The following is a 56,700-nucleotide window of genomic DNA, read 5'->3' on the forward strand; positions in this document are numbered from 1 at the left end:
GCGATGCCGGTATCACCGCCTATGTACCCAAGCCGATGACCTCTGGAGCCAAGGCTGACGGGCGCTTCAATAACGATGCCTTCATCTATGACGTGGCAAAGAACAAATACATTTGTCCGGCTGGAGAGGCATTGATTTGGCGTTTTTCTAGCGTTGAAAAAAGGCCTGACGTTGCATCGTTACTGGAGTTCGAAATGCCAATGCTATGCCTTGAAATCGCAATGTACTCCGAGCACGGAACGGCGAGTTCGACGCTGGGAGCATGAAGCAATACTTGAAGAAATGTAGGGACGGTTGAGCAGCGCGCCGGAAATGATGCGAATCCGCAAACGGACGGTTGAGCGTCCCTAAGGGATGCTCATTGTGCACTCGAGATCAAACGGCCATTTGAGTCTTCGCGCTGCCAGCCGCCGCCCAATGCTTTGAATGTGGCCACTGTAGCGCGAGCCGATTCAGTTTGTGCTTGGGCTCTACCATCAGATGCCGCTAAAAGGTTTTCATCGGCGTCCAATACTTCTATCAGACTGACAACGCCTTTTTCATACGCGGTAAACGACGTCGCTCGTGCTTTCGCATAAGCAGACTCGCCCTGGGCTAACTTTTCGGATTGCTGCTCGCGGTTGATCAGTGCCGAAAAAGCGGTTTCGACATCCTCGCAGGCCCGCAGAACTGACTGGCGGTAAACGGCTAACGCTTCGGCTTCTTGACCCTTCGCCAAGTCAATTTGGGCGTTGATGCGGCCAAAATCGAATAGCCTCCAGCGTAGTCCCAGGACCGTCGAGGCCTGACTGGCACCGTTGCTGAAAAGATTCCCGCTGGATACCGATGTAGCGCTGCCTAGCAGCGCACCCACAGAAAACTTGGGGTAGTACTCGGAGATGGCTTCGCCGATGCGAGCATTCGATGCCGCCAGTCGGCGCTCAGCGACGATCAAATCTGGACGCCGACGCAGCAGATCGGCCGGAGAGCCTAGTTTGGCGAGACTTGGCACATCAGGGATGCGCGCCGACTTAATCAATTGCGCGCTGTAAGTACCTGGCGGTTTGCCTAACATGACATCCAGCGCATTCATAGCAGCTGCAAGGCCCGCCTGCAGTACCGGCACGGTGGCCTGTGCTTGATTCAGCGACCCTTGGGTCTGGTTCAACTGTAGTTCAGCAGCTATTCCTTTTGCATACAGGTGCTCGATGGTGGTGAGCAGTTGTTGTCGCGTGTCTACTTGCTTTCGGGCAATTTCCAGGCGTGCTTGCAGGCCACGGATGCTGATGTAAAGGTCTGCAGTCTGCGCTACCACCGCGAGGCGTGTGGCAACCGCTCCGGCTTGGGAGGCCTGATAATCGGCGAAGGCTGCTTCTTTGCCTCGGCGTAGTCCGCCAAATACGTCCAGTTCCCAACCTGCATTCAGATTCGCCTCATAGGCGCTACCGTAGCGATTAAAGGATGGGTCTGAACTCAGTGCTTGGCCCAACGGTGTCTTCACGGACTGCCGGGCTCTGGCCGCCTGGCCATTGACTGTAGCCGATGGCAAAAGCGCTGCGTTAGCTGCCCCCAAACCCGCGTGAGCCTGCTCGATCCTTGCTGTTGCTTGAGCTAAATCGAGATTTTGTTCAAGTGCTTGATTGATCAGCTGACTGAGCACGGGGTCATTGAACGCGTTCCACCAAGCGGCGAGATCAGTTGGTGCTGCATCAACTTGGTGTGCTTTAGGTGTTTGCGCCAAAAAATGTTCAGGCAATTCCACATCGGGCTCTGAATAGTCAGGGCCCACTGCGCAACCCGCAACCATACCGAACCACAGCAAGACGGTAAAACGAGGAGGGCGCATGTGATACCTTCGAAATGATCGATTTGTGACGATATTACAATTTGGTCACAAGTTGTCAACCACCTTCAGGGTGCGTAAGCTGATCGCATGAATCAGCCATCAGTTTCTTCGTCCAGCGCCCGTGGCCCAGCCGATCACGACATCCGAGACCAGATTGTCGCGGCGGCCAACGAACACTTCAGTCAATACGGTTACAGCAAGACAACAGTCTCCGACCTGGCCAAAGCCATCGGTTTTTCCAAGGCTTACATCTACAAGTTCTTCGATTCCAAGCAGGCGATTGGTGAAGCTATTTGTAGAAATTGTCTGTCAGAAATCGTTGCGGCGGTTGAGCAGGCCACCAATGTTGAGGGTATTTCCCCGACCGAGCGCTTTCGGCGGTTGGTCAAAACCTTGATCGCCAAGGGTGTAGACCTGTTTTTTAATGACCGAAAACTTTATGACATCGCGGCGTTCGCCGCTTCGGAAAGCTGGCCCAGCTCACGAGTTTATGACGCGCGTATCAAGAGCTTCGTGCTGCAGATCGTGCGAGAGGGGCGGGAACTCGGTGAGTTTGAGCGCAAGACACCGTTGGACGAGACAGTGGAATCGATTCATCTCGCTCTACGGCCCTTCATCAATCCTTTGCTGTTGCAGTACAACCTCGATGTTGTTGAAGAGGCTCCTGGGCTCATTTCCAACCTCATTCTACGCGGCCTGATGCCTTAAAAGGCTTGGCTGATGGATCCGTTGCGCATCCGCAGCAGCATGCGTATCTAAATAATCAGATCTCAAACCCCTCTGTGTTGCCCTGATCATCAGGGCAACTTTCATTTGTCTGAATGGTGACCATTGACATAATTGGTCACTTGAATAAGCATGGAGCATCCGCTTTCAAGAGGTCTCTATGATCCAGCGCCGCCACATGTCATTCATTTTCATTGGCTTATTGCCGTTTGCCTTAGCCGCATGCAACGAGGCCATACCTTCAGATCCTCGCCTCCAAACGCCCTTGGTGCGCATCGCGGTGGTTCAACCCTCCGTGCCTGCAGATCGCGTATTCACCGGTATCGTCGCAGCTCGAGTTCAGAGCGATCTCGGATTTCGAGTCCCTGGGAAAGTGCTGGAACGTTTGGTGGACACTGGGCAGAGCGTCAAGCGCGGGCAACCACTCATGCGAATCGATGCTAATGATCTGGCGCTGACCGCGCGGGCGCAGCAGGAAGCGGTGCTGGCCGCCATGGCCCGATCCCGGCAGGCCTCCGATGACGAGCTTCGCTACCGTGATTTGGTGTCTGTTGGTGCTGTTTCTGCTTCTGCTTACGCAGGGTTCAAAGCGGCTGCCGAGTCGGCGAAAGCGCAGCTTAACGCGGCCAAAGCCCAGGCTGATGTGGCGAGAAACTCTACTGGCTATTCGACCTTGCTGGCTGATGCTGACGGGGTTGTTGTGGACACCTTGGCAGAGCCGGGGCAGGTGATAGGCGCAGGTCAGGTAGTGGTCCGTGTTGCCCATTCCGGGCAGCGCGAGGCGGTGATCCAGTTGCCTGAAACGCTACGTCCTGCATTAGGGTCGTCGGCGACGGTTGAACTTTATGGGCAAAACCAACGTGCAGGCACCGCGCGTTTACGCCAGTTGTCCGATTCGGCTGACCGGCAAACCCGTACATTTGAGGCGCGCTATGTGTTGGAGGGCGCGCTTGCTGATGCCATCCTGGGTTCGACCATCTCAGTTGCTATAGACGGTACGCGAGTCGCCAATTCCAATGAATTACAAGTGCCTATCGCTGCCCTCTACGACTCAGGTAAAGGTCCTGGTGTCTGGGCCGTTGGGGGCGAGCCTGAGCAGGTGACGTGGCGCCCTGTCACGGTCCTCAGCCTAAGCAATGCAGAAACTGCTCGAGTTACGGGCAACCTCCAGATCGACGATCGTATCGTTGCGCTGGGCGCGCATCTGTTAAGTGAAGGGGAACGGGTCAGGTCTCAAATGGCAGTCAGCGCCCAAGCACCGGTGGCCGAGGTGCGCCGATGATCGGGTTCAATCTGTCCGCACTGGCGGTGCGTGAGCGTTCGATCACGCTGTTTATGATCCTGTTGATTTCCGTAGGTGGGCTGTATGCCTTCTTCAAACTGGGGCGCGCTGAAGACCCTGCCTTCACCATCAAACAAATGACGGTGGTTACTGCTTGGCCTGGGGCGACTGCTCAGGAGATGCAGGACCAGGTGGTTGAAAAGCTGGAAAAGCGCATGCAGGAACTGCGTTGGTACGACCGGACCGAGACCTTTACCCGGCCAGGCTTGGCTTTCACCACAGTTTATCTGCTCGACGGCACGCCGCCCTCCGCCGTCCCGGAGGAGTTTTACCAGGCACGCAAGAAAATCCTTGATGAGGAGAAGGGGTTGCCGTCCGGGGTGATCGGCCCGATGGTCAATGATGAGTATGCCGATGTCACCTTCGCTCTATATGCGCTAAAGGCCAAGGGCGAGCCGCAACGCTTGCTGGTGCGCGAGGCCGAAGTCTTGCGCCAGCGTCTGCTGCATGTGGCGGGAGTGAAGAAAGTCAATATCATCGGTGAGCAGTCCGAGCGCATTTTTGTCGAATTTTCATACGAGCGTCTGGCGACACTGGGTGTTTCCGCTCGAGATATCTTCAGTGCGATGAACGCGCAGAACATGATGACTCCGGCCGGTTCGGTTGAGGCAAAGGGCCCACAGGTTTTCATCCGACTGGATGGTGCGTTTGATGACTTGCAGAAGATTCGAGATACGCCGTTGGTAGTGCAGGGCAGAACCCTCAAATTATCCGATGTGGCTGAGGTCAAGCGTGGTTATGAGGACCCCTCTACGTTCTCGGTGCGCAACAACGGAGAGCCCGCATTATTGCTCGGCGTAGTGATGCGCGATGGCTGGAACGGCCTTGATTTAGGTAAGGCGCTCGATGCCGAGACAACGTCGATCAATGAGCAAATGCCTTTAGGCATGACGCTGACCAAGGTCACCGATCAGGCGGTGAATATTGGCGGGTCCGTCAACGAGTTCATGGTCAAATTTTTCGCGGCGCTAGGGGTGGTGTTGCTGGTGTGCTTCCTCAGCATGGGCTGGCGAGTCGGTATCGTCGTCGCTGCGGCGGTGCCGTTGACTCTGGCTGCGGTGTTCATTGTCATGGCCGCCACAGGTAAAGACTTTGACCGGATTACGCTGGGATCGTTGATTCTGGCGCTGGGGCTACTTGTGGACGATGCAATCATTGCCATTGAAATGATGGTGGTGAAGATGGAGGAGGGCTACGACCGAATCAAAGCCTCCGCCTATGCCTGGAGCCATACTGCAGCCCCTATGTTGTCCGGCACGCTGGTCACTGCCATTGGCTTTATGCCCAACGGTTTTGCCAAGTCCACAGCCGGTGAATACACCGCGAATATGTTCTGGATCGTCGGCATTGCGCTCATTACCTCCTGGGTGGTGGCAGTGGTGTTCACACCTTACCTGGGCGTCAAACTGCTGCCGCAGATCAAGGTGCCCGAGGGGGGGCATGCAGCGATTTACGGTACACCGAATTACCTGCGTTTTAGGCGTCTGTTGGGGGCGGTTATTCGCCGTAAAGGCCTTGTAGCGATATCCGTCGTGGCCTTGTTCATTGTGGCGATTCTTGGCATGGGCTTGGTGAAGAAACAGTTCTTCCCTACATCAGACCGGCCCGAGGTGCTGGTTGAGGTGCAGATGCCGTACGGGACGTCGATCGAGCAAACCGATTCGGCGGCGGCCAAGGTCGAGGCGTGGTTGGCAAAACAACCGGAGGCTCGGATAGTTACCGCCTACATTGGTCAGGGCGCGCCACGCTTCTATCTGGCGATGGCACCTGAGTTGCCCGATCCTTCGTTTGCAAAAATCGTCGTGCTGACGGCGAGCCAGGAAGAGCGCGAGGCGCTCAAAATCCGGCTCCGGCAAGCCGTGGCTGATGGCTTGGCGCCTGAAGCACGGGTGCGTGTAACACAGTTGGTGTTCGGTCCTTATTCGCCGTACCCGGTGGCCTTTCGGGTTATGGGCGCGGACCGGACAGTGTTCCGCGATATCGCCGCACAGGTGCGCGAGGTCATGGCTGCCAGTCCCATGATGAGAACCGTCAACACCGACATGGGCGAGCGCGCTCCGGCACTCCATCTCACCCTGGATCAGGACCGTTTGCAGGCCTTTGGCTTGACCTCCACTGATGTTGCTCAGCAGCTGCAGTTCCTGTTGACCGGAGCGCCTGTCACCCAAGTGCGTGAAGACATCCGTTCGGTCCAGGTGGTCGCTCGCTCTGCAGGAAATACACGTCTGGATCCTTCAAAAATTGACGCCTTCACGCTGACTGGTGCTCAGGGTCAACGGGTATCGCTGTCTCAGGTCGGGACGGTGGATGCGCGCATGGAGGAGCCCATTCTGCGGCGCCGTGACCGTACACCGACCATCACCGTACGCGGTGATGTGGCTGAAGGTCTTCAGCCACCAGATGTCTCCAGCGCCGTGATGAAGCAACTGCAACCGGTCATTGAACAGTTGCCTGTGGGCTACCGGATTGAGTTGGCAGGCGCGATCGAGGAGTCGGGTAAAGCGAACAAGGCATTGCTGCCGTTGTTCCCGATCATGATCGCGCTGATGTTGCTGACCATCATTATTCAGGTGCGCTCGATGTCGGCGATGATGATGGTGTTCGCCACCGCGCCTCTGGGACTGATTGGTGTGGTGCCGATTCTTCTGCTGTTCCAACAGCCGTTCGGGATCAACGCCTTGGTGGGATTGATTGCGTTGTCAGGGATTCTGATGCGCAACGCGCTGATCCTTATCGGTCAGATTCATTCCAATGAGAAAGCCGGTCTGGCGCCTTATGACGCATTGGTCGAAGCCACTGTACAGCGGGCGCGGCCGGTGATCCTCACGGCGATGGCAGCGATGTTGGCTTTCATTCCGCTGACCCATTCGGTGTTCTGGGGCACGCTGGCGTACACGCTGATTGGCGGTACGTTTGCCGGCACAGTGCTGACATTGGTGTTCCTGCCGGCGATGTACTCCCTCTGGTTCAAGATCAGACTTGAGTCTGCAAGTGATGTGGATGCGCGTACTCAATCCGCATGAGCAATGCGAGGCTGGACCGTTTCGAGACGCAGAGGAGAACCAAGATGACTTCGTTGGCCCGGCTGGTGGAACAATTTGATCCCGGCGAGCCATTTGAGGCTCCTGCTTATTGGGTGCAGGGTGGAACGGTATTTAACGCTGCTCTTTGCTACAGGCCTCGCGTTGTGGGTTGCCTTCCAGTTGGGCGTCGATCTGTTTACCTGACACCCTGCCGCCGAGGGGACGCAACGTCTCCTCGGCGGCCAATGTTCAGTCAGTCACAGACCCTTGCGGTATTCTCCCGGCGAAACTGTCCACCAGGCTCGCCACCACCATCTCGCCCATCCGCGTGCGAGTCTGCAGCGTCGCACTCGCGCGATGGGGCTGCAGCACCACGTTCTCGTTACCAAACAGTGCCTCGGGCACGTTCGGTTCATCGACAAATACATCCAGCGCCGCACCCGCGATCTCTCCGGCGGCAAGCGCCGCCACCAGATCGACCTCGTTGACCAGCTTGCCCCGCGCCACGTTGATCAGATACCCGTCCTTGCCCAGCGCCTGCAGCACCTCGGCATTGATGATGGCTTCAGCCTTGTCGGCGGCGGCCGCGAGAATCAGCGCATCACTGTTGCTGGCCAGCTGCTTCAGATCGGCAATGAACGTGTGGTTCACATCGCTCATCGGCTGCAGATCGGTGTAACTGATCGGGCAGCCGAACGCGGCGGCCCGGGTCGCCACTGCACGGCCGACCCGGCCCATGCCGACGATCCCGATGCGCATGCCCGACACCTGACGCGCCAATGGCAACGGGGCCAACGGCGTTGGGCTATGGGGCCATTGCCCCGAACGCACATAACGATCACTGGTGCACAGACCCCGGCACACGGCAATCAACAATCCGATGGCCAGGTCGGCGACGTCTTCGGTCAGCGCTCCGATGGTTGCGGTCACGCGAATTCCGCGATCCCGGGCGTACGCCAGATCCACCGCATCGGTACCCACGCCGTTGACCGCCACCACTTCCAGTTTCGGTAGTTGCGCCATCAGCGCCTGGCTGATCCCGGTATGCCCGCCGGTGATCACCCCGCGAATGTTCGCGCCGTGTTCCTGCAAATAAGCCTGCTTGTCGGCCTGTTGGAAGTAACGTCTGACGGTAAACAGCTCATCGAGCCGCGCGTTGATTTCAGGGATCAGGATCGGGCTGAGCTGCAAGACTTCTGGCTTCATGTAAACCTCGCGTAACGGAATAAAAAGGCCGGTTTAACCGCGACCGGCAAACGGCATGGCACTGGCCATGACGGTCATGTTCAGGACGTTCGCCTCCAGCGGCAGGCCGGCGATGTAACGCACGGCATCGGCCACATGCTTGACGTCCACCATCGGCTCCACGGCGATGGTGCCGTTGGCCTGGCGCACGCCTTTGGTCATGCGCACCGACATTTCGGTCAGGGCGTTGCCAATGTCGATCTGGCTGCAGGCGATGTTGAATTCGCGCCCGTCCAGGGCCAGGGATTTGGTCAGCCCCAGCACCGCGTGTTTGCTGGCGGTGTAGGCGCTGCTGAAGGGGCGTGGGGTATGCGCCGAGATCGAGCCGTTATTGATGATGCGTCCGCCCTTTGGCTGTTGCCGGCGCATCAGTGCGAAGGCACCACGGGCGCAGAGGAAAACGCCGTTGAGGTTGGTGTCGATCACGTTTCGCCACTGCTCGAACGTCAGCTCATCAAGCGGCACGGCAGGGGCGTTGACCCCGGCGTTGTTGAACACCACGTCGAGGCGTCCGTATACCTCGGTGATGGTGGCAAACAGCGCATCGACACTGGCCGGGTCGCGCACATCAGTGGGCACCGCCAGCGCTTCGTGTCCTGCGCTGAGCGCCAATTCGACCAAGGCCTGCAACGGCTCCGGCCGACGTCCGGCCAATACCAGGGTGAATCCGTCGGCCATCAGCGCCAGGGCCACGGCGCGGCCGATTCCGCTACCGGCGCCGGTGACCAGGGCCACTTTCAAAGGACTGGACATGTTGTTATCTCCTTTTTTCAATTCACGAGCGCGTATGCCGGGTTCAAGGTCGCTGACCGACGCGCATTTCCAGTTGGCCGATGCTGTCGATCCCGGCATTAATGATGTCGCCCGGTTGCAGCACATCGACGCCTGCCGGGCTGCCGGTCATGATCAAGTCACCGGCCCGCAGCGCCACCGACTGCGAGATACGGCTGATGATTTCACTGACTGACCAGATCTGGCTGTCGAGGCTGTCGCGTTGGCGTTCTTCGCCGTTGACGTTCAGCCATAACTCGCCGTCCGGGTGTCCGGCGCGAGTCACTGGCACGATGGCGGTCATCGGCGCGGCGCCGTCGAACACCTTGGCACCTTCCCACGGCAAACCATTGCTTTTGGCCGCGCGCTGGACATCACGACGGGTCAGGTCAAGACCGACGGCATAGCCCCAGACATAGGCCAGCGCCTGACTCTCCGGAATATTGGCGCCGCCTTCACCGATGGCCACGACCAATTCGATTTCGTGGACAAACTCGTCGGTCAACGGCGGGAAAGTCACTTCACCCGCCGCATCCACCACGTTGCTTGCCGGTTTCATGAAGAACACTGGCGGCTGGCGAGACTGGCCTTGGGTGTCTGGCCAAGGGTAATTGCGGCCGACGCAAAATACCCGGCCAACGGGAAAGCGCTGCTGGCTGCCGGCAACCGGCAAGGTCACGGGCAGATCCGGGGTAAACACATATTCGGTCATCGTCATGTTTGTAGTCGTCCTGTTAGAGGTGTCAGCGTACGGCGGCAATCTTTTGCGAAGTTGGACGAATGCCGCCTCGTGTTGGAGAAAAACGGTTTCTTGGCTCAGCGCGCCTTGAGTTCGATGCGATACAAGCGACCGAGCAGCAACGAATAGGACAAGGTACCCATCAGCGCCACGCCCCCAATGAACCAGAAGGCGTAGGCAAACGAGCCTGTCGCGTGGACGATGCCGCCAATCACAATCGGGGTAACGATCCCGCCGATGTTGGCGGCCAGGCTGGTGACCCCGCCGGTCAGGCCAATCAGTTCCTTGGGCGCGACTTCCGATACGGCCGCCCACGACGACGAAGCGATTCCTTGGGCGAAGAAGGCAATGGTGAGAACGGCAATGCAAATCACGTTCGAGTCGGTGAAATTCACCAGCACAATCGACATGCCCAGCATCGACCCGACCACCAATGGCAACTTGCGAGCGAAGGACATTGAGTAACCACGGCGTATCAGCAAGTCAGAGACGATGCCAGCGAGCAAAATGCCGACCGTTGCGCCCACGAACGGCAGCACCGCGAAGATCCCGGCCTTGATCATGGTCAGCTTGCGTTCTTCGATCAGGTACGTCGGGAACCAGGTCAGGAAGAAGTACAACGCCGAGGTGCTGGCGAACTTGCCAATGCAAATCGCCCAGATCTGCCGATAGCTGAACAGCTCAGCGATCTGCCGCCAGTTGAACCGGGTGCGCTCCTGACTGCTCTTTACCAGGCCACCCCCGGCTTCGATGTACTTCAGTTCTTCCTGGCTGACGTTCTTGCAGCTCAGCGGATCGCGGTACAGGTACAGCCAGATCACACCGAACACAATGCCAAGTATCCCGGTGCTGTAGAAAACATGGCGCCAGTCATAGGTCGTGGCTAGCCATAACAGCGCGCCGGTAAACAGCGCGGTGCCCAGATATTGGCCGCACACGTAAATGCTGCTGGCCAGGCCTCGTTCGCGGGCCGGGAACCACACCGTGACCGCGCGGCTGTTGGCCGGAAACGCTGGAGCTTCCATGGCGCCGACGGCCAGTCGCAGCCCGAACAGCGAAGCGAATCCTGTGGCAAAGCCTTGGCACACGGTGACCGTCGACCAACTGATCAGCGACACCCCGTAAGTGAACCGGGAACCGAAGCGATCGGCAATGAACCCGGCGGGGACCAAGGCAAGTGCGTAGGTCCAGGCAAACGCGGAAAAGATCAGGCCCATTTCGATCTTGTCCAGGCCCAGGTCCTTGGCCATGAACGGTGCGGCAATCGAGATGTTCACGCGGTCGATGTAGTTGATGATGGTCGCAATCAGCAGCAACGACAGCATGAACCAGCGCCGACGCGTCGGCAGTCGCTGTGGCAACAGGGCGTCCCGGGCGCCGGCGCTCACCGACGGCGCGGTGGACGGAGAGGTTTGCGAGTTCGACATGAGTAGACCTTTTTATTGTTAGAAAAATCGAGATGTTCGCGCGCAGCTGAAGCCGATGCCCCCAGTGCTGGGGCAGAGCAATCGCTACTTGAATGAGAGGCGCGGACAGCCGCTGTCAGGCGCTCAGATACGCCTTCGGATCGGCTCGATCGGGGGAGGGTTGGCGAGGGGGAAAAACAGGTTCATCACGTGCACACCTTTTGATTGTTTTTGGAAGGGGCGGGCTGCATTGGCTATCACAGTGGTCGTACAACCTCTCAAAATCAACGGAGGCGTTAGATCGTTTTTTCTTCTGAAAAAGGCGATCAGTGCAGGTGTCCAAGAAAAATCAAATCAGCTCATTTCCTTCGTTATGCTTTATTTGTTTCATAAGTAGATGTTTTTAAAAGATTAATTATTTTTGTTTGCTCGTAGTTTTTTGGACAGACGACACATCACACACGGATACAATTAATTCTCTGAATTTCGTTGTCATCCTATGACGTGTTGAAGCCAGCGGTGTCTGCCTTCACAATCACCGCAGTCGCCGCTTGCATCGCGGCGCGATGACAACCTGTCCATGTACCTGTCGAGGATCCTCAGGCGATGTCGTCACCCGATCGAGTGCCCACTTACGTCATGCAGCAACGCAGCGAATTGACGGACTTTTACATCCGCGACAAAAAGGGGCGGCGCGCCGAAACCAGCCCGCATCGCCATGAGTATTTCCAGATCCAGGTCAACCTCGGTGGCGATACTGTGCAGCACATCGGCAACGTCGAACGTCCGTTTCCGCGCAACACGCTGGCCTTCATCCTGCCGCATCGCGTGCACGTGATTCCGCATCCGGCCGAAAGCAATTTCATGGTGATCAATTTTTCCCAGACCTTCCTGCTGCCGCATTTGCAGTGCGACCCGATGGATCTGGAGGAAGTCTCGATTCTCCTGGCCCCGGAGTTGTCGCCGTTCCGCTTTCAGGAGCATCTGGATTTCATTCTGGCCGATGAAGATTTCAGCAAAGTCTGTGCCCTGATCGAACAGATGCGCGTGCTCGATGAAAACCGTCAGTTCGGCACTCGCGAGATGCTCAAGGGGTTGTTGCTGCAACTGGTGGGGAGCGTTTGTGCCTTGTATGCCGAGCCGCTCAAACGGTTGGCCGAAGAGAATGCCGCCGAAGTCAGCCGACGCGATGCGCTGAGCAGGATGTCCGAATACTTGCGCAAGAACATCGCCGATCCCGACCTCAACCTGATCAAGGTGGCTGCTGCGACTTACCTGTCACCGACGTATCTGACGCACTGGTTACGCAAGGAAATCGGCAAGACCTTCACTGAGCTGGTGCTCGAGCGCAGGATGCACGCGGCACGCAATTACTTGCTTAATGGGACACGACCGGTGGGGGAGGTGGCGAGACTGTGCGGTTTCGCTGACGAGGCTTATTTTTCGCGACGCTTTCGCCAGATACATGGCCAGCCACCCGGGCAATTCAGACGTCAGCAACTCAATCCTGATACGCCGCAATCGCCGTCCCATACGTGATCGACAGTTGTAGGTGATGTGGCGGTAGATACGAGGTCGATCTGGGCGCACCGGATTGAAGATGGGGTGATCGGCAGTGGGACGCAACGCAGCGCGCGGAACTGAGCGAATCGTTGGCCGTCAGTAAAATCTGACGGCCTTCGCTTGTCGCTCTTCAACCTGCAGGCGCCCCACAAACGCCACGTTGCTCAAGCGCGTTTCACTGCATCGGCACTTGGAGGCGGCAGGTAAACATCAGCTGTACTGATTTGCCGAACCAGAAGCGGATTTTAGCTTCCTGGAATGGGTCAGCTGATACGCAATTGCCAACCAAATGAACCACCCTGGCATGACCAGCAAGGCAATACGAGTGTCAGGTCTTAATGCCAGCAGGCAGAGAACAAACCCCAGGAACGCCAGGGAGAACCAGGCCATCGGCACGCCGCCAGGCATCTTGTAGGTCGATTGCGCATGCAGGTCAGGTCGGCTTTTACGATAGGCAATGTACGACGCGAGGATGGTCGACCAAGTGAAAATCACCAGGATCGCCGACACGGTAGAGACGATGGTGAACGCTGTCATGACTTCCGGAACGATGAACAGCAGCAGTACACCCACCAGCATCAACAGTGTGGTAAACGCCAGGCTTAGCAGAGGCACGCTATTACCCGACAAACGCCGGAAAATCCCAGGCGCATTGTCGTGACTGGCCAGCCCAAACAGCATGCGACTGGATGAAAATACGCCACTGTTGGCCGATGAAGCGGCAGACGTCAGCACCACAAAGTTAACGATACCTGCTGCTGCGGGAAACCCTGCAACCAGAAACAGTTCGACGAAGGGGCTCTTGTTGGGCGAAACCTGCTGCCAGGAAGTCACTGCAATAATGCAGGCCAGTGCCAGCACATAAAACAGGATGATTCTCAGCGGAATCGAGTTGATGGCTTTAGGCAGGGTCTTCTCGGGGGAACGGGTTTCGGCGGCTGCAGTACCGATCAGCTCAGTGCCGGCAAAGGAGAAGATTGCCATCTGGAATCCGGCAAAGAAACCAAACAGGCCGTTGGGGAAGGCTGCCTGTTTATCCAGCAGGTGGTTCAGGGATGCAGTAACGCCACTAGGTGATACAAAGGAGCTGGCAATCATCACCATGCTGACTCCAATCAGGGTGACGACGGCAATGATCTTGATGATCGCGAACCAGAACTCCACTTCACCGAAAAGTCTGACTGTCAGCACGTTTAGGGCGAACAGCGTCATCAGCATACCGATGGCCGGGATCCAGGCGGGTACATCGGGGAACCAGTACTGAAAGAATCCGCCGACCACCACGGCATCGCCCACCACCGCGACGCTCCAGCTCAGCCAGTATGACCAGCCGAGGAAGAATGCCGCTCGCGGGCCGAGGTAGGCACCGGCAAAATCCGCGAAGGTTTTGAAGTTCAAGTTGGACAGCAATAGTTCGCCCATGGCGCGCATGACGAAGTAGACGAACAGACCGATGATCATATAGATGAGGATGATCGACGTGCCTGAGAGGGCAATGATCTTCCCGGACCCCATGAACAGGCCTGTACCGATGGCACCTCCCATGGCCATTAACTGAATGTGACGATTGCTGAGCGTGCGCTGCAGCGCGGGCTGTTCAACCCGCTCGGACGGAGTCGATTTCATTACAAAACCTCTTGATTTTATGTTTTTGAGTTTTGGCAGAAAGTGGGTGTCTAGCGTTCTTGTTAGAGATGCAACGGCTACTGACGGTGGAGGTTTGCAGGCCTCGGAGTTTCTCCTCAACGAACAAGGTGCGTGGTCCGTTGGCACCTTGTTCAGGGGCATCACCTATGGCTATCAGCTGACTGTGCGCAGGCGCGAGAGAACTGCTGGTTGCTGCCCAAGCAGTTGGTAGAGATTTTTTATGTTGGCTGGCGTCGGCACCAGATGGATGCGCTCACCGATGGCATGCTCCCGCGCCAGGTCGTGCATGTAGCGCAGTGACGAAAAGTCTTCCAGGGCAAAGCCCACCGAATCGAAAACGGTGACCTGTACGTCGTTCTCGCGCCCCGGTACCTCGCCCAGAACAATCCGAAAGAACTCTACGACCGGAAAGTCGGGCTCCAGTTGTTGGATATCGCCTTCAATACGGGTTTGAGGCTCGAACTCAACGATGACTCGGGCATTGCGCAGGATCTCGGCGTGCAGTTCGGTTTTCCCCGGGCAGTCACCACCGACGGCATTGATATGCATGCCGGGCTCGATCATCTCGGGCGTCAGAATCGTTGCATAGGCTTTGTCTGCGGTAACGGTGGTGACGATGTGCGCGCCCTTGACCGCTTCCTGTACCGAGTTGGCCAGAATCACCTCGATATCCGGAAATGCAGCCAGGTTGTGCTTCAACTTGAGTGAAGCGTCGCGATCAATGTCGAAAATGCGGATTTGCTTGATGGACAGCATTTCGTGGAAGGCGAGGGCCTGAAATTCGCTCTGGGCGCCATTGCCGATGATTGCCATGATGCTTGCACCGGGGCGCGCCAGGGACTTCGCGACCAAGGCAGAGGTCGCGGCAGTGCGCACGGCGGTGGTCAGCGTCAGTTCACTGAGCAAGGTTGGATAGCCACTGTGGACATCGGCCAGGACACCGAAGGCCATGACCGTCAGCAAATTCCTTTGACCGTTGTCCGGGTGGCCATTCACGTATTTGAACGAGTATTGCTGGCCATCGTCGGTCGGCATCAACTCGATCACACCGTCGGCCGAATGATTGGCGGTGCGGGGAGACTTATCAAACTGCGCCCAGCGTGAATAGTCAGCTTCGATGTAAGCCGCCATTTCGCGGATAGCCCGGCGGATTCCCACCTTGGCAAACAGGCGTGCGGCATGATCGACGTCTATAAAAAGAGTCATGTTTTTATTCTCCGATTCAATAGTTCAAGCGCTGCGATTCAGGGGGATGACTCAGGCGCGTTTGCTCTCGTAGCCATGCAGCACGTTGACTGCATTGATCCCGATTTCATCGACCATGTAGCCGCCTTCCATCACAAACAGGGTGGGGCAGCCCACGCCCGCTATCAGCTCGCCGATGCCGATGAAGTCTTCGCTTTCCAGCAAGAAGTGGCTGATGGGGTCGTCCTTGAACGTGTCGACGCCCAGTGAAACAACCAGCACTTCAGGGGCAAATTGCTGGAGTTTCTTGCAGGCGTGGAGCAAGGCGTTGCGGTAGCTTTCCCAAGTGGTGTTCTTCGCCAGCGGATAGTTCAGGTTGTAACCTTCGCCGTGGCCAGCGCCGACTTCGTGGCTGTAGCCTGAGTAGTACGGATAGGACACCGTCGGTTCGCCGTGCAGCGAGACAAACATGACGTCACTGCGCCCGTAGAAAATGTTCTGGGTACCGTTGCCATGATGAAAGTCGACGTCCAGTACGGCGACTCGTTTGGCGCCCTGCGTAATAGCCTGCTGTGCGGCAATGGCTGCGTTGTTCAGATAGCAATAGCCGCCCATGTATTCACGCGCTGCGTGATGGCCGGGCGGACGGCACAGGGCAAAGGCACTGTCGTGGCCTTCATCGATCAGCGCCAGTCCGGTCAGCGCGATATCGGCACTGGTTTTTACTGCTTGCCATGTGGTGGCGGTGATGGGGGAGCCGGCATCCATGGCGTAGTAACCCAACTTGCCGTCGATAAAAGTCGGCACTTGCTCGTTGGCCAGATCGCGCACCGGCCATACCAGCGGCAAGGCATCGTGGGTGCGTCCGGTTGCGCTCCATTCAGACCAGGCGTTTTCCAGAAAGGCCACATAGCGCTCGCTGTGCGCGTTGACATAGCACGACCTGTCGAATACTCGCGGCTCGATGACCTGGCCAAGCCCTACCTGTTTGACCCGATGATGGACGGTATCGGCCCGGCTGGGCTGTTCGAAGGACGGCTTGAGCACGCCGTCTTTCAATTCGGTGCCGTGGTGCAAACGGTGGGAATCACTGAAAACTGTAAACATTGTGCGCATCCGTTGATGTGAGCCAGTGCAAATATTCTGTTCCGGCTGGGAGGCACTTTCTTTGCTTTGTTTTCGTGGTTTACTAGATTATTCGGGAATTCTTACTCAGGAATTGCGTAATGCAGAAAAAATCATCCAAGCGCATCAGTCTCGACGACACCGACCTGGCGATTCTCGCGTTGCTGCAGGAGGACGCGAGTATTTCCAATGCCGAGCTCAGTGAGCGGCTGTCGTTAAGCCTTACGCCTTGCTGGCGGCGGCGTAAGCGAATGGAGGAGGCGGGCGTGATCAAGGGCTATCAGGCGAACCTTGATCGACGAATGCTGGGGCTCGATATCATGGCGTTCGTGCACATCCGTTTTTCCACCCACGCCGATCACGCTCCGGACGCCTTCGAGGCGGTGATTGCGCAATTGCCCGAAGTGTTGTCCTGTCACAAGATCACCGGGGATGCCGATTACGTGCTGCAAGTGCTGGCAGAGGATCTAGATAGCTACAGCGACTTTATCGAGCAGGTACTCAGGCGTCAGGTGGGTATTGCCTCCATCCAGTCCAGTTTGTCGTTACGCGAGGTCAAGACCAGTAGCCGTATAGCGATACCCCAATCGAGCAAGGGGTAAAACGATTGAGGCAGTCCGCAGCCCCGACGATGGCCCAGTCGACATTGGGCTACAGCCGCCGAACAATCATGTCCTCCTGAAAAACAGATCAGAAGGTCTAAACCTGTTTCAGGACTACACAGCCATTAAAAAAAGCAGCCCTTTGGCACCGATAACATCGTTTCTCGGGCGCACCGCTTTTCAATATATTGGCCGCCAGATCTGGTGAATGACTCAACACTCACCACCCTCAGCGCGAGTAGTCTTAATGAACAATAAACCTGACAACGCAGGGCTTGATAACGCCGGAGCGGGGACCCGAGCGGTCTGGGGCGGGGAGCAAGTCAGGCACCCCTACAACGCCACTCAAACACCGATCGTGCTTAGCGCCGCTTACGGTTACGACGACATCGACGTCTGGTACGACGTGGCGTTGGGCAAGACGCCGGGCTTTATCTACAGCCGCATGAGCAACCCGACGGTCGAGACCCTCGAAGCAAAAATTCGCGAGTTGGAAATGGCCGAGTCCGCCGTGGCCTTCAGCAGCGGCATGGCGGCGATCAGCAGTGTGCTTTTCACCTTCCTGGCCAATGGCGATCGCGTGGTGTCGACCAAGGACAGTTACGGTGGCACCAACAAGATTTTCGAAGAGTTCCTGCCGCGTACGGGTGTGGCGGTGACCTTGTGCGAGACGTTCGATCATGAGGAGATCGAGCGTGAAATCGCCAAAGGCTGCCAGTTGGTGTACCTGGAAACGCCGACTAACCCGACCCTGAAAATACTCGATATCCAGCGTCTGGTAGCTGCGGCCAAGCGCGTCGGTGCCGTGGTGGTGGCGGACAACACCTTTGCCACGCCGCTGAATCAGAACCCCCTGGCGTTAGGGGTGGACGTGGTCATCCACAGCGCGACCAAGTTCCTCAGCGGTCATGGCGATGTGCTCGGTGGTCTGGTGTGCGGCAGCGAATCCTTGATGGCCAAGGTTCGTCATTACCGGGAAATCAACGGTGCGACGCTCGACCCGTTCTCGGCCTACATGATCATCCGGGGCATGAAAACGCTGGTGCTGCGCATGCGTCAACAGCAACGCAGTGCCCGTGCCCTGGCGGATTTCCTCTGCACCGAACCGTTGGTGGAGTCGGTCAATTATCCCGGCTTGCCCGGTCATCCGAACCATGCGGTGGCGTGCACGCAAATGTCCGGCTTCGGCGCCATCGTCAGTTTTGTTCTGGTCGGTGGGATGGACACGGTCAAGGTGCTCTTGCCACGTCTGCGATTCGCCCACTGCGCGGGCAATCTCGGTGCAGTGGAAACCATTTACGGCCCGGCCCGGACCACCAGCCATGTCGAAAACACGCTGGAAGAACGACTGGCTCTGGGTATCTCCGAAGGACTGGTGCGGGTCTCGGTCGGCATTGAAGACACTGACGATCTGCTCGACGATTTGAAGCAGGCGTTCGCTTTTGTCAGGTGTTCGCGCGATGAGCGGGCACAGGCAAACACACAGCATTCAAACAACAAAACGTGCATCGAGGCAGCAAGCTGAAGTTTAAACGTTAGTACCTCACGACAAGGCCGTTAGTGAGGCGTTCATGAAGTGGAATAATAATAAAACTTAGTGGCGACCCTTTTTACTCTGCCCCGTAACTCATCGCAGACGTTAATGCGCGCCCTAACAACTTTCATGAGAACAACCATGTCCATAAAAGAAGAACAACTCACTACGCGTGCCGGTTTTAAACAGGAAATGCAGACGCGCCATATTGTCATGTTGGCATTGGGTGGCGTCATTGGTACCGGGCTGTTTCTCACGTCCGGGTACACCGTTAACCAGGCCGGTCCGTTGGGTGCGGTCATCGCTTACATCATCGGCGCACTCATGGTTTACATGGTCATGATGTGCTTGGGCGAATTGGCGGTGCAGATGCCGGAAACCGGTTCGTTCAGCACTTATGCCACACGTTTTCTCGGACCCGGCACCGGCTATACCGTGGCGTGGCTGTATTGGCTGACCTGGACTGTGGCAATCGGCTCTGAATTCACCGCCGCCGGGATTTTGATGGCGCGTTGGTTTCCGGACACACCGGTATGGATTTGGAGTGCGCTGTTCGCAGGCTTGGTGTTTCTGACCAACGTGATATCGGTGCGATTGTTCGCTGAGACCGAATTCTGGTTGTCACTGGTCAAAGTGGTGACCGTGGTGGTGTTTCTGCTAATCGGTGGTGGCGCGATTATCGGCCTGCTGCATATCGATCAGGCTCACAGTATCGGGCTGAGCAACTTCACTCGCGAGGGGCTTTTCCCTACCGGTTTCATGCCGATTGCCATGACGTTACTGGCGGTCTCCTTTGCGTTCTCCGGCACTGAACTGATCGGCATCGCCGCGGGTGAAACCAAGGACCCCCAGCGCAATGTGCCGCGCGCCATTCGCACTACAGTGCTACGCCTGGCAATCTTTTTCGTGGGGACCATTTTTGTCCTGGCGACCTTGTTACCCCGTGAACAGGCCGGGCTCGTAGAGAGTCCATTCGTCACCGTGTTCACCTACATCGGGATTCCGTACTCCGCAGACATCATGAACTTCGTGATCATCAGTGCCTTGTTGTCGGCCGCCAACTCCGGTTTGTACGCTGCGTCACGGATGCTCTGGACCCTGAGTGACCAAGGTCACCTGCCCAAACAGTTCTCGGCCCTGACCCGCATGGGCACACCACTCAACGCCATTATCGTCAGCATGGCCGGTGGCGCCGCCTCGTTGCTCAGCAGTGTGTTTGCCGCCAACACCATCTATCTGGCGCTGGTGTCGATCTCCGGACTGGCAGTGGTGGTGGTGTGGATGAGCATCGCCGCGAGCCAGATTGCTTTCCGCCGTCACTATGTGGCCAATGGCGGCGATGTCCGCGACCTTAAGTTCCGCGTCCGGGGGTATCCGTGGGTGCCGCTGGGAGCGCTGGTCTGCTGCAGCCTGGCGTGCGTCGGGATTGCTTTCGACCCTGAACAGCGGGTGGCCCTGTACTTCGGTTTGCCATTCATCGCCTGGTGCTATTTCGTGTATTACATTACCCGCAAAAGCCGCGAGCGACGCTTGTCGGTTACCCCCTTGGCACAACCGTCCGATGCGTTCTAGCTACCGTCGACGGGGGTGGGCAGTGTGCTCGGTGGAGGGGGTGTCAACGAGGTTCAGACCATGAAGCAAAAGACGTTACCCCCATTGAACTGGTTGCGGGCATTCGAGGTGTCCGCCCGTTGCCTGAACTTCACCCATGCTGCAGAAGAACTGTTTTTGACCCAGGGAGCGGTAAGCCAGCAGATCCGCCAATTGGAAAGCCATCTGGGGGTGGCGCTGTTCAAGCGCTTGCCCCGTGGCCTGGGGCTGACCGAGGAAGGGCAGGCCTATCTGCCGGTTGTGCAGGATGCAATCACTCGACTGGCGGTGGGGACCAACGAGATTTTTGGCCAGCACAAACGCCGGCCGATCAAGGTGCGCGGCAGCCTGGCGTTTTTCGTGCACTGGCTGGCGCCCAAGCTGGTGGATTTTCGCCAGGCCCATCCACAGGTCGACATCCGCTACATCAGCAACATCTGGGTCAAGGAACTGGATGGTGAGGACGACATGGAAATTCGCTGGGGCCACGGTCAATGGCCCGGCCTGGTGTCGCAACGCCTGACTTGGGACACCTTGTTTCCGGTCTGCTCGCCAGCCCTGATGGCGAGCTCGCCGCTGACGGTGCCGGCGGACGTGGCGAACCACCCGTTGTTGCATGTCCTGGGTTACGAAGAGGGTTGGGGATACTGGTTGAACATGGTCGGTGCGGACACCGTCGATTCGTCGACCGGCATGCAGTTCGACACACTGATTTCCACCTTGCGCATGGCCGAGTTGGGGCAGGGGATTGCCCTGGCCCGGTCCTCGATGGTTGAAGAGATGCTTGAGGACGGACGACTGGTCGAGCCCTTCGACCAGCGCATCGAAGCCAGCGAGTCGTTTTACCTCGTACGCGGTTCCGGGGCCGACCAGCACCCCGACGCGGTCATGTTTTCCACCTGGCTGGTCGAGCAGGCACATCGTTTCAAATGAATGGCCGGAGCCAACCATGCACTATGTGAGTACCCGAAATTCGGCCGTGCAGGTCAATTTCGAAAAGGTCGTGTTGTCTGGAATTGCCGAGGACGGTGGGCTGTTCGTACCGCTCGAACTGCCACTGTTTGAACCACAGGACATTGCCAACTGGTCGACCTTGCCCTATGACGAATTGGCCTATCGGGTGATCAGTCCGTTTGTGGGTGAGGCGATCCCTGAGGCTGACCTCAAGCGTGTGCTGAAGGAGGCTGGCCGCGACTTCAGCCATCGTTCCCTGGCGCCTTTGCATCAGGTCGATCGTAACGAATGGGTGCTGGAGCTGTTCCATGGGCCAACCCGATCCTCGAAAGATTTTGCCGCCCAGTTGCAGGCACGTCTGGTGCAATACTTTCTGCGCAAACGTGGGCGTCGCGCGGTGGTGCTCGGTGCCACCAATGGCGATACCGGACTTGCCGCCATCGAGGCATTCAAGCACTGCGACGAAACGGACGTGGTGGTGTTTTACCCGCAGGCAGGTGTACCGCAAGACCAGCTCCAGCATTTGCAAGCGGTGGCGCACCCCAAGGTTCATCAGTTCGCAGTGAACGGCAGCTTTGACGAGTGCCAGACCATCGTCACCCGGCTGTTCCGGCAGTGGCCTTGCATGCAGCACGAGGCGATCAGTTTCAACTCCAGCAACTGGGTCAGTGTGTTGGCGCAACTGGTGTTTTATTTCCACGCCGTGCTGCAACTGGGGGGCGGTCAGCGTCCGATCGGTTTCAGCGTGCCAGCCGCGAGTTTTGCCGAGGTGTATGCCGGATACATCGCGCAGAAAATGGGCTTGCCGATCACTCAGATAATCGTTGCAACCAACCAGAATGACGCGTTGCATCAGTTGTTTCTGAAGAACCACTACTCCAGGTTGCGAGCGAACAAGACCTTGTCGCCGGCCATGGACCTGTCGATCTTTTCTAACCTGGAACGTTTTCTCTGGGAGCTCTACGGGCATGACGATCAGGCCGTGAGCGCGCTGATGGCCGCGTTCGAATCCAGCGGCGAGATGACCATCGCCAACGAGTTCTGGTTGCAGGCACGGATGATCATCGACTCTTACGCGGTCAGTGATGAGGAGACATTGAAGGAAATGACCTCGCTGTATCGTGACACCGGTTACGTCATCGACCCGCATACCGCCACCGGCGTCCTCGCGGCCAGGTTGTACCGCCGAAGCCTGGTGGCGCCAATGGTCACCCTGGGGGAAATCTCGCCGGCCAAATCGGCGGTGTTGCTCGGCGAGCTGGGGATCAGCACGCCGGCGCAACTCAGCCCGGTGGCGAAGCAAGGGCCGGCGCAGCTGTACCGGATTCAACCGGACGACCTCGACACCATCCATCAGCTGCTCGGCGCGCTGTGAAGGCGCAGCAACAGGAGGCCAAGTGAAGCGAATTCTGGACCCTCTCGATGAACGCATCATCGCGGAACTGCGGCTCAATGCCCGGGCTGCCCACGCCGAGCTGGCGGCGAAGGTCAACCTGTCGCGCAATGCCGTGCGCCAGCGCATTGAACGGCTTGAGCGTGACGGGGCGATACAGGGTTATACGGTACGCACGGGGGAGGGGCGACAAGCTTCTTCGAACATCAATGCGGTGATTTTCGTCTACCGCTACGACCGCATGCGCGGCGCGGAAGTGCTGCAGGCCTTGCGGGCAATACCGGAAGTCATTCAGTGCGATGTGATGAGTGGCGAGTTCGATCTGATGCTGCGGGTCGGCGCTGCCAGTCCGGAGCGGGTGCATAAGGTCTGGAATGAAATCTCCGCGTTGCCCGGGGTGGAAAACACCGTGACCTCATTCGTGCTGTCGTCCGTCGTCTAACCCCTTTGTCGTTCTTGAAAAAGCCAACCTGTGTTGGCTTTTTTTATGCCAGGCGTTTTGCCCGGGTGCTGGTCAAAACGCCCACAAAATAGAGCAAATTGGCCTATTTCACTGCCCTGGCCGTGCCCCTAACCTAGACCCCAACAACCCATCACCCGGATCAAGGGCATAAAAAAATGACTGAATACAAACTGGCGCTGGTTGGCTTCGGCGGTGTGAACCGGGCATTGGCTCAGCTGATTGCCGAACGTAACGAAAACTGGAAAACCGAACTGGGTTTTACCCTGAAAATCGTTGGCGTGACCGACCTGTTTCTTGGTTCGGTGATTGGCCGCGAAGGGCTGGACGCCGCGTTGCTGGCCACGCTGCCGGCCGTCAAAGGTGCATTGGCGCAGTTGCCGGGTGGTGCAGCAGAGGCCCTGAACGAAGCAGTGATCAAGGATTGCGGCGCAGACATCATTGTCGAAGCCACCTTCACCAATCCGGTGGATGGCGAGCCGGCCACCTCGTTCTGCCGTTGGGCGCTGGAACGCGGCAAACATGTAGTCACCACTAACAAGGGACCCATTGCCTTGCACGGCGCCGAGCTGAAAGCGCTGGCCCGACGCAATAACGTCGCCTTTGAATACGAAGGTTCGGTGATGAGTGGCACGCCGGTTATTCGCGTAGCCAAACAGTCGCTGGCAGGCAGTTCGATTGTCGGTTTCGAGGGGATTCTCAACGGCACGTCCAACTTCGTTCTGACCTGTATGGAAGGTGGATTGGGGTTTGCCGAAGCGGTCAGTAAAGCTCAGGAGTTGGGGTACGCCGAAGCCGATCCGACGGCGGATGTCGAGGGGCATGACGTGCGCCTCAAAGTAGTGATCCTGGCCAACGAACTGCTGGACGCCAAGCTGAAGGTCAGCGATGTCACTTGCAGCGGTATTTCCTCACTCGATCTTGGTGACATTGAAAAAGCCCGGCAGGACGGGGCTCGCTGGAAGCTAATCGGCGCAGCCATGCGTCATGCCGATGGGGCGATCAGTGCGAGTGTCGAACCGCGTCTGTTGAAACACGATCATCCGCTGGCCGGTATTTCCGGCGCCACCAATGCCGTGTCGTTTACCACCGATCTGCTCGGCGCGGTGACGGTTTCGGGGCCGGGAGCAGGGCGCATGGAAACAGCGTTTGCGCTGCTGTCGGACATCATCAGCATCCATCAGTCTGTTGCACACAACTAGGAGAATGCCTGTGAACCTTTCGCGTCTGGCCCTGGCTGTTGTGGAGCCGCAAATCGAAGTCTTTAACCCCTTTGACGGTACCGTCATCGGGACCGTGGCGGATGTCTGTGCGTCGCAAGTGCCCCAGTTGCTGGATACCGGGCGCAGCGGTGCGCGAGCTTGCGCCGGGTTACCGCGTCATCGTCGGGCACGCATTCTCGAACAGGCTGCATTGAACATCGAGCGTGATGCCCAAGCGTTCGCCCGGTTGATCGTCGACGAAGCCGGCAAGACCCTCAAGCAGGCAGAAAAAGAAGTCAAACGTTGCGTCAACACCCTCAAGCTTTCTGCCGAGGAGGCCAAGCGTAATGCCGGGGAAGTGGTGCCTTTCGACGCCTATGAGGGCTCCGAGTCGCGCCAAGGCTGGTTTTCCCGCGAACCCTTGGGCCTGATTGTCGCAATCACCCCGTACAACGATCCGCTGAATCTGGTGGCGCACAAGCTCGGGCCGGCCATTGCGGGTGGCAACGCGGTGATTCTCAAACCGTCTGAGCTTGCGCCGTTGTCGGCCATCAAATTGGTGTCGTATCTGGTCATGGCTGGGTTGCCCGAATCGGTGGTCACAGTCGCGACCGGGGGGGCGGAACTGGGCAAGGCCTTGGTGGCCTCCCGTGAGGTGCGGATGATCTCTTTTACTGGCGGCTTCCTGACCGGGGAGCAGATTGCACGCACGGCTGGCCTGAAGAAACTCGCCATGGACCTGGGTGGTAATGCGCCGGTGATCGTCATGGGCGACTGCGACCTTGAGGCCGCCGTCGAGAGTTGCTTGTCAGGGGCCTTCTGGGCAGCGGGGCAGAACTGCATAGGCACTCAGCGCTTGCTGATTCAGGCGTCGATTTATGAAGCGTTCCGTGAGCGTTTCGTCAGCCAGGCCAAGGCGCTTGTGAACGGCGACCCTATGCGTGCCGACACTGATATCGGCCCGATGATTACCCCGCAAGCCGCGCAGAATGCCGAGCAAGTGGTGAACGACGCGTTGCAAGAGGGCGCCACATTGCTCTGCGGCCATCGGCGCCAAGGCTCCTGCTACGCCGCTACGGTATTGGAAAACGTCGATCATTGCAGTCGGCTGTGGCGCACCGAAGTCTTCGCGCCAGTGGTGGTGTTGCAGCTTTTCGAAACCTTCGATGAGGCCATCGCATTGGCCAACGAACCTGAATACAGCCTACATGCGGGGATCTTCACCAATGATCTGGCAACGGCCATGAGCGCCGCACGAAGAATTGAAGCCGGTGGTGTGATGATCAACGACTCCTCCGACTACCGCTTCGATGCGATGCCGTTTGGCGGCTCCAAGTACGGCAGCCTGGGCCGGGAAGGGGTGCGCTTCGCCTATGAGGAAATGACCCAACCCAAGGTGGTGTGCCTGAACACGCTGGGTTAATCGATTCGAGGAACATCTAATCAGGTCGTTTTGCATTGGGAAGGTCTGGTCACCCGCCCAATGCATTTTTTTCTGGCGTTAGCTGCATGTATTGCCACGAGAACTGGCTAGTTCGCGCGCGACAAAATGGCTTGTGCACGACCAATGACCGGCGCATCGACCATTTGCCCATCCATTACGAATACACCTTCTCCTGAGCTTGCGGCATCCATGATGCGGTGCGCCCAATGCAATTCTTCAGGGCTGGGTTTTAGCGCTTGATGGATGATTGCGACCTGGTTCGGATGGATGCACAACGCGCCACCAAACCCCATGTCGCGGGCAAATTGGACGGCATTATGCAGGCCAGTGGTATCCGCGATTGAGGGGAAAACACCGTCCAGCGCCGGGGCCAGGCCGGCAACGCGAGTGCTGAGCAACACGGCATAGCGGGCGTGGCTGAGAACCTCTTCGGCGGCACGGCTGCCTGTAGTCAGATTCAAGTCCAGGCCTAGATCGAGGCTGCCGAACGACAAGCGCTCAACGCCTTGGGCGCTGGCAATCTCATCAAGCGCAGCCAAGCCCTTGGCGCTTTCGATGATCGGCCAGATGGGCTTCTCGGTGGCAGCAGCCGTGACTACTTGTGCTGCGCTTTCTGCTTTGGGCAGCAAAATCCCGATCACGCCGGCATGGCGTCGGCAAAGCTCCAGATCCGCAGCGTGCGCCCAGTGATCCGGGGCATTCACCCGAACCAGAATCCGAGCCTGCGGGGTTTCACTCAAGAAGCGCTCAAGGTTGTCCCTGGCCTGTGCCTTGAGGTTTTCTTGCACGGCATCTTCCAGGTCGACAATGACCCGGTCCGCGCCGGTGGCGATGGCTTTGGGGATGCGCTCTGGACGAGTGGCCGGGACAAACAGGGCGGAACGAACAATCGATGGACTCATGATTTTTCTCCCTCGCTGAATTCGATTTCACCGATCTGTGCGGTGCCGTCCTGATTGCCAGCCCAGACCTGCGCCTTGCCGCTATCGATCAAGCGTCCGCCGACCTCGAAGGGTTGGGGTGAAATCAGTGGTCTGAGCCCACGGAAGGTGAAACGCTCCAATCGTGCGGTCGGGTGCGCTCTGGTAAAAGCACGTAAGTTCAATGTGGCGATCAATGGACCATGCACCACCAGCCCCGGATAGCCTTCGGTCTCGGTGACGTAGGGCCAGTCATAGTGAATTCGATGGCCATTGAAGGTGACCGCGGAGTAGCGGAACAGCAGGGTCGGGGACGGCTCGACCTGTTCCTGCCATTGGCCTTCAGGGAGTGCTTCGGTGCCGCTCAGTTTCGGTGGGGAGGGTTCGCGGTAAACGATGTCCTGTTCATCTTGCAGGGCGCGTTGGCCGTCCTGGAAATACTCATGGCGTACAGTGACAAACAACAAGGAACCCGTGCGCCCGTGCTTTTCTTCGACATTGAGGATTGTCGATACGCAGGACACGTCGGCCTCCACCTTCAACGGCTGGTAAAACTCAATTCGGCTGCCGGCCCACATGCGATTGCGGTTGTGTGCAGGCGGCAGGAAACCGCCGAGCGCTGGGTGACCATCGGGGCCCAGTTCGCTGGCCGCAACCGGATCTTGAAAGAATGCCCAATGCCACAGCGGCGGGAGAGGTTCGCCGGGCTGCGGCGCCACTTCGCCCAATGTCGCGGCAATGCGTTTAACCAGGTTGAAGCTGATCCGGTCCTGGCTTTCCTGGCGACGGCCAATCCAGGCTGAAAGATCGATAGTGTTCATAAAATTGGCTCCTGTCGGTCGGTGATCAGGCCAGGGCGGCCATTTCGGGTATGGCTTCGAACAAGTCCGCCACCAGGCCGTAATCGGCCACCTGGAAGATCGGCGCTTCTTCGTCCTTGTTGATCGCGACGATCACTTTGGAGTCTTTCATGCCGGCCAGGTGCTGGATCGCGCCGGAGATACCGACGGCGATGTACAGCTGTGGTGCAACGATCTTGCCGGTCTGACCGACCTGCATGTCGTTGGGTACGAAACCGGCGTCGACCGCGGCGCGGGAAGCACCGATGGCAGCGCCCAGCTTGTCGGCCAGGGCGTACAGGTGTTTGAAGTTGTCGCCGTTCTGCATGCCGCGGCCGCCGGAAACGACGATCTTGGCAGCGGTCAGTTCCGGACGATCGGACTTGGCCAGCTCTTCGCCGACGAAGCTGGAAATCCCCACATCGTGAGCAGCGGCAACGGTTTCAACAGCCGCCGAACCACCTTCAGCAGAAACCGGGTCGAAACCGGTGGCACGCACGGTGATCACTTTGACCGCAGCGTTCGATTGAACGGTGGCGATGGCGTTACCGGCGTAGATCGGGCGCTTGAAAGTGTCAGCGCTTTCGACCGAGATGATCTCGGAGATCTGGTCAACGTCCAGCTGAGCGGCAACGCGCGGCAGGATGTTTTTGCCGTTGGAGGTGGCAGCTGCCAGGATGTGGCTGTAGCCCGCAGCCCCTGCTTCTTGAACGAGAGCGGCAACCAGAGGGGCAACGTTTTCCGGCAGTTGGTGAGTGTATGCAGCGTTGTCGGCCACCAGCACTTTCGCCACGCCAGCGATTTTCGCCGCGGCTTGAGCCACGGCACTCACGAATGCGCCAGCCACAAGCACGTGGATGTCACCGCCAATTTTGGCGGCGGCAGCCACGGTGTTCAGCGTGGCCGGGGCCAGCACTTTGTTGTCCTGCTGGTCGGTTGAATAGTCAGCAATAACCAGGATCGTCATTCAGATCACCTTCGCTTCGTTTTTCAGTTTTTCCACCAGTTCAGCCACCGACTTGACCTTGATACCTGCGCTGCGTGCAGCCGGCGCTTCGACTTTCACGGTCGAGTGGGTGGCGGCGGTGGAAACGCCCAAAGCGTCCGCAGTCACTACTTCGAGTGGCTTCTTCTTGGCTTTCATGATGTTCGGCAGGGACGCGTAGCGCGGCTCGTTCAAACGCAGGTCGGTGGTGACGATGGCCGGCAGTTTCAGGGAAACCGTCTGCGCGCCGCCGTCGACTTCGCGAGTCACGGCAACGCTGTCGCCGCTGATGTCGACTTTGGACGCGAACGTGCCCTGACCGTAGCCGCTCAATGCCGCGAGCATCTGGCCCGTCTGGTTGTTGTCGCTGTCGATGGCTTGTTTGCCAAGGATCACCAGCTGAGGCTGTTCCTTGTCAACAACAGCCTTGAGCAGCTTGGCAACGGCCAGCGAAGTCAGGTCTTCAGCGGATTCGACGAGGATGGCGCGGTCGGCACCCAGAGCCAGCGCGGTGCGCAGTTGCTCTTGAGCGGTGGACGGGCCGATGGAGACGACGACGATTTCAGTCGCCACCCCTTGCTCTTTCAGGCGTACGGCTTCTTCCACGGCGATTTCGCAGAACGGGTTCATCGACATCTTGACGTTGGCGAGGTCGACGCCGGAATTGTCCGCCTTGACGCGAACTTTCACGTTGTAGTCGACCACACGTTTCACAGCTACCAGGATCTTCATTGGGCAGTGTTCTCTCGAAAAACTTTGATCGTTGCAGGCAGGCTTTTTGTTTTCAGATCAAGGCTAAATCGCCCCGGCTGCGCGCATTTGTTCGATGCGGTCCGTTCCCAGCCCCAGTTCCCTGAGTACCTGTTCGGTGTGTTGACCAAGACCCGGGACGGCATCCATACGTGGCTCGAACGCGCTGTTGCTGCCGGGAGGTATCAAGCTTGGGACGGTGCCGGCAGAGGTTTCGACTTCCCGCCAGCGACCACGGGCCTGAAGTTGCGGATGATCCCAGACACCTTGCATGTCGTTCACCCGAGCGTTGGCGATTTGCGCGTGGTCGAGGCGATCAATGACGGCATCGAAGTTGAGCGTGGAGAACGATTCAACGATCAGCTCGCGCAGCGCCTGACGGTTTTCCACGCGTTTGAAATTGGCCGAGAAACGCTCGTCTTTCGCCAGTTCGGGCTTGAGCAACACCTTCTCGCAAAACAGCTGCCACTCACGTTCGTTCTGTAAACCCAGCATCACGGTGGTGCCGTCACCGATGGGGAAGGGGCCGTAGGGGTAAATGGTGGCGTGCGCGGCACCGGCCCGAGGTGGCGGGGGAGCGCCGTCGTAGGCGTAGTACATTGGGTAGTTCATCCACTCGACCAGGCTTTCCAGCATCGACACATCGAGGTGGCTGCCTTCACCGGTGCGCCCACGCAAAAGCAGCGCGGACAGGATGCCGGTGTAGGCATACATGCCAGCTGCAATGTCGGCGATCGAACATCCGGCCTTGGCCATTTCTTCTTCGCCCGCGCCACCGGTCACCGACAGAAATCCACCTTCGCTCTGGATCAACAGGTCGTAGGCTTTTTTCTTTTCATAGGGGCCACCGGCGCCATAGCCTGAAATGTCACACACAATGAGCTGCGGAAATCGCTGATGAAGCGTCTCGAACGACAGCCCCATTCGCGCGGCAGCACCGGGTGCGAGGTTTTGCACGAGCACATCGGCGGTGGCCAGCAAACTGTCCAGCACCTCGGTGGCCGAATCCTGCTTCAAGTCGAGGGTCAGGCTTTCTTTCGAGCGATTGGTCCAGACGAAGTGCGAGGCCAGGCCGTTGACGCGCTGGTCATAACCTCGAGCGAAATCACCTGTGCCCGGACGTTCGACCTTGATCACCCGAGCGCCCAGATCGGCCAGTTGTCGAGTGCAGAACGGGGCAGCAATGGCATGTTCAAGGCTGACGACGGTAATGCCATCGAGAGGACGGATGTCGCTGGACTGGATCATGATTTTTTCTCTCTTGTTTTTAGAAAGAGCGCGGCAGCTCGAGCAGGTGTTCGGCGACGTACGACAGGATCAGGTTGGTGGAGATGGGCGCTACCTGGTACAAGCGGGTTTCGCGGAATTTGCGCTCGACGTCGTACTCGCAGGCGAAACCGAAACCGCCGTGGGTCTGCAAGCAGGCATTAGCCGCTTCCCAGGAGGCTTTCGCCGCCAGGTACTTGGCCATGTTGGCGCTGGCCCCGGCGTTGAGGCCGCTGTCGTATTCCTCGCAGGCACGCCAGCGCATCAGGTCGGCCGCTTCGATCTCGATGTGCGCTTCGGCGATGGGGAACTGCACGCCCTGGTTCTGCCCGATCGGGCGCCCAAACACCACGCGGTCGCGAGCGTAGGCACTGGCCTTTTCGATAAACCAGCGACCGTCACCGATGCATTCGGCGGCGATCAGGGTGCGTTCGGCATTCAGTCCATCGAGGATGTAGCGGAAGCCTTTGCCTTCCTCGCCGATCAGGCTGTCCGCAGGGATTTCCAGGTTGTCGAAGAACAACTCGTTGGTTTCGTGATTGACCATGTTGGCGATCGGCTGCACGGTCATGCCATTGCCGATGGCTTCACGCAAGTCTACGAGGAAGATCGACATGCCTTCGGACTTCTTCTTCACGTCGGCCAACGGCGTGGTCCGCGCCAGCAAGATCATCAGGTCGGAATGCTGAACGCGTGAGATCCACACCTTCTGCCCGTTGATCACGTACTTGTCACCTTTGCGCACGGCGGTTGTCTTTATCTTTGTGGTGTCGGTACCGGTGGTGGGCTCGGTGACGCCCATCGATTGCAGGCGCAATTCACCGCTGGCCAGTTTCGGCAGGTAGTAGCTTTTCTGCGCCTCGCTGCCGTGACGCAGCAGAGTGAACATGTTGTACATCTGCCCGTGAACGGTGCCGGAGTTGCCGCCGCAGCGGTTCACTTCCTCCAGGATCACCGAGGCCTCGGCCAGCCCAAGGCCGGAGCCGCCATATTCGACAGGAATCATCGCTGCCAGCCAACCAGCGTCGGTCAGGGCCTTGACGAAGGTTTCCGGAAAGCCTTTTTCTTCGTCGACTTTGCGCCAGTAAGCCGCATCGAATTCAGCGCACAGAGCACGTACGCCCTCGCGGATGGCATTGAGTTCTTCAGAGTTACGGTCAGTCATTATTATTCTCCTCAACGCGTCACGCACGGCATCAGCCCTGCGTGACCGGGTCCGGGCAAAGAGCAATCAGATCGGGTTGAAACCCAAGGCGGCACGAAAGCGATTCTTGATGTAATGACCATCGCGCGGTGGCAGCACCCGTGGCGGGTTTTCTGCTTTGATCTTGATCGTCGCGAGCTTGACGCCATCGCGGGTCGCAAAGCGCTCGCGCAGGTCATGTACGCCTTCCATGTCGCGGATTTCATCGGTCCAGCTGAAGCCGCACGTCTTCGCCACCTGGTCCAGGGAAATACCAAAACCGGCGTGGCTGACTTGCATGCCGGTTTCACCAAAGTGACCGTTATCCAGTACAGCGATGGTCAGGTTGGCGGGCTTTTGCAGTGCCACCGTGGCCAATGCGCCGAAGCCCATGAGCAACTCGCCGTCACCGGTGATCACCACCACCGACTTGTCTGGCTGCGCGTTGGCGAGGCCCAACCCGACAGTGATGGCGCTGCCCATGGCAGCCCACAGGTAATAATTCAGATCATTGTCACCGGCAGCCATGACGTCGTAGGACGCCGAACCGAGACCCGTCACGACCAGCACGTCTTTGCGGTCGGCCAGCAAGGCCTTGACCACTTCGCGGCGGCACAGGGTGTGGTTTGCGCTTACTTGACCCATTTCTTTTCTCCAATCAGGCGCTGACCGAGCAGCAGGGCAGTGGACGAATCACCGTTGAAGGCCATGGTCGCGGCACCGTGCAGCAGGGGGGCGACGTCTTCAGGGACGTCCGCGCGCCAGGTCATCACTTTCATCAGGTTCAGGGAGGCTTCGGTGGCCTGGCCCATCGGGTTCTGCCATGCGTTGAACTCGGCCCAGTCACCGCGCATGGTGACCACCATCAGCAGGGGGAAGCCGGCACAGACTTGAAGTGCCAGGGTGTTGATGCAGTTACCGACGCCGCTGGACTGCATCAAGAGGGCGCCGCGCTCGCCGCCAAGCCATGCGCCGGCGAGATAGCCGATGCCTTCTTCTTCGGTAGTGAGGACGACCGCTTTGATGTCCGGGTCTGCATAGGACATACGGATCGCCGCCGAGTGGCCCGCATCCGGTACGAAGACCACGTGTTTGACGTCGTGGGCCTTGAGCACGCGGAATACGTCCTCCTGCCAATCCTGTCCCACGGTGTGTTCAGCTTCTGTTGACATGCCAATCTCCCAAGCAGTGCTGCTTTTGTGTTTTCACACATTCTGGGAGGGATGGAGGAGAAGGACGACTACCGTTTTTGTCTTTGAGATATGCCCATTTTGTATAGCTGGGAGGTGATTGCGTGGCATGTCGGGCAACGGCGATAGCCACGCATTATGGGAAGGGAAATGATTAACGCAGAGAGTTGCAGAACCTACGGATCGCCTCGCAAGCCCGGCGCAATGAAACGTCATCCAGGGCATAGGCAATGCGAATGTAAGGGCCAAGGCCAAAAGCGCTGCCATGCACTACGGCCACATCCGCTTCGTCGAGCAGCGCATGCGCGACATCTTCGTCGGTGTGCAGTACTCGGCCACCCGGTGAGGTACGGCCGATCAATCCGGCACAGGAAGCGAACGCGTAGAACGCCCCGGCCGGGCTGACGCATTCAAGGCCTGGGGTGTCGTTCAGCAACGCCACCATCAAATCGCGACGACTCTGGAATGCAACGCGGCTTTCACGGATGAAATCCTTGGGACCTTCCAGTGCCGCGCGCGCAGCCTGTTGCGACACAGAGCTGGCGCCGGAGGTTTGCTGACCTTGCAGTTTTTCCATGGCGTCCAGCAACCAGCGTGGCCCCGTGGCGAAACCGATGCGCCAGCCGGTCATGGCATAGGCCTTGGACACCCCGTTCATGGTCAGGGTGCGCGGTGCCAGTCGTGGCTCAACCTGGGCCAGGGTATGGAACACTTGATCGTCGAAAATCAGATGCTCGTAGATGTCATCGGCCAGAATCAGCACGTGAGGGTGAGCTAACAACACCTCGGCCAGGGCGTGCAGTTCTTCCCGGCTGTACACCGCGCCGGTCGGGTTGGACGGCGAATTGAGGATCAACCAGCGGGTCTGCGGAGTGATCGCCGCGGCCAGCGCCGAGGGCGTCAGCTTGAAACCGGTGTCGGCATCGCAGGTAACGATTCGGGCTTCACCACCGCACAGTTGAACCATCTCCGGGTAACTCACCCAGTACGGCGCCGGCACGATGACTTCGTCACCTTCATTGAGGGTCGCAGCCAGGGCGTTGTAGATCACCTGTTTGCCACCGTTGCAGACCAGGGTGTCTTGCCAGGTGACGTCCAGGCCGTTCTCGCGGCGGAACTTGGCGGCCACCGCTTCTCGCAGTGAACGTACCCCGGCGACCTGGGTGTAGCGGGTGTGCCCGTGTTCAATGGCGTGAATGGCCGCTTCGCGCACATGCTGGGGCGTATCGAAATCAGGTTCGCCGGCGCACAGCGAAATGATCTTCGCACCTTGCGCCCGGCGCTCTGCCACCCGATCCATGATTCGGTAAGTCGCGGAAGGCTGGGCACCGGCCAGACGCTGATTCAGCCGCTGGATATCGGCGCTCATGCGCGGGTTCTCCACTCAGTCAGGTTCATCAGTTCCAGGGTCGAGCGGCCTTCGGTCAACGCCTGCATCATCTGCGCTTCCTTATTCGCCCGCGCTTCACCTTCGGCCAGGGTGCGTGCCGCATCCGCCTTGGGAATGATGATCACACCGTCATCGTCGGCCACCACCCAGTCACCCTGTGCCACGAAGGCACCGTTGAAATTGAACGGTTGCCCCACCGAAGGCGCACTGGCCTTGACCGTGCCTTTCACCGAGATACCGCGAGCAAACACCGGGAACTGGCGTTTCTTCAGCGCAGCGATGTCGCGTACGCCACCATCGATCACCAGCCCGACCACGCCAGCCGTTTCCGCTGCCACGGTCAGCACTTCGCCCCAGTAACCGGCGATAAAGCCACCCGTACCGACAACCAGCACGCTGCCACGGGGTACACGTTCCATCGCCAGGTGCAGGGCGAGGTTGTCGCCCGGCGAGCATTCCAGAGGGTACGCGGGGGCGGAGATGAAGGCGCCGTCCCAGATCGGGCGGATCGCACTGTCGACCGCGCAAGGCAGATGGGACGCTTCATACAGCGTCGAGCTGCCCAGCACTTTTGCCCGCGCATGAAAATCCAGGGGGAGGGGGAGCATGGTCATCAGACTTTCCTCTGCAGGCTGTGGTAACCCAGGGCGGCCCGGGCTTCTTTAAGGGTTTTGCCTTGGCTGATCAGGGCGCGAATGTCGGCTTCGACCGATTCGATCTGGCGGGCACATGCCGCCACTTCAGCTGCGCGGGCACGGGGGACGATCACCACGCCGTTGGCGTCAGCCACCACGATGTCGCGGGCACACACTCGGGCGGTGCCGATGGACACCGGCTGGTTGACCGACTGAACCTGTACGCGGTCTTTGCCGGTGCGCATGAAGCGGCCTTTGCTGAACATCGGGTAGCCATCGCCCAGTGCTTTGTTCACGTCACGGCAAACACCGTCGATGACCGTGGCAGCGATCTGCCGAGTGCCGGCGTACTGGGTCATGATGTCGCCCCAGACCGTGCAGTCGGTGCGGCCGCCGTTGTCGATGACCACCACATCGCCAGGTGCCACGTCTTCGATGAAATCGCCCACGGTGCCGGGAGGGACGCTGGCCGAGACGTACTGCACGGTGAACGCCGGGCCGACGATGACCTTGCTGTAGTTGTCCAGTGGCGCCACGCCGAGGCATTGGCCGGGCAGGCCGAGTTTGTCCAGCGCATCGGAAACGCCCGGGGTGTCCAGGCCTTCAAACAAGGCGACCAGTTCTTTGTCTTCGATGTTCATCAGGCGTGCTCCACGTGGATCGCTTCGAATTGGGTGTCATGCATCACCTCGGCGACGGAGCGACCACTGCGAACAGCCTCGACCATGCCCTCCTGGCGGCGGGTGATGCGTTCGCCAAGGTCGAGCACTTTCTCGATATAGGCTGAGGGCACAAACACGGTGCCGCAGGAATCGGCGATGACATAGTCGTTCTCGCTGACGTCGACGCCGGCCACGTTGATGGTCACGGCGGCATCGATCTGCACCACCCGATTGCGGGCACTGATCATGGTCACGCCGCGGCCATAAACCGGGTAGCCAATCGCCTCGCTGCCGTCGATGTCGCGGCTGAAACCGTCGATGACCGTGCCGCGCACTTTCTTGCTGGTCGCTGCATTGGCGAGGATATCGCCCCAGCAGGAGATGCCTTCGATTCCACCGGCGATCACCAGCACACGATCATCGCTGTCGATTTGTTCCACCACCGGGGTAATCAGGTGAACAGTGGGGACGTTGTCGGATTTAGGAGCCAGCAGCACGGTGCTGGCGCGGCCGACAATCTTTGGGCAGCTCCACAACGGGCGCAGCCCAACGGTGGCACCCGGTAGGCCGAGGAAGTCGAGCGCATCGGAAACCGTGTTGGTATCCAGCGCCGCCAAGCGATCCAGCAAACTCTTATTGATCATGGGAAAGCCCCAGTGGTGACGGAGGCGCCCAGTGTCAGCGAGACAATTTGATAGGTATATTACTAATCGCAGATGCGTTAGATACGTTAAACCTATGGATTAATCATGATCAATTTCCGACTGATTCGTCATCTCTGGTTGTTCCTGGCGGTGGCCGAAGAACAGAATTTCGGCCGAGCGGCCAAGCGGTTGGGCATGTCCCAGCCACCGCTGAGCGAGCAGATCCAGGTGCTGGAACAGGCGCTCAAGGTCAAGCTGTTTGATCGCTCGCGACGCGGTGCGAAGCTGACCCCGGTGGGGGCGGCGATTCTGCCGGCCGTGCGCAAGTTCGCCGACCAATTGGAGCGCCTGGAACTCGCCGTAGAGGAGGCGGTGGCGGGGCAGTCGGGGATGTTGACCATCGGCGCGATTTCCACGGCCATGTTTGATGTCTTGCCCGGTTTGATCGAGCAATTGAAAAGTGATTATCCGCACCTCACTGTGTCCGTGCGGGAGATCGACAGTGTCGAAGCCGTGCCGGCGCTGGAAGCCGGGGACATCGACCTGGCCTTCGCCCGGCTGGACGGTGATCTGGGAGCGTCGATCAAATCACTGCCGCTGACTCAGGACCGCCTGGTGGTGGCCCTGCCCAGCGATCACCCCTTGGCTGCACGCACGCGAATCAGCCTGTCCAGCTTGGCCACTGAACCCTTGGTGATGTTTTCCCGAAAGGTCAGCCCGGTCTACTTCGACAATCTGATCGCGACCTGCCGCGCCAGCGGTTTTTCCCCGCGCGTGCTGCATGAAGTGCGCTCGGTCGCCTCGCAAATTGCCTTTGTCAGCTGCGGCCAGGGCATCGCACTGGTACCGGCGTCGCTGAAAAAACTGGCGCCCGACAACGTGGTGTTTCGAGCGCTGAGCCAAAAGCTCAATGTCGTGACCACAGCGCTGGCCTGGAATGCAGATCGGCCCAACCCGCTGGTGGAAGAGCTGGTCACCCGACTCCAGTCCCGGGCGTGAGTCGAGCAGGGCTATGTGCGTGAATAGGCGTGAACAGGCATGATAGGTTCGGCGTATGAAAGCCTTCCCGTATTAGGAATTTACAGAAGGCTCGATTCCCTTGAAATTGCGAGCCTGGCTGCCGGCAATCCAGGCTCGGCGCTACCTTTTCGTTCAAGGAGTCAACAACGTGCCTTCTCCAGAAACGTTCACTCATGTGCAACTCCCTCTGACGGTGGAGGGTGTCCAACTGGACGTGGCCGCCATCCATCGCGACGGCGACCTTGCGCCGATCGTGTTCCTGCATGGTTTCGGTTCGACCAAGGAGGACTATGCCGACATCGTGCAGCAGTGCGCATTCACCGGTCACCCTTTCGTGGCTTACGACGCACCGGGTTGCGGCGACAGCCAGTGCAGTGATCTTTCCAGGATTTCCATTCCCTTTCTGCTGCAGACTGCGGTGCAGGTGCTCGAGCATTTTGGCATCGAGCGCTTCCATCTGGTCGGCCATTCCATGGGCGGTCTGACCGCATTGATGCTGGCGCATCAGTTCCCGGACCGGGTGCTGAGCTTCGTCGATATCGAGGGCAATATCGCCCCGGAAGACTGCTTCCTGAGTCGGCAGATCGTTGACTATCCGAGCAACGATCCCGAGGTCTTTTTCGCAGCCTTTATCGAACGTGCCCGGCACGCTCCGGCGTATGCCAGTGCGCTGTATTCCGCGAGCTTGCGGCACAAGGTGCGTGCCGGTGCCGTGCGAGGGATTTTCCAGTCGATGGTTGATCTTTCCGATAATGCCGATCTGATGAGCAAATTCCTCGGGTTGAAGTGCCCACGAATGTTCATGTACGGCGAACAAAACGCGTCACTGTCCTATCTGCCGCATATCCAGGCCGAAGGTGTCCGGCTGGCCCCCATTCCTGATTGCGGGCATTTTCCGATGTATTCCAACCCCATCGCGATGTGGCAACAGATCGCCGATTTCCAGGCGAACAGCCTCACCGGGTAAGCCCAGTCGTCCTGAGGGCTTCCTGATCGTTCGCGGGAGCCTGGCCAGGCCGCGAAGTTGAAATTCAAAAGCTGATTCAGTCACTTTTCCTGCCTTCGTGCGGCGACGTGTGCAGGTGCGTGCGTGCCTGAAATCCGTGTACCTATAACAACAAGAGGTTCGACCCATGCTTGAAGTCATTAACGATTTTCTCTCCGGCAAGCTTCTGATCGTGCTCATCGTAGGCCTGGGCGGCTACTTCACGGTGCGTTCACGCTTTGTCCAGTTCCGCCATTTTCTGCATATGTTCGGCGCTTTCCGCGATAGCGTGCAAAAGAGTGCAGGACAGATCAGCTCATTCCAGGCCTTGATGCTTAGCCTGGCGGGGCGCGTAGGTGCGGGCAATATCGCCGGTGTCGGGTTGGCAGTCACGTTGGGCGGCCCGGGCGCGGTGTTCTGGATGTGGGTGACGGCGCTGGTAGGCATGTCCACCAGCTTCTTTGAATGCAGCCTGGGGCAGTTGTACAAACGGTGTGATGCAAACGGGCAGTTCCGCGGCGGGCCGTCGTACTACATCCAGTACGGACTTAAACAACCCTGGCTGGGCAAGGTCATGGCGTTACTGCTATTGGTGACCTTTGGTTTCGCCTTCAACGGCCTGCAATCCCATGCCGTGACTCACTCGCTGAATAATGCGTTCGGTGTCTCGACGACTTACTCCGGTATTGCGATTGCCGTATTGCTTGGCCTGGTGTTCATGGGTGGCATCAAGCGCATCGCCGCGGTCTCGGACCTGTTGGTGCCGGTCAAAACGCTGGTTTACATTGGCGTGACTGTCTATGTGATCGTGCTCCAGTTTGATCATGTCCCCGGCATGTTGATGACCATCTTCAAAAGTGCTTTCGGCCTGGATCAGGCCTTTGCCGGCCTGGTCGGCAGTGCAATTGTCATGGGCGTCAAACGTGGGGTGTTTGCCAACGAGGCGGGACTGGGGAGTGCTCCCAACGTAGCCGCGGTGGCGAAAGTGGATCACCCGGCGGCTCAAGGGGTGGTTCAGGCCTTCAGCGTTTTTCTCGACACCTTCGTGATCTGTACCTGCACGGCGCTGCTGATTCTGCTGTCAGGCTTTTACACGGCTGGTTTTGAAGGCGATGGCCTGGTGCTGACACAGAACGCGTTGGCGGCAGTGGTCGGAGACTGGGGACGCACCTTCATCAGCGTGGCGTTGGCGCTGTTTGTCTTCACGTCGATCCTCTACAACTACTACCTGGGCGAGAATAACCTGCGCTTTTTGCTCGGTGACAAGCGCGCTGCGGTCATTGTCTATCGTGGTTTGGTGTTGCTGCTGATCCTTTGGGGGGCTGTGCAAAATCTGGGCACCGTGTTCGCTTTTGCCGATATCACCATGACGTTGCTGGCCTTTGTGAATCTGATCGCCCTCGCGCTGTTGTTCAATGTCGGCATGCGCTTGCTGTGCGACTATGACCAGCAACGCAAAGCCGGTATCAAGACGCCCGTCTTCGACTCAGGTCAGTTCAAGGATCTTGATCTTGATTTGCAGGCATGGCCGAACCGGGAACACGCGTCCAACGTCCTCGCCGAACCTGTCACTCAAGTTGCACCCGCGTCCGCTACCCAATGATGCAAAAAGGGCCCATGGATCTCATGGGCCCTTTTCAAACACCTGCTGTAATCGTTAGTGCTTCAAACGCTCGCAGCGTGGGACTTTGCGCAACCCTTTAAACCGGTGCGCTCTTCGACCTCACCGGAACCGCTGATGTACCCGTATCGGGACAGATTTGGCATCAACATCGCGGCGATGAACGTGATGGTCACGACGGCCGCGACATAGAAGAAGAAATACTCCTCAATGCCTTGGGACCGAAGCGACAAGGCGACGTATTCGGCGGTGCCGCCGAATGCCGCATTGCCGACGGCATACGGAAAGCCCACGCCCAATGCGCGTACCGCAGGCGGGAACAGTTCCGCTTTGACGATCCCGGCAATCGGGGTGTAGAGCGACGCAATGGCCAGGCCACCAAACACCAGCAGGAACGCCGTAAACGGACTACTTACCGACTGCAGCGAATAGAGCAGGGGGATCACCAGCACCATGGCCAACCCGGAAAACATCAGCATGTGCGCCTTGATCCCGATACGGTCCGCCAGCAAGCCAAACAGTGGCTGGCAGAACATGAAACCGACCAGGGCCGCGGTCATGATGAAACTGACCGTTTCCGGGCTGAAACCGGCGGAGATCACCAGGAACTTCTGCATGTAGGTGGTGAAGGTGTAGAAGTACAAAGAACCGCCGATGGTAAACGCTACCACCAGCGCGACCGCCCGTTTGTGCTTGAACATGCCGCGCAGCGAGCCGGCATCTTTGCGATTCATGTCTTTCTTGGTGGCGGTTTCATGCATGGCGCGGCGCAGATACACCACCACGATTGAGCTCAGGGCACCGATGAAGAACGGAATCCTCCAGCCCCATTCGCGCAATTCTTCGCCGGTGAGGGTTTGCTGAAGAATGACCACCGTCATCAATGCCATGAGCTGACCGGCAATGATAGTGAAGTACTGAAAGGAGCCATAAAAACAGCGGCGCCCAGGTGTCGCGATTTCACTGATGTAGGTGGCGCCGGTGCCGTACTCCGCGCCGACGGATAGCCCCTGAATCAACCGGGCGACGACGAGCAAAACCGGCGCCGCCACACCGATGGTTTCATAGGTCGGCATGACGGCAATCAGCAGGGAGCCGGCGCACATCATGAACACCGAGATGATCATCGAGACCTTACGGCCGCGAGTATCGGCAATCCAGCCGAAAATCCAGCCGCCGAGAGGGCGCATGAAAAAGCCGACAGCGAAGACGCCGGCGGTTGCGAGCAACTGGCTGGTGGTATCGCCTTTGGGGAAAAACGAAGCTGCAAAGTAGATGGCGGTATAGGCATAAATGAAAAAGTCGTACCACTCCACCAGATTGCCCGAGCAGGCACCCATGATGGCTCTGACGCGATTCGGACTTTTTATCTGATCGGACTTTTCAGTGTGGAGTGTTGAGTCGCTGGTAGATGCAGACATTCTGTTCACCCTTTTTTCAAGGCGAGACGATACGAGGCGCACGCTGATGCGTGTCCGACGTTGCTAGCTCGATGGGTTGATGGGCTTAACGCAGTTGTTGTGACCTTTTGACGACCAAGGCACATGAAGAGGGGGGATGTATATGAGAGGTCAGCTGTTCGCTGACTGTGCAAGGCGGGTCGGTCAGGTAACGAGAAAGGTAGTAAGTCATGGCGCAAGCCCTCGAATCTTATTCTTGTAGTCAGTCGAGCGCTCTTGGCGTCGACGTTGATTGCACGCTACCGCAGAGTGAGGAGGGTAATAAGCCGTCAGCCAGGCCTAACTGATATACCGAAATTTTATAGCTTGCCTTGCAACCCCTGCGGGCTGGGGGATACAGCCGACTCGAAAGCTGCCAGGCCCCATGCGACGCGGGCCCCGTGGCATTCCAAGGAACGCCATTGCGTTTACACTCACACTACTTTCGACGCATTTCGCGCCGAGCCCGACTTTGACTGGCCTGGTAATGGATGTCGTTCAACTCAAAACCCTGATTCATGTGGCCGAGCTGGGCAGTCTCAGCAAGGCCTCAGATCGGCTTCACATCGCACAACCGGCACTTAGCCGGCAAATTCGATTGTTGGAAAAGGAGCTCGGCACCTACCTGTTTGATCGGCATGGGCGAGGCATGGAGATTACCGATGCCGGCCGCGAAGTGCTGGCGCATGCCACGCGCATCATGGAAGAAATGGAATCCATTCGAAGTTCGGTGGTGGGCGGAAAGACCTCTTTTCGGGGAACGGTCGTCATCGGTACGACGCCGACAGTAGCGGAAATTGTCACCGTTCCTCTTGTCCGCAAAATCAAAGAGGCGCATCCGAATCTCGCCGTCAGGTTTTCCTCGGCGTTCAGCGGTTATTTGCTGGATTGGGTACAGCGTGGCGAACTGGAGCTGGCAATTTCTTACGATCCGCAACCGCTGCATACGCTGCGTATTGTGCCGGTGATGATGGAAAACCTGCTGCTGGTCGGCCCCGCCAGCGCCAACCTGCGTCTTGATACACCGGTGTCATTCGCGTCTTTGGCTGAGCAGCCATTGGTGTTGCCAAGCGCTCGACATAGCCTTCGCGTGATTCTGGATGATTGTGCGCGTGAAGTCGGGATCAAGCTCAAGACCAGCGTTGAAGCGGATTCCTTTGGCGCGATGATCGCTTTGGTCTGCAATGGCTTCGGTTTGACCGCTTTGCCTTTGGCATCGATTTACACGCAAATCGAATCTGGCGTGCTCAGTGCCGCACCCTTGGTCGACCCCATTCCGATGCGCAAATTGGTTCAGGTCTTTCCTGCAGACAGAAGGGTCAGTCCGGCTGCCAAATTCGTCGGGGATGCCTTCATTGAAATTGCTGCCGACCTGGTCAATCGCAAGATTTGGGCTGGGCACATGCTTTGAGCCAACGGCCAAAGTCCCTGCGTGCGAAAGCTGTCCATCCTTGACCCAACTTGACGCGCCTACTTACCCGTAGTTGCGCCGCTACCCACGACTTCCGTTCTTTTCTCACCACTGATGACACTGCTTTGAACCATCAAACGCGACTGTCTGGCGTATTCGGCATTTTTATATTGGGGATGCTGCAAGTTCTGGTCTGGGGAGGTTCGTTCTTTCTCATGGCCGTCATGGCCGATCCGATCATGAGAGAGACCGGTTGGGCCAGCCAATGGGTGTATGGCGCGCTGTCGCTGAGCATTCTGGTTTCCGCGATGCTGGCGCCATTGACCAGCCGGCTTATCGCCCGCTACGGCGGCCGTCCCATCCTGGCCAGTAGCGGCCTGGGCGTCGCCATCGGGTTGTTTCTGATGGCCAGTTCGACCTCGTTACCGATGTTTCTTTTGTCTTGGGCGGTGATTGGCGTCGGTATGGCGCTGGGGCTGTATGAAGCGCTATTCGCCACTTTGGGTTCTCTATACGGGGAGCGGGCGGGCAGTGTGATTACCGGCATCACCCTTATTTCCGGGTTTGCGACAACGCTGTCATGGCCTGCGGTTGCGTTGGTCATCGAGCACGTTGGCTGGCGCACGACGTGCGTGGCTTATGGGGTGTTACTGGTCGTTGCCGTGGCACCGCTTTATCTCTGGGTGCTGGCGCAGGGCGCGGGGCCACTCGCAAAAAGCCATGCAGTGAGTGATGAAAACCTCTCAATCGATCGGCGGATCTACCTGCTGCTCACGCTGATTTTTGCGCTGGGGGCAGTGATCATGACGGCAATGTCTGTCCAGCTGATTTCATTGTTGCAGGGGCAGGGCTATTCGCTTGCCGCCGCCATCGGACTGAGCGCCTTGCTGGGTCCAAGCCAGGTAGGTTCACGTGTCCTACAAGTGTTTTCGCGAAAGCGACACCCGATCTGGACGACATTGATCTCCGTGGTATTTGTGGCGATCGGTCTGTTGCTGGTAACCATAGCGCCGGCAATGACCGCGATGGGTCTGGTGATCTACGGCGCGGGTAATGGTTTGCGGGCGATCGTTCGAGGACTACTGCCGCTGGCCCTTATGTCACCCACCCATTATGTGTTGCTGATGGGGCGCATGGCTCGGCCTTCGCTCATTGGACAGGCCTTGACCCCGCTCGCTGGCGGCTACCTGTTGCAGACCTGGGGCGCTGGCGGTGTGCTTGCGGGCTTGAGTTCGTTGGCCGTGTTGAATGTGCTTTTGGTGTTGTTGCTCATTCGGCTGGTGTGAAAAGAACAGCGCTGACCCAGCGACAGGATCAGCCGTGCACGCTGCTCAGATACTCAAACAACTTGGCCGCTTCCGGCGCCAGTTGCGTCTGACTCGCAACCCCAACAAACAAGGTGCGATCAGCCCAGTCATCACTCAAGTCGACAGCCATCAGACGGGAACCAAGCAATTCGGCACGCACAGACGACAACGGCAAAATCCCGATACCCAAGCCTGCTTCTATCATGCGACAGATGCCGTCGAAGCTGCTGACCTGAATCCGGACTTTGAGGATCTTGCCCGCACTGACGGCGGCATCGGTGATTCTGCGCAGTAACGAGCTGCCTTGGTTGAGCCCCACATAATCAAAGCCAAGCGTATCGGCAAAGGACACGCGGCGCTCATTGGCCAGTTCATGGCCGACCGGGACCAATAGCACGAGTCGGTCATCACGGTAGGGCAGTTTGTACAATCCTTCAGCCGGTACGTTATCGGCAAAGATGCCGATATCGGCACGCCCGTTTTCCACGGCTTGGATGATGGGCTCGCTGAGTGCTTCTTCCAGTCCGATACGCACGTTCGGGTTGGCGCGCAGGAACGACGCGAGGTCATCCGGCAGAAACTGGACGACGGCGGAAGTGTTGGCGAACAACCGAACATGCCCGCGCACCCCGACCGCATAATCACTGGCGTCGCACGCCATCCGGTTCACGCCTTCCAGAATCATTCGTGCGTGTTCAACGATCCCTTGTCCCGCTGCCGTCAGTTCGAGCCCCCTTGGCAGGCGCACGAACAGCGGGCACTGGGTCGTTCGTTCCAGCTCGGCTAACCGTTTGCTGGCCGCCGAAACCGTCATGTTGGCCTTTTCGGCGGCACGGGTCAGGTTGCCGGATTCGGCGGCGAAGATCAGCAGGCGCAAGGACAGCAGATCGAAATGCAAGGGATTAATCATCAGGGGATCCGAGGTTTTCCATTCAGGAAAGAGTAGTGGCGAAATATGAAATTTTCATCTGCCGCATTTGTGTCGATTATCCATGCCACAAGCACTCAACAAGAACGGGAAACGTCATGAGGTTACCTCTGCAAGGTGTCAAGGTCGTGGAGCTCGGTCAACTGATTGCCGGGCCATTTGCGGCGAAAATGCTCGGTGAGTTTGGCGCCGATGTGATCAAGATCGAGCCGCCGGTCACCGGTGACCCATTGCGCAAATGGCGCTTGCTGCACGACGGTACTTCCGTCTGGTGGGCCGCGCAATCTCGCAACAAACGTTCGCTGACCCTCGATTTACGCCAGAGTGAAGCCCAGCAGGTCGTGCGCCAGTTGCTGGCCGATGCGGATGTACTGATAGAGAATTTCCGTCCTGGGACCCTGGAAAACTGGGGGCTGGGTTGGGACACGCTGCACGCCCTGAATCCAAAACTGATCATGCTCCGGGTCTCGGGTTACGGCCAGACCGGGCCATACCGTGACCGCCCTGGATTCGGCGTGATTGGTGAAGCGATGGGCGGGCTGCGGCATCTTTCCGGAGAGCCCGGGCGCACGCCGGTCAGGGTTGGCGTTTCCATTGGCGATTCGTTGTCGGCCTTGCACGGGGTCATCGGGATTCTGCTTGCCCTGCGTCATCGCGAGCAGAACGGCGGTGACGGCCAGCAGATCGACGTGGCCCTGTACGAGTCGGTGTTCAACATGATGGAAAGTCTGTTACCCGAATACTCGGTGTTCAACGTCGTTCGAGAGCCCGCCGGCAGCAGTTTGCCGGGTATCGCGCCGACCAATGCCTATCGCTGCCGTGATGGTGGTTTTGCCTTGATCGCCGGCAATGGCGACAGCATCTATCAACGCCTGATGGAGGTGATTGGTCGCCGTGATCTGGGGGCTGATCCAGCGCTCGCGCAGAACCACGGTCGAGTGCTGCAGGTTGAGCGCATCGATGCCGCTATCTCCGAATGGACCGCGCGGCTCAGCCTCGACGAAGTCTTGTCGATCCTGACCGAGGCGCGCATTCCGGCCGGCAAGATTTACAACGCAGCCGACATTGCCCAGGACCCGCATTACCGGGCGCGCGACATGCTGCTCGACAGCCAGCTGGACGACGGCACGCCGGTGACCTTGCCTGGCATCGTCCCCAAGCTGGGCACCACACCTGGCAGCGTGACTCGCTCGGCGCCGACCCTTGGCCAGCACACCGCCGAGATTCTTGGCGAGCTCGGCATCGACGCTGCGCAGCAAGCCGACTGGCGCCAGCGCGGCATCATTTGAACCGGAGAATCAACATGCAACGTCTTTTCTTGCAGGAAGTCGCGACCCGTGACGGCTTCCAGAATGAAGCGCACTTTATCGAAACCGTCGACAAGATCGCCATGATCGATGCGCTCAGCCAGTGTGGTTTCGCCAAGATCGAGGTCACCTCGTTCACATCGCCCAAGGCCATTACTGCGCTGCGGGACGCCGAGGCGGTGATGCAGGGCATCCGGCGCAACCCGGCGGTGGAATACACCGTGCTGGTGCCCAATGTGCGAGGGGCCGAACGAGCCCTGGCGTGCAACATCGATGAAGCCAACCTGGTGATGTCGGTCAGCGAGCCGCACAACCGTTCCAATCTGCGCATGAGTCGCGAGCAATCATTTGCCCAGCTCAGCGAAGTGGTCAGCGTCATCGGTCAGGGGCCGGTGGCGATCAACGTGTCGTTGTCGACGGTGTTCGGTTGCCCGATGCAGGGCGATGTACCGGTGGGGGAGGTGTTGCATTGGGTCGAGCGCTTCGCCGACCTGGGGGCGCGCGGCGTGACCTTGTGCGACACCACTGGCATGGCGTATCCGAGTCAGGTTGAGGCGCTTTCCCGGGCAGTCCGTGAGCGTTTTCCGGCGCTGCAATTGACCCTGCATTTCCACAATACCCGTGGCATGGCCCTGGCCAATGCGCTGGCGGCCATCGAGGCCGGGGTCGATCGTTTCGATTCGTCCCTTGGCGGCTTGGGCGGTTGCCCTTATGCGCCGGGGGCCAGCGGCAATGTGTGCACCGAAGACCTGCTGCACATGCTGCAATTGATGGGTTTCAACACCGGGGTTGATCTGGATCGGGTGCTGGCGGTAGCAGCACAGTTGCCGGGTCTGATCGGCCACGAGATTCCGAGCCAGATCCTCAAGGCCGGCAAACGCCTGGACCTGCACCCGATACCCGCCCATGTGGCCAACCTGGAAAGACAGGTGCCGTCGGCCCGAACCCAGGAGCTTCACCCATGATCGATCATCTCGACCATCTGGTGCTGACTACCATCGACCCAGTGGCTGCTGAGGATTTTTACGTGCGGGTCTTGGGCATGCAGATGCAAACCTTCGCCGGTGGGCGCAAGGCGTTCGCTTTTGGTCCAGAGTGTGTAAAAACAGATGGTGCAGCCAGCCAACGGCAGTGAGCCAAGAATCTCGCTGCGGGATCTACTGAAAATTTTCCTGAGGAAGGCTGGCGGTTTACGTGGCTCCGGCCAAATGTCGGCCTAAAAATCGTTTAGTCGAACTCCACATCTGGTGCGAGTTCTGGATACTCGATCTTCATGTCTTCAAGGATTTTTTGCATCAGCTTCGCATCCCCCGGTAAACGTCTGGATAAAGTATTCCACCCTGAGATTTTCAAGTGTATGGGCATTTCCACAAGTCCCGTAATTGCGTCCCAGAAAGCATCCCAATTACAGCCGTACCAGCCAGGGAATCCGAGTGCATCTTTCAAGATGGAATGGAGTTCGTCAGAATTCGTCACCTCACTTAAGTCAATCTTTACAACCTGTAAGCGGGCCATCGTCAGCACCTCAAAAATTGTTCGCCAGTAAGAGGGGTAACTGAAGTCCGCCTCTGTCAGGGAGCCTATGCCGCTATACACCTTTGCTATGATTTTCCGAGGTGTTTAACTCAGGAATCGTCAATGAAGCGCTTCATCCAAGGCGAACATCGCGGTCAAAGCACCTTACTTCCCGAGAGTCTTGACGACTACGTCAGCGATACCAACCCGGTGCGCGTAGTCGACGTCTTCGTCGACGAACTCGACCTGGCCAAACTTGGTTTTGACGGTGTCATACCGGCAGAGACGGGCCGGCCAGCTTATCACCCCGCGATCCTGTTGAAGATTTACATCTACGGCTATCTGAACCGGGTTCAGTCGAGTCGACGCCTGGAGCGGGAAGCCCAACGCAACGTCGAGCTGATGTGGCTGACCGGGCGTTTGATGCCGGATTTCAAGACCATCGCCAACTTCCGAAAAGACAACAGCAAGGCCATCCGAGGCGTCTGCCGCCAGTTCGTTGTGCTGTGTCAGCAGTTGGGACTGTTCGGAGAAAATCTGGTCGCCATCGACGGCAGCAAATTCAAGGCAGTCAACAATCGTGACCGCAATTTCACCAGCGCCAAACTGAAGCGGCGAATGGAAGAAGTTGAATCGAGCATCAACCGTTACCTGACGGCACTCGATGCTGCCGATCGGCAAGAACCTACAGCCTCCGAGCCCAGCGCCGTGCGGCTGGAAGAGAAAATCACCAAGCTGAAGACGCAAATGAAAGAGCTTCAGGCGATCGAAATCCAGCTCAATGAATCGCCGGATAAACAGGTCTCACTGACCGATCCGGACGCCCGCTCCATGATGACGCGCGGCACGGGAATCGTCGGCTACAACGTGCAGACAGCGGTCGATACTCAGCACCATTTGATCGTTGCTCATGAGGTCACCAACTACGGTTCCGACCGCGATCAACTCAGCTCGATGGCGAAGCAGGCTCGCGATGCCATGGCGTCAGAAACGTTGGCGGTGGTTGCTGACCGAGGTTACTTCAAGAGTGAAGAAATCCTTGCTTGTCACGACGCGGACATCACTGCCTACGTGCCAAAGCCGATGACTTCAAGCGCCAAGGCGGATGGTCGATTCGACAAAGATGTTTTCGTTTATGACGCAACGAAAAACGAATACATCTGTCCGGCGGGAGAGTCGCTGCCCTGGCGCTTCTCCAGTATTGAGAAAGGCATGAATATGCACTGTTACTGGAGTTCGAAATGCCAGGGCTGCGCACTGAAAACGCAGTGCACACCGAGCAAAAATCGTCGAGTAAGGCGCTGGGAACATGAAGCGGTGCTGGAGGAAATGCAGCGTCGGTTGAACCATGCACCGGACATGATGCGAATCCGAAAAAGGACGGTTGAGCATCCCTTCGGGACGCTCAAACAATGGATGGGCTCAACGCATTTCCTGATGCGCAAACTGGTCGGGGTAAGCGCGGAGATGAGTCTCAATGTGCTCGCCTACAACATGAAGCGGGTTATGAACATCATCGGTACGGCAGGCCTGCTGAAGGCGATGGCGGCGTAAAGCCTCGGTTTTCTCTGCTCCAGAAGGCGCTATACCGCGCCATAACCGCTTTGGAACGTCAATAATGCTTATCGCGGCAAACGCTTGGGCAATCGCATCGCCTAGGAACGCATGGTTGACGGACTCAAGATACGAAAGCGTTTTTACACACTCTGGGTCAGCAGAAGATCAACCTGCACGTGCGTGGCCACGAGCTCGAGCCCAAGGCGCACTTGCCGGTGCCGGGGTCGCTGGACCTGTGTTTTATCGCCTCGATCCCCCTGGACCAAGTGATTGCCCGCCTGGCCCGTGTCGACTGGCCAATCATCGAAGGCCCTGTGTTGCGCACCGGTGCCACCGGGCCGATCCGTTCGGTGTATGTGCGTGACCCGGACCTGAACCTGATCGAGATTTCTGAACCCGTCCAGCCGGAGCGTGCAGCATGAAAGTGGTATTTCTTGATAGCGATAGCCTGCCCGTGAGTATTGCTCGCCCGGCCTGGGTCACGGACTGGCAGGACCGCCCCGACACAGCGCCGGACCAGGTGGTGGACGCTGCCCGGGATGCCGATGCCGTGATCACCAATAAGGTGCGCATCGGTCGGGCTGAACTTGAACAACTGCCAAACCTGCGATTCATCTGCGTCGCGGCCACCGGTTACGACTGCATTGATCTGGCGGCTTGCCGTGATTTTGCCGTGACGGTGTGTAACGTTCCGGCTTACTCGGCGCAAAGCGTCGCCGAGTCGGTGATTGCGTCGATCTTTGCCCTGCGTCGACAGCTGTTCGTCTATCAGGCCGCCGCGCTGCGGGATTGGCCGGACTCGCGACATTTTTGTGTGCATCGCGCGCCGATTCAGGATGTTCAGGGCAGTGTGCTGGGCATCGTCGGCCGAGGCGGCATCGGCTTGGCTACCGCGCGTCTGGCGAGCGCCCTGGGCATGCAATTGCTCTTTGCCGAACACCGTGGCGTGGTCCCGGTGCGCAAGGGTTACCAGGCCTTTGAAACGGTGTTGGCGCAAAGCGACGTGATTTCTCTGCACTGTCCATTGACCGCGCAAACCCGACACCTGATCGGGGCTCCGGAACTGGCACAAATGAAACCCGGTGCCTTGCTGATCAATACCGCTCGCGGACCATTGGTGGATGAGGCGGCGGTGCTCGATGCAATGGAGAGCGGTCGCCTCGGTGGTGCGGCCCTTGATGTGCTGTGCCAGGAACCACCTCCGGCCGACCACCCATTGCTCAACAGCCGCCATGCCAACCTGATCGTCACTCCCCATGTGGCCTGGGCCAGCCAGAGCAGCCTGCAACGGCTGGCCGACGGCATCCTTGGCAATTTGCAGGGCTACCACTCGGGGAACCTGATCAACCTCGTGTCGTAAATGCTTCACCACCTAACAAGAAGGTCCACTTATGAAAACAATAACAATCACACCGGTCCGTCAGCTGGTCTCGTTGTTCATTGCCGCATTGTCGCTGGGCGCAGTGTTACAGGTAACGCCTGCCGTGGCCGCGGCCATCGCACCGCCAGGCGCCCCGGTGGCGGGGATGATTGATCACGTCGACCACATCGTCGTGACCGCTTCCGACCCGCAAGCAACCATTCATTTCTACACCGAAGTAATGGGTATGCACCTGGAGCAGTTTGGCGAAGGCCGGGTGGCCTTCACGTTCGGCAACCAGAAAATCAACATGCACGTGCGCGGACATGAAATCGAACCCAAGGCCCACCTGCCGGTTCCGGGTTCCCTGGACCTGTGCTTTATCGCCAGCGTGCCACTGGATCAGGTCATCGCCCACCTCAAAACGGTGAACTGGCCGTTGGTGGAAGGTCCAGTGAGCCGCACCGGGGCCAGGGGACCGATTCGCTCGGTGTACCTGCGTGATCCCGATCTCAACCTGATCGAGATTTCCGAGTACATCCAGAAGTAACCATCCCCCGAAACAATCTTTCCCGGGCGATCGGTCATGCACCGTTAGCTGCTCGGGGAAATGCGTCACGCCTGCGAGGAAGCCATCATGACAACAACAATTACACCCTCGATTGCCGAAAAACCACCGAGCCATTCACGTCTGCGCCGAGTGTTCCGCCACCTGTATGTGCAGGTGCTGATGGCGATTGTGCTGGGCATTATCTTCGGCCATTTCTACCCCAGCCTCGGCGAAGAAATGAAGCCGCTGGGCGACACGTTCATCAAGCTGATCAAGATGCTGATTGCACCGATCATCTTCTGCACCGTGGTCAGCGGTATCGCCAGCATGCAGAGTCTCAAGCGCATCGGCCGGGTCGGTTTCAAGTCGCTGCTGTACTTTGAAGTGCTGACCACCCTGGCGCTGGTGATCGGGCTGGTCGGGGTCAACCTGATGCAACCCGGCTCAGGTATGCACATCAACCCGGCGACCCTCGACGGCCATGCCATCGACAGTTACAGCAAGCTGGCCCATGAACAGAGTGTGGTGGGTTTTCTGACCCATATCGTGCCCAGTACCGTGTTCGGCGCCTTTGCCGAGGGCGATATCCTCCAGGTGCTGTTCATTTCCATCCTGTTTGCCTTCGCCTTGCAGATGCTTGGTGCGGCCGGCAAGCCGCTGCTGAACCTGATCGACCTGGTGGCCCAGGCGTTTTTCCGGATGGTCAAAATCGTGATGTATGTCTCGCCGCTGGGGGCCTTTGGAGGCATGGCCTTTACCATTGGCAAGTACGGCGTGGGTTCGTTGGGGGCGTATGGCAACTTGCTGATTTGCTACTACGTCACGGCGCTGTTTTTTGTGTTCGTGGTTCTCAATCTGGTCGCGCGCCTGGCCGGTTTCAGCCTGTGGCAGTTTCTCAAGTACATCCGCGATGAGCTGTTTCTGGTGTTGGGTACCTCGTCTTCGGAGTCGGCATTGCCTCGGTTGATGGGCAAGCTTGAGCGCCTGGGATGCGAGAAGTCGGTAGTGGGGTTGGTGGTGCCATCGGGTTACTGTTTCAACCTCGATGGCAGCTGCATCAACATGACGGTACTGGCGATTTTCATTGCCCAAGCGCTGGATATCCCCCTTGATCTATGGCACCAGATCACTCTGTTGTTAATTCTGCTCCTGACCTCCAAAGGCGCGGCCAGTGTCACCGGCGGTGCGTTCATTACTCTCGCGGCGACCCTCGGCAGCCTGGATGTGATTCCGGCAGCAGGGCTGGTGCTGGTACTTGGGGTCTACCGGTTTATTTCCGAGGGCGGGGCGTTGATCAATGTCATCGGCAATGGTGTCGCTACGCTATTCATTGCCAAGTGGGAAGGGGCGTTGGACGAAGAGAAGCTAGCGGCCGAATTGAACAAGGGGTGTGCCCGTGAGTTAGAAGCACAGCCCTGAACGAGTTGTCGCAAGACAGCCCCAAGACCGCCCGGTCCACGAAAGCCGCGCGGTTTTGGGTTTCTAAATCAGGAAGGCGTGTTTGCCGGACGCTTACGAATGGCGGTAGACGCCGCTAAGGCTGCTGATCTTCCCCAAGGGCTCGTCGTATCTGTTCGTAGAGGACATTGACATTCAATTAACTGTGCCCGGTGCAACGGGAATCTGTCGATCAAAAGCACCGCCGGGTACGGAACAACGGTCGCAATCTGCCTGCCAGAAAACAACAGCGTTGAGCTGGAGAAACCTGAAATCTCAGTGCCTGCCGCCGTCGGTCAAGGCCAGTCCATCCTCTTGGTCGAAGACGATGATTCTGTGCGTCTGATCAATCGGGCGGTTCTGGAAGAGCTTGGGTACAAGGTCCATGTTGCACGTGACGGCGAAGAGGCCTTGAGGGTCTTCAACCGCCTGGACAACGTCGACCTCTTGCTTACGGACGTTGGCTTGCCAGGCATGAACGGTCGTCAGTTGGCGGAAGTCATTCAACAACTCAAGCCGCGCTTGCCAGTGCTTTTTCTGACGGGATACGCAGAAGGCGCTATGACCAGGGCTGATTTTCTTGGCCCTTACATGCAACTGTTGACCAAGCCTTTCACACTGGAATTACTCGCCAGTTGTGTGAATAGCATGCTTGAAAAAAACGACTTCAGCCCGGACGGCCATCCCCTACCGAAGCGCTAACCAAACCCTCAATGTCATTCAAGGGTAGCGTTAATTGCTGGAAAGTGGACATCGAACGTAGTACCGCTCTCCATACTCGAGTTGACCGACACGTATCCTTCGTGAGCCTTGGCGATTTCTCGAACAATGAATAATCCAAGCCCGACACTGCGCGCGTCGCTGTCAGTCTCGGTGCCCCGAGTCATAGGCTCGAAGAGGATGGCTTTTAGCGATTGAGGAATGACCGGTCCTTGGTTGTGGACGGACACACTTGCTTCGCCGTCTTCTTGGCGAGAGGTGATCGTGATGGGCTGTTGTAAGTCGCCATAAGCCACGCTATTGGCGACCAGATTCCCAATGATCTGCTGCACGCGATCCGCATCCAGATACGCACGGCCGGCGCCGATGGCGTTGTGGAGCAGGGTTGCCTTGGGAAACGCGATGCGCAGTTCGCCGACACTCTGGCTGACGACCTTGTGCAAATCCACTGTAGATGGAGATATCGCGATACCGCGACCGACTTTGGCCAAAGTAAAGTCTAGAAGGTCGGCGATCATGCGCTCAGCGCGTTCGGCCGACTGGCTGATGTGGCCAAGCATTCGGGTTTCTTTAGCGGTGCGTTCGCCTCGGGCGAGAATGTCGGAGGCCATCTTGATCGCGGTCAGCGGGTTTTTCAGATCGTGGCTGACGATGGCGACCATTTGTTCGGCAAACGATGCGCGGCGCTGGGCTTCTTCGTAGGCTAAATTCAGTTCGTCCTGGGCGTGCTGGAGCGCGGTTTCGGTGGCGGTTTTTTCCCGCAGCAGGTCTTCGGCGACTTTTCGGGCCTTTACCAGTTCGCGCTCGTACTTGTCACGGTCGGTGGTGCCGAACAGTGCCAATTCATAAAACGAACCGCTGGCGTGCTCGCGTCTTATGCCGTTGAGCAGCATGGTGACGGTGCGTTTGTCCCGGTGAACCAGATCGAGTTTCACCTCGGCCACCGAGCCTTGCATCTGCATCAGCGGCGCCCAGTGAGTTTGATGAAAAATGCGTCCGCCCATGGTCAGCAGTTCTTGAAAACGCTTACCGCACAGCTCTGGCTGGCTGAAGCCAATCCCGTTACTGAACGTCAGGTTGGCCCGCAGGATCGTGCCGTCCTCTTTCGTCACCACCAATCCGCAAGGCGCTTCGTCGAACAACGTCTGCGAGTCGGGCAGCGACGGTGCATCAGTCGACATGAGTGCCCACCCACGGCGACAGGAAGCTGTCCATGGCGTCGGAGCAGGCACTTGGCGCGCTCATGTGGGGGCAATGTCCGACGTTGGCCACCAGGCACAACGTGCTGTTGGGGAGTACGGCGTGCAGGTATTCACCCACGACGACGGGGGCGATGAGGTCTTCGGTGGATTGCAGAATCAGGGTTGGCGTGGTCAGGCCCACGACGTCTTTGCGGTTGTCCGACATGAACGTGACCCGTGCGAATTGCTTGGCGATCTCGGGTTCGGTGCGGCAGAAGCTGTTGGTGAGTTCTTCGCCCAGCGCCGGTTGCCCGGGCGCGCCCATGATGACCGGGGCCATGGTGCTGGACCAGCCGAGATAGTTGCTGTCGAGGGTGTCGAGCAGTGAGTGGATGTCTTCGAGTTTGAATCCGCCCACGTAGTCGTTGGAATCGATGTAGCAGGGCGAAGGACCGATCATCACGTGGGCGACGATTCTGTCGTGGGCCTGGCGATCCGTCAGTGCGCCGATCATGGCGCTGACGGAGTGGCCGACGAGAATCACCGGGCCGGAGGTGAACTGTTCGATGATTTCGCCAAGGTCTTGGGCGTACCCGGCCAGTGCGTCATATTTCGTTTTGTCATACGCACCGAGGTTCGACTCGCCCGCACCCACCAGGTCATACAGCACGACCTTGAAACGCCCGGTGAAGTGGTCGACGAGATACCGCCACATGGTCTGATCGCAGCCGAAGCCGTGAGAGAAGATCAATGTCGCCGGACCGTCGCCCATCACTTTTACGTTGTTGCGATGTTGGAGGTCCATGTGTGTCTTCCCGGGCGGGCCAAAGGTATTTTTGGCGTCTTTGGCAGTGTAAATAGTCGCAGGTATCTGGTCACGTGTTATAGACGTATGGAGTATTGATAAAAGCCACTATTGCGTGGACTCATCTGCGGAGCACCATCGATTTCGTCCTCGTTGTTTAGCTGAATAGAGTTGCGCGTCAGCCGACTTTAACAAAGTCGCTGGCGTCACTATTTTGATACTCGGGCGGCTCGTAGTAATGCCTGCGCTGGCAGTCACCTTTCCCAACGGATGTTCGGTGTGCTCGATGTTCAATGATCGAATGGCTTCCAGGATATCTTGGGTGACCTGTTTTGCGCCTGCGCTATCCGTGTTGGGAAGTAGCACTGTAAATTCTTCGCCACCGTACCTGACGGCCAGATCCCCAGGTCTTTTGACCGCTTGCCGGATCGCGCCTCCCACTGCGCTCAGGCAGTCATCACCGGCTGCGTGTCCGTACCTGTCGTTGTAGCGTTTGAAGTAATCGACATCGAGCATGACCACGGCAAGCGATGAACCTTGACGCTTGGCTAAACGTATTTCATCTATCAGCGCAGTATCCAGACGCCGGCGATTGCCCAGCCCCGTCAAACTGTCAGTCAGGGCCATGTCTCGCATGGCTTGGTGTGCGTGACGTAACTCTCTTTCCATCACCATTCTTTGACGGAGCTGATTCAAAACGATGAATCCAAAAGTCGCGAGCACGGCAATCAAGAACACTAGCACGAGCCCTGTTTTCAGTAGATCACGGCGCCAAGGTGCAATGATGGATTCACGAGACAGCCCGGCTTCTACAACCAGAGGATAGGTCGTCAACGCTCTATAACCATACAGGCGCTCGGTGTCGTCTATGACGGCCTTGACTTCAGCGATGCCTTCGTTGGACGTTGGCAAGTAGCGCTTGAAAATCTCGCTGGTCGCCAGGCTTTTACCGACAACGGAGGCGATGAAGGGACGACGCACCAGGACTGTTCCGCTGCGCGTGGCCAGAACCAAAGCGCCCTTGTCATCAATCTTGAAATCGCCGTAGTAGTCCACGAAGTAACTGACCTTGACCGTCCCCAGCAGTACGCCCGCGAACGACCCATCTGGATTGTTTAATCGGCGAGAGATGGGAATGATGAGATCGTCGGTTGATCGACTCCTGACGACTTCGCCGATACGCACGTTTCGATCATTGTGCGCACGGTGATACTGGAAATAATCGCGGTCGGCGTTGTTCGCCGGCTCTGGAGTGACTTCCTTGTCCGTCACGATCCACTGCCCGTCAGGGCCGTAAATAAAAAGGTTCTTCACGGA

General features: G+C 58.2%; 50 protein-coding genes and 3 pseudogenes (1 of these 53 running past the window's edge). 27 read left to right on the forward strand and 26 right to left on the reverse strand.

The window, feature by feature from the left end:
* Positions 1-348: pseudogene (locus VD17_RS05720) on the forward strand (IS5/IS1182 family transposase); its annotated part reaches 121 nt to the left of the window's first position; the annotation flags it as partial.
* A gap of 10 nt (positions 349-358) precedes the next feature.
* Here VD17_RS05720 and VD17_RS05725 read toward each other — a convergent pair.
* A complete protein-coding gene (locus VD17_RS05725; RefSeq protein ID WP_046053045.1) occupies positions 359-1,825 on the reverse strand; it encodes an efflux transporter outer membrane subunit in 1,467 nt (488 codons plus the stop codon).
* 87 nt (positions 1,826-1,912) lie between these two features.
* Here VD17_RS05725 and VD17_RS05730 point away from each other — a divergent pair, with 87 nt between their 5' ends.
* The 3 genes from VD17_RS05730 to VD17_RS05740 all read left to right on the forward strand — a co-directional run bounded on the left by VD17_RS05730 (position 1,913) and on the right by VD17_RS05740 (position 6,916).
* A complete protein-coding gene (locus VD17_RS05730; RefSeq protein ID WP_046053046.1) occupies positions 1,913-2,533 on the forward strand; it encodes a TetR/AcrR family transcriptional regulator in 621 nt (206 codons plus the stop codon).
* 178 nt (positions 2,534-2,711) lie between these two features.
* Entirely contained in the window at positions 2,712-3,833 is a 1,122-nt protein-coding gene (locus tag VD17_RS05735; protein WP_046053047.1) for an efflux RND transporter periplasmic adaptor subunit, read from the forward strand.
* Positions 3,830-6,916: an efflux RND transporter permease subunit gene (locus VD17_RS05740; RefSeq protein ID WP_046053048.1), complete on the forward strand. Its 3,087-nt coding sequence runs from the start codon at positions 3,830-3,832 to the stop codon at positions 6,914-6,916. The genes VD17_RS05735 and VD17_RS05740 overlap by 4 nt, the downstream gene beginning before the upstream one ends.
* Before the next feature lie 249 nt (positions 6,917-7,165).
* Here the strand turns inward: VD17_RS05740 and VD17_RS05745 are convergent, their stop codons facing one another.
* The 4 genes from VD17_RS05745 to VD17_RS05760 form a co-directional block, all read right to left on the reverse strand.
* Positions 7,166-8,122, reverse strand: a complete 957-nt coding sequence (locus VD17_RS05745) for a 2-hydroxyacid dehydrogenase (RefSeq protein WP_046053049.1) — start codon at positions 8,120-8,122, stop codon at positions 7,166-7,168.
* 33 nt (positions 8,123-8,155) lie between these two features.
* Complete coding sequence (locus tag VD17_RS05750; protein WP_046053050.1) at positions 8,156-8,914, reverse strand: SDR family oxidoreductase; 759 nt, start codon at positions 8,912-8,914, stop codon at positions 8,156-8,158.
* Positions 8,915-8,957: 43 nt separating this feature from the next.
* Entirely contained in the window at positions 8,958-9,650 is a 693-nt protein-coding gene (locus VD17_RS05755; protein WP_046053051.1) for a fumarylacetoacetate hydrolase family protein, read from the reverse strand.
* 98 nt (positions 9,651-9,748) lie between these two features.
* On the reverse strand, positions 9,749-11,098 hold the full coding sequence (locus VD17_RS05760; RefSeq protein ID WP_033060780.1) for an MFS transporter: 1,350 nt from the start codon (positions 11,096-11,098) through the stop codon (positions 9,749-9,751).
* 585 nt (positions 11,099-11,683) lie between these two features.
* On the opposite strand from VD17_RS05760, the gene VD17_RS05770 reads away from it, so the two are divergent.
* Positions 11,684-12,616, forward strand: a complete 933-nt coding sequence (locus VD17_RS05770) for a helix-turn-helix transcriptional regulator (RefSeq protein WP_046053053.1) — start codon at positions 11,684-11,686, stop codon at positions 12,614-12,616.
* A 234-nt stretch (positions 12,617-12,850) separates the two neighbouring features.
* Here VD17_RS05770 and VD17_RS05775 read toward each other — a convergent pair whose 3' ends face one another.
* The 3 genes from VD17_RS05775 to VD17_RS05785 all read right to left on the reverse strand — a co-directional run bounded on the left by VD17_RS05775 (position 12,851) and on the right by VD17_RS05785 (position 16,579).
* Positions 12,851-14,266, reverse strand: a complete 1,416-nt coding sequence (locus tag VD17_RS05775) for an amino acid permease (protein ID WP_046053054.1) — start codon at positions 14,264-14,266, stop codon at positions 12,851-12,853.
* A 174-nt stretch (positions 14,267-14,440) separates the two neighbouring features.
* Complete coding sequence (locus VD17_RS05780) at positions 14,441-15,493, reverse strand: ornithine cyclodeaminase (RefSeq protein WP_046053055.1); 1,053 nt, start codon at positions 15,491-15,493, stop codon at positions 14,441-14,443.
* Positions 15,494-15,544: 51 nt separating this feature from the next.
* Positions 15,545-16,579 (reverse strand): histone deacetylase family protein, encoded by a 1,035-nt coding sequence (locus VD17_RS05785; RefSeq protein WP_046053056.1) that lies wholly within the window; start codon positions 16,577-16,579, stop codon positions 15,545-15,547.
* 119 nt (positions 16,580-16,698) lie between these two features.
* Here VD17_RS05785 and VD17_RS05790 point away from each other — a divergent pair, with 119 nt between their 5' ends.
* The 8 genes from VD17_RS05790 to VD17_RS05825 all read left to right on the forward strand — a co-directional run bounded on the left by VD17_RS05790 (position 16,699) and on the right by VD17_RS05825 (position 25,755).
* A complete protein-coding gene (locus tag VD17_RS05790) occupies positions 16,699-17,199 on the forward strand; it encodes an Lrp/AsnC family transcriptional regulator (RefSeq protein WP_033060801.1) in 501 nt (166 codons plus the stop codon).
* Between the two features lie 247 nt (positions 17,200-17,446).
* Positions 17,447-18,724, forward strand: a complete 1,278-nt coding sequence (locus VD17_RS05795; protein WP_046053057.1) for a cystathionine gamma-synthase family protein — start codon at positions 17,447-17,449, stop codon at positions 18,722-18,724.
* Positions 18,725-18,874: 150 nt separating this feature from the next.
* Positions 18,875-20,305, forward strand: a complete 1,431-nt coding sequence (locus VD17_RS05800; protein WP_033060804.1) for an amino acid permease — start codon at positions 18,875-18,877, stop codon at positions 20,303-20,305.
* Between the two features lie 60 nt (positions 20,306-20,365).
* Entirely contained in the window at positions 20,366-21,256 is an 891-nt protein-coding gene (locus VD17_RS05805; RefSeq protein ID WP_046053058.1) for a LysR substrate-binding domain-containing protein, read from the forward strand.
* Positions 21,257-21,272: 16 nt separating this feature from the next.
* Positions 21,273-22,652 carry a threonine synthase gene (thrC, locus tag VD17_RS05810; protein ID WP_046053059.1) on the forward strand — a complete coding sequence of 460 codons (1,380 nt, stop codon included), beginning with the start codon at positions 21,273-21,275 and terminating at the stop codon, positions 22,650-22,652.
* A 22-nt stretch (positions 22,653-22,674) separates the two neighbouring features.
* Entirely contained in the window at positions 22,675-23,112 is a 438-nt protein-coding gene (locus VD17_RS05815; RefSeq protein WP_046053060.1) for an Lrp/AsnC family transcriptional regulator, read from the forward strand.
* Positions 23,113-23,288: 176 nt separating this feature from the next.
* A complete protein-coding gene (locus VD17_RS05820) occupies positions 23,289-24,332 on the forward strand; it encodes a homoserine dehydrogenase (RefSeq protein ID WP_046053061.1) in 1,044 nt (347 codons plus the stop codon).
* Between the two features lie 10 nt (positions 24,333-24,342).
* Positions 24,343-25,755 carry an aldehyde dehydrogenase family protein gene (locus VD17_RS05825; protein ID WP_046053062.1) on the forward strand — a complete coding sequence of 471 codons (1,413 nt, stop codon included), beginning with the start codon at positions 24,343-24,345 and terminating at the stop codon, positions 25,753-25,755.
* A gap of 107 nt (positions 25,756-25,862) precedes the next feature.
* Here the strand turns inward: VD17_RS05825 and VD17_RS05830 are convergent, their stop codons facing one another.
* The 12 genes from VD17_RS05830 to VD17_RS05885 all read right to left on the reverse strand — a co-directional run bounded on the left by VD17_RS05830 (position 25,863) and on the right by VD17_RS05885 (position 36,240).
* A complete protein-coding gene (locus VD17_RS05830; RefSeq protein WP_046053063.1) occupies positions 25,863-26,678 on the reverse strand; it encodes an HpcH/HpaI aldolase/citrate lyase family protein in 816 nt (271 codons plus the stop codon).
* The gene (locus VD17_RS05835) at positions 26,675-27,517 is read right to left on the reverse strand and encodes an FAS1-like dehydratase domain-containing protein (protein WP_046053064.1); all 843 of its coding nucleotides are present in this window, start codon (positions 27,515-27,517) and stop codon (positions 26,675-26,677) included. The genes VD17_RS05830 and VD17_RS05835 overlap by 4 nt, the downstream gene beginning before the upstream one ends.
* 25 nt (positions 27,518-27,542) lie before the next feature.
* Positions 27,543-28,502 (reverse strand): electron transfer flavoprotein subunit alpha/FixB family protein, encoded by a 960-nt coding sequence (locus tag VD17_RS05840; protein WP_046053065.1) that lies wholly within the window; start codon positions 28,500-28,502, stop codon positions 27,543-27,545.
* Positions 28,503-29,252 carry an electron transfer flavoprotein subunit beta/FixA family protein gene (locus VD17_RS05845; protein WP_046053066.1) on the reverse strand — a complete coding sequence of 250 codons (750 nt, stop codon included), beginning with the start codon at positions 29,250-29,252 and terminating at the stop codon, positions 28,503-28,505.
* Positions 29,253-29,315: 63 nt separating this feature from the next.
* Positions 29,316-30,518, reverse strand: a complete 1,203-nt coding sequence (locus VD17_RS05850) for a CaiB/BaiF CoA transferase family protein (RefSeq protein WP_046053067.1) — start codon at positions 30,516-30,518, stop codon at positions 29,316-29,318.
* 19 nt (positions 30,519-30,537) lie between these two features.
* Positions 30,538-31,701 carry an acyl-CoA dehydrogenase family protein gene (locus tag VD17_RS05855; RefSeq protein ID WP_046053068.1) on the reverse strand — a complete coding sequence of 388 codons (1,164 nt, stop codon included), beginning with the start codon at positions 31,699-31,701 and terminating at the stop codon, positions 30,538-30,540.
* A gap of 66 nt (positions 31,702-31,767) precedes the next feature.
* The gene (locus tag VD17_RS05860; RefSeq protein WP_046053069.1) at positions 31,768-32,364 is read right to left on the reverse strand and encodes a thiamine pyrophosphate-dependent enzyme; all 597 of its coding nucleotides are present in this window, start codon (positions 32,362-32,364) and stop codon (positions 31,768-31,770) included.
* A complete protein-coding gene (locus VD17_RS05865; RefSeq protein ID WP_003442221.1) occupies positions 32,352-32,891 on the reverse strand; it encodes a thiamine pyrophosphate-binding protein in 540 nt (179 codons plus the stop codon). The genes VD17_RS05860 and VD17_RS05865 overlap by 13 nt, the downstream gene beginning before the upstream one ends.
* 172 nt (positions 32,892-33,063) lie before the next feature.
* On the reverse strand, positions 33,064-34,278 hold the full coding sequence (locus VD17_RS05870) for a pyridoxal phosphate-dependent aminotransferase (RefSeq protein ID WP_046053070.1): 1,215 nt from the start codon (positions 34,276-34,278) through the stop codon (positions 33,064-33,066).
* Positions 34,275-34,913, reverse strand: a complete 639-nt coding sequence (locus tag VD17_RS05875) for an RraA family protein (RefSeq protein WP_046053071.1) — start codon at positions 34,911-34,913, stop codon at positions 34,275-34,277. Before VD17_RS05875 ends, VD17_RS05870 begins: the two co-directional genes overlap by 4 nt.
* Positions 34,913-35,575, reverse strand: a complete 663-nt coding sequence (locus tag VD17_RS05880; protein WP_046053072.1) for an RraA family protein — start codon at positions 35,573-35,575, stop codon at positions 34,913-34,915. The genes VD17_RS05875 and VD17_RS05880 overlap by 1 nt, the downstream gene beginning before the upstream one ends.
* Positions 35,575-36,240 carry an RraA family protein gene (locus tag VD17_RS05885; protein WP_046053073.1) on the reverse strand — a complete coding sequence of 222 codons (666 nt, stop codon included), beginning with the start codon at positions 36,238-36,240 and terminating at the stop codon, positions 35,575-35,577. Before VD17_RS05885 ends, VD17_RS05880 begins: the two co-directional genes overlap by 1 nt.
* Positions 36,241-36,345: 105 nt before the next feature.
* Between VD17_RS05885 and VD17_RS05890 the strand changes: the two genes are divergently transcribed.
* The 3 genes from VD17_RS05890 (at position 36,346) to VD17_RS05900 (ending at position 39,848) form a co-directional block, all read left to right on the forward strand.
* Complete coding sequence (locus tag VD17_RS05890; protein ID WP_046053074.1) at positions 36,346-37,239, forward strand: LysR family transcriptional regulator; 894 nt, start codon at positions 36,346-36,348, stop codon at positions 37,237-37,239.
* 169 nt (positions 37,240-37,408) lie between these two features.
* Positions 37,409-38,227: an alpha/beta fold hydrolase gene (locus VD17_RS05895; protein WP_046053075.1), complete on the forward strand. Its 819-nt coding sequence runs from the start codon at positions 37,409-37,411 to the stop codon at positions 38,225-38,227.
* 166 nt (positions 38,228-38,393) lie between these two features.
* Positions 38,394-39,848 carry an alanine/glycine:cation symporter family protein gene (locus VD17_RS05900; protein ID WP_046053076.1) on the forward strand — a complete coding sequence of 485 codons (1,455 nt, stop codon included), beginning with the start codon at positions 38,394-38,396 and terminating at the stop codon, positions 39,846-39,848.
* A 62-nt stretch (positions 39,849-39,910) separates the two neighbouring features.
* On the opposite strand, the gene VD17_RS05905 is transcribed toward VD17_RS05900, so the two are convergent.
* Positions 39,911-41,287 (reverse strand): MFS family transporter, encoded by a 1,377-nt coding sequence (locus VD17_RS05905; protein ID WP_046053077.1) that lies wholly within the window; start codon positions 41,285-41,287, stop codon positions 39,911-39,913.
* 505 nt (positions 41,288-41,792) lie between these two features.
* On the opposite strand from VD17_RS05905, the gene VD17_RS05910 reads away from it, so the two are divergent.
* Both VD17_RS05910 and VD17_RS05915 read left to right on the forward strand, forming a co-directional pair.
* The gene (locus VD17_RS05910; protein ID WP_046053078.1) at positions 41,793-42,716 is read left to right on the forward strand and encodes a LysR family transcriptional regulator; all 924 of its coding nucleotides are present in this window, start codon (positions 41,793-41,795) and stop codon (positions 42,714-42,716) included.
* A gap of 176 nt (positions 42,717-42,892) precedes the next feature.
* Positions 42,893-44,002 carry an MFS transporter gene (locus tag VD17_RS05915; protein WP_046053079.1) on the forward strand — a complete coding sequence of 370 codons (1,110 nt, stop codon included), beginning with the start codon at positions 42,893-42,895 and terminating at the stop codon, positions 44,000-44,002.
* A 28-nt stretch (positions 44,003-44,030) separates the two neighbouring features.
* On the opposite strand, the gene VD17_RS05920 is transcribed toward VD17_RS05915, so the two are convergent.
* The gene (locus tag VD17_RS05920; protein WP_046053080.1) at positions 44,031-44,933 is read right to left on the reverse strand and encodes a LysR family transcriptional regulator; all 903 of its coding nucleotides are present in this window, start codon (positions 44,931-44,933) and stop codon (positions 44,031-44,033) included.
* 116 nt (positions 44,934-45,049) lie between these two features.
* Here VD17_RS05920 and VD17_RS05925 point away from each other — a divergent pair, with 116 nt between their 5' ends.
* The 3 genes and pseudogenes from VD17_RS05925 to VD17_RS05935 form a co-directional block, all read left to right on the forward strand.
* A complete protein-coding gene (locus tag VD17_RS05925) occupies positions 45,050-46,240 on the forward strand; it encodes a CaiB/BaiF CoA transferase family protein (RefSeq protein ID WP_046053081.1) in 1,191 nt (396 codons plus the stop codon).
* Between the two features lie 14 nt (positions 46,241-46,254).
* A complete protein-coding gene (locus VD17_RS05930) occupies positions 46,255-47,223 on the forward strand; it encodes a hydroxymethylglutaryl-CoA lyase (protein WP_046053082.1) in 969 nt (322 codons plus the stop codon).
* Positions 47,220-47,354: pseudogene (locus VD17_RS05935) on the forward strand (VOC family protein); the annotation flags it as partial. The gene VD17_RS05930 and the pseudogene VD17_RS05935, both read left to right, overlap by 4 nt.
* A 131-nt stretch (positions 47,355-47,485) precedes the next feature.
* Here the strand turns inward: VD17_RS05935 and VD17_RS05940 are convergent.
* Positions 47,486-47,773: a barstar family protein gene (locus VD17_RS05940; protein WP_046053083.1), complete on the reverse strand. Its 288-nt coding sequence runs from the start codon at positions 47,771-47,773 to the stop codon at positions 47,486-47,488.
* 123 nt (positions 47,774-47,896) lie between these two features.
* Between VD17_RS05940 and VD17_RS05945 the strand changes: the two genes are divergently transcribed.
* The 6 genes and pseudogenes from VD17_RS05945 to VD17_RS05970 all read left to right on the forward strand — a co-directional run bounded on the left by VD17_RS05945 (position 47,897) and on the right by VD17_RS05970 (position 53,379).
* On the forward strand, positions 47,897-49,327 hold the full coding sequence (locus VD17_RS05945) for an IS1182 family transposase (RefSeq protein WP_046053084.1): 1,431 nt from the start codon (positions 47,897-47,899) through the stop codon (positions 49,325-49,327).
* Positions 49,328-49,482: 155 nt separating this feature from the next.
* Positions 49,483-49,752 (forward strand): annotated as a pseudogene (locus VD17_RS05950) (VOC family protein); the annotation flags it as partial.
* Positions 49,749-50,690: a D-2-hydroxyacid dehydrogenase gene (locus VD17_RS05955; protein WP_046053085.1), complete on the forward strand. Its 942-nt coding sequence runs from the start codon at positions 49,749-49,751 to the stop codon at positions 50,688-50,690. The pseudogene VD17_RS05950 and the gene VD17_RS05955, both read left to right, overlap by 4 nt.
* A gap of 166 nt (positions 50,691-50,856) precedes the next feature.
* Positions 50,857-51,240, forward strand: a complete 384-nt coding sequence (locus tag VD17_RS05960; protein WP_046053104.1) for a VOC family protein — start codon at positions 50,857-50,859, stop codon at positions 51,238-51,240.
* A gap of 87 nt (positions 51,241-51,327) precedes the next feature.
* Entirely contained in the window at positions 51,328-52,659 is a 1,332-nt protein-coding gene (locus VD17_RS05965; RefSeq protein ID WP_046053086.1) for a dicarboxylate/amino acid:cation symporter, read from the forward strand.
* A 297-nt stretch (positions 52,660-52,956) separates the two neighbouring features.
* Positions 52,957-53,379, forward strand: coding sequence for a response regulator (locus tag VD17_RS05970; protein ID WP_046053087.1), 423 nt, complete (start codon positions 52,957-52,959; stop codon positions 53,377-53,379).
* A 14-nt stretch (positions 53,380-53,393) separates the two neighbouring features.
* Here VD17_RS05970 and VD17_RS05975 read toward each other — a convergent pair whose 3' ends face one another.
* The 3 genes from VD17_RS05975 to VD17_RS05985 all read right to left on the reverse strand — a co-directional run.
* Positions 53,394-54,578, reverse strand: coding sequence for a PAS domain-containing sensor histidine kinase (locus VD17_RS05975; RefSeq protein WP_046053088.1), 1,185 nt, complete (start codon positions 54,576-54,578; stop codon positions 53,394-53,396).
* Positions 54,568-55,383, reverse strand: coding sequence for an alpha/beta fold hydrolase (locus VD17_RS05980; RefSeq protein ID WP_046053089.1), 816 nt, complete (start codon positions 55,381-55,383; stop codon positions 54,568-54,570). Before VD17_RS05980 ends, VD17_RS05975 begins: the two co-directional genes overlap by 11 nt.
* Before the next feature lie 108 nt (positions 55,384-55,491).
* On the reverse strand, positions 55,492-56,700 hold a 1,209-nt coding region (locus tag VD17_RS05985; protein WP_046053105.1), incomplete at its 5' end, for a sensor domain-containing diguanylate cyclase.

Origin of the sequence: Pseudomonas fluorescens (assembly GCF_000968015.1) — a bacterium.
GTDB classification, from domain to species: domain Bacteria; phylum Pseudomonadota; class Gammaproteobacteria; order Pseudomonadales; family Pseudomonadaceae; genus Aquipseudomonas; species Aquipseudomonas fluorescens_W.

What these genes read in the sequence shown, in the direction of transcription:
- VD17_RS05725 (WP_046053045.1), bottom strand. Translation starts at nt 1,825, where the DNA reads ATGCGCCCTCCTCGTTTTACCGTCTTGCTGTGGTTCGGTATGGTTGCG.
- VD17_RS05730 (WP_046053046.1), top strand. Translation starts at nt 1,913, where the DNA reads ATGAATCAGCCATCAGTTTCTTCGTCCAGCGCCCGTGGCCCAGCCGAT.
- VD17_RS05735 (WP_046053047.1), top strand. Translation starts at nt 2,712, where the DNA reads ATGATCCAGCGCCGCCACATGTCATTCATTTTCATTGGCTTATTGCCG.
- VD17_RS05740 (WP_046053048.1), top strand. Translation starts at nt 3,830, where the DNA reads ATGATCGGGTTCAATCTGTCCGCACTGGCGGTGCGTGAGCGTTCGATC.
- VD17_RS05745 (WP_046053049.1), bottom strand. Translation starts at nt 8,122, where the DNA reads ATGAAGCCAGAAGTCTTGCAGCTCAGCCCGATCCTGATCCCTGAAATC.
- VD17_RS05750 (WP_046053050.1), bottom strand. Translation starts at nt 8,914, where the DNA reads ATGTCCAGTCCTTTGAAAGTGGCCCTGGTCACCGGCGCCGGTAGCGGA.
- VD17_RS05755 (WP_046053051.1), bottom strand. Translation starts at nt 9,650, where the DNA reads ATGACGATGACCGAATATGTGTTTACCCCGGATCTGCCCGTGACCTTG.
- VD17_RS05760 (WP_033060780.1), bottom strand. Translation starts at nt 11,098, where the DNA reads ATGTCGAACTCGCAAACCTCTCCGTCCACCGCGCCGTCGGTGAGCGCC.
- VD17_RS05770 (WP_046053053.1), top strand. Translation starts at nt 11,684, where the DNA reads ATGTCGTCACCCGATCGAGTGCCCACTTACGTCATGCAGCAACGCAGC.
- VD17_RS05775 (WP_046053054.1), bottom strand. Translation starts at nt 14,266, where the DNA reads ATGAAATCGACTCCGTCCGAGCGGGTTGAACAGCCCGCGCTGCAGCGC.
- VD17_RS05780 (WP_046053055.1), bottom strand. Translation starts at nt 15,493, where the DNA reads ATGACTCTTTTTATAGACGTCGATCATGCCGCACGCCTGTTTGCCAAG.
- VD17_RS05785 (WP_046053056.1), bottom strand. Translation starts at nt 16,579, where the DNA reads ATGTTTACAGTTTTCAGTGATTCCCACCGTTTGCACCACGGCACCGAA.
- VD17_RS05790 (WP_033060801.1), top strand. Translation starts at nt 16,699, where the DNA reads ATGCAGAAAAAATCATCCAAGCGCATCAGTCTCGACGACACCGACCTG.
- VD17_RS05795 (WP_046053057.1), top strand. Translation starts at nt 17,447, where the DNA reads ATGAACAATAAACCTGACAACGCAGGGCTTGATAACGCCGGAGCGGGG.
- VD17_RS05800 (WP_033060804.1), top strand. Translation starts at nt 18,875, where the DNA reads ATGTCCATAAAAGAAGAACAACTCACTACGCGTGCCGGTTTTAAACAG.
- VD17_RS05805 (WP_046053058.1), top strand. Translation starts at nt 20,366, where the DNA reads ATGAAGCAAAAGACGTTACCCCCATTGAACTGGTTGCGGGCATTCGAG.
- thrC (WP_046053059.1), top strand. Translation starts at nt 21,273, where the DNA reads ATGCACTATGTGAGTACCCGAAATTCGGCCGTGCAGGTCAATTTCGAA.
- VD17_RS05820 (WP_046053061.1), top strand. Translation starts at nt 23,289, where the DNA reads ATGACTGAATACAAACTGGCGCTGGTTGGCTTCGGCGGTGTGAACCGG.
- VD17_RS05830 (WP_046053063.1), bottom strand. Translation starts at nt 26,678, where the DNA reads ATGAGTCCATCGATTGTTCGTTCCGCCCTGTTTGTCCCGGCCACTCGT.
- VD17_RS05835 (WP_046053064.1), bottom strand. Translation starts at nt 27,517, where the DNA reads ATGAACACTATCGATCTTTCAGCCTGGATTGGCCGTCGCCAGGAAAGC.
- VD17_RS05840 (WP_046053065.1), bottom strand. Translation starts at nt 28,502, where the DNA reads ATGACGATCCTGGTTATTGCTGACTATTCAACCGACCAGCAGGACAAC.
- VD17_RS05845 (WP_046053066.1), bottom strand. Translation starts at nt 29,252, where the DNA reads ATGAAGATCCTGGTAGCTGTGAAACGTGTGGTCGACTACAACGTGAAA.
- VD17_RS05850 (WP_046053067.1), bottom strand. Translation starts at nt 30,518, where the DNA reads ATGATCCAGTCCAGCGACATCCGTCCTCTCGATGGCATTACCGTCGTC.
- VD17_RS05855 (WP_046053068.1), bottom strand. Translation starts at nt 31,701, where the DNA reads ATGACTGACCGTAACTCTGAAGAACTCAATGCCATCCGCGAGGGCGTA.
- VD17_RS05860 (WP_046053069.1), bottom strand. Translation starts at nt 32,364, where the DNA reads ATGGGTCAAGTAAGCGCAAACCACACCCTGTGCCGCCGCGAAGTGGTC.
- VD17_RS05865 (WP_003442221.1), bottom strand. Translation starts at nt 32,891, where the DNA reads ATGTCAACAGAAGCTGAACACACCGTGGGACAGGATTGGCAGGAGGAC.
- VD17_RS05870 (WP_046053070.1), bottom strand. Translation starts at nt 34,278, where the DNA reads ATGAGCGCCGATATCCAGCGGCTGAATCAGCGTCTGGCCGGTGCCCAG.
- VD17_RS05875 (WP_046053071.1), bottom strand. Translation starts at nt 34,913, where the DNA reads ATGACCATGCTCCCCCTCCCCCTGGATTTTCATGCGCGGGCAAAAGTG.
- VD17_RS05880 (WP_046053072.1), bottom strand. Translation starts at nt 35,575, where the DNA reads ATGAACATCGAAGACAAAGAACTGGTCGCCTTGTTTGAAGGCCTGGAC.
- VD17_RS05885 (WP_046053073.1), bottom strand. Translation starts at nt 36,240, where the DNA reads ATGATCAATAAGAGTTTGCTGGATCGCTTGGCGGCGCTGGATACCAAC.
- VD17_RS05890 (WP_046053074.1), top strand. Translation starts at nt 36,346, where the DNA reads ATGATCAATTTCCGACTGATTCGTCATCTCTGGTTGTTCCTGGCGGTG.
- VD17_RS05900 (WP_046053076.1), top strand. Translation starts at nt 38,394, where the DNA reads ATGCTTGAAGTCATTAACGATTTTCTCTCCGGCAAGCTTCTGATCGTG.
- VD17_RS05905 (WP_046053077.1), bottom strand. Translation starts at nt 41,287, where the DNA reads ATGTCTGCATCTACCAGCGACTCAACACTCCACACTGAAAAGTCCGAT.
- VD17_RS05910 (WP_046053078.1), top strand. Translation starts at nt 41,793, where the DNA reads ATGGATGTCGTTCAACTCAAAACCCTGATTCATGTGGCCGAGCTGGGC.
- VD17_RS05915 (WP_046053079.1), top strand. Translation starts at nt 42,893, where the DNA reads ATGCTGCAAGTTCTGGTCTGGGGAGGTTCGTTCTTTCTCATGGCCGTC.
- VD17_RS05920 (WP_046053080.1), bottom strand. Translation starts at nt 44,933, where the DNA reads ATGATTAATCCCTTGCATTTCGATCTGCTGTCCTTGCGCCTGCTGATC.
- VD17_RS05925 (WP_046053081.1), top strand. Translation starts at nt 45,050, where the DNA reads ATGAGGTTACCTCTGCAAGGTGTCAAGGTCGTGGAGCTCGGTCAACTG.
- VD17_RS05930 (WP_046053082.1), top strand. Translation starts at nt 46,255, where the DNA reads ATGCAACGTCTTTTCTTGCAGGAAGTCGCGACCCGTGACGGCTTCCAG.
- VD17_RS05940 (WP_046053083.1), bottom strand. Translation starts at nt 47,773, where the DNA reads ATGGCCCGCTTACAGGTTGTAAAGATTGACTTAAGTGAGGTGACGAAT.
- VD17_RS05945 (WP_046053084.1), top strand. Translation starts at nt 47,897, where the DNA reads ATGAAGCGCTTCATCCAAGGCGAACATCGCGGTCAAAGCACCTTACTT.
- VD17_RS05955 (WP_046053085.1), top strand. Translation starts at nt 49,749, where the DNA reads ATGAAAGTGGTATTTCTTGATAGCGATAGCCTGCCCGTGAGTATTGCT.
- VD17_RS05960 (WP_046053104.1), top strand. Translation starts at nt 50,857, where the DNA reads ATGATTGATCACGTCGACCACATCGTCGTGACCGCTTCCGACCCGCAA.
- VD17_RS05965 (WP_046053086.1), top strand. Translation starts at nt 51,328, where the DNA reads ATGACAACAACAATTACACCCTCGATTGCCGAAAAACCACCGAGCCAT.
- VD17_RS05975 (WP_046053088.1), bottom strand. Translation starts at nt 54,578, where the DNA reads ATGTCGACTGATGCACCGTCGCTGCCCGACTCGCAGACGTTGTTCGAC.
- VD17_RS05980 (WP_046053089.1), bottom strand. Translation starts at nt 55,383, where the DNA reads ATGGACCTCCAACATCGCAACAACGTAAAAGTGATGGGCGACGGTCCG.